Source organism: Geoanaerobacter pelophilus (assembly GCF_018476885.1).
Lineage (GTDB): Bacteria > Desulfobacterota > Desulfuromonadia > Geobacterales > DSM-12255 > Geoanaerobacter > Geoanaerobacter pelophilus.
The window spans coordinates 57,672-113,829 of sequence record NZ_JAHCVJ010000002.1 but is presented as its reverse complement, the minus strand read 5'-3'; the positions used below and the strand labels follow the sequence as shown (position 1 = coordinate 113,829).

59 protein-coding genes, 1 tRNA gene and 1 other RNA gene (2 of these 61 only partly in view) are annotated in these 56,158 nt (G+C 53.6%); 55 read left to right on the top strand and 6 right to left on the bottom strand.

Features of this window, described 5'->3' with window-relative positions; genetic code table 11:
- From rho to rpoD, 20 genes are all read left to right on the top strand, one after another.
- On the top strand, positions 1-1,147 hold the 3' portion of the coding sequence (rho, locus tag KI809_RS05920) for a transcription termination factor Rho (RefSeq protein ID WP_214170622.1). 101 nt of this gene lie to the left of the window's left edge; 1,147 of the gene's 1,248 nt are visible here — the last part of the coding sequence; its start codon lies off the left edge, out of view; it ends in the stop codon at positions 1,145-1,147.
- A gap of 117 nt (positions 1,148-1,264) precedes the next feature.
- On the top strand, positions 1,265-1,462 hold the full coding sequence (rpmE, locus tag KI809_RS05915) for a 50S ribosomal protein L31 (protein WP_214170621.1): 198 nt from the start codon (positions 1,265-1,267) through the stop codon (positions 1,460-1,462).
- A gap of 102 nt (positions 1,463-1,564) precedes the next feature.
- Positions 1,565-2,260: an FAD-dependent thymidylate synthase gene (gene thyX, locus KI809_RS05910; RefSeq protein ID WP_214170620.1), complete on the top strand. Its 696-nt coding sequence runs from the start codon at positions 1,565-1,567 to the stop codon at positions 2,258-2,260.
- Between the two features lie 77 nt (positions 2,261-2,337).
- On the top strand, positions 2,338-3,210 hold the full coding sequence (locus tag KI809_RS05905) for a DUF1385 domain-containing protein (RefSeq protein ID WP_214171043.1): 873 nt from the start codon (positions 2,338-2,340) through the stop codon (positions 3,208-3,210).
- 44 nt (positions 3,211-3,254) lie between these two features.
- Complete coding sequence (prfA, locus tag KI809_RS05900) at positions 3,255-4,322, top strand: peptide chain release factor 1 (protein WP_214170619.1); 1,068 nt, start codon at positions 3,255-3,257, stop codon at positions 4,320-4,322.
- 192 nt (positions 4,323-4,514) lie between these two features.
- The gene (gene prmC / locus KI809_RS05895) at positions 4,515-5,369 is read left to right on the top strand and encodes a peptide chain release factor N(5)-glutamine methyltransferase (protein ID WP_214170618.1); all 855 of its coding nucleotides are present in this window, start codon (positions 4,515-4,517) and stop codon (positions 5,367-5,369) included.
- A gap of 12 nt (positions 5,370-5,381) precedes the next feature.
- Positions 5,382-6,635: a UDP-N-acetylglucosamine 1-carboxyvinyltransferase gene (gene murA, locus KI809_RS05890; RefSeq protein WP_214170617.1), complete on the top strand. Its 1,254-nt coding sequence runs from the start codon at positions 5,382-5,384 to the stop codon at positions 6,633-6,635.
- Positions 6,632-7,270, top strand: coding sequence for an ATP phosphoribosyltransferase (gene hisG / locus KI809_RS05885; RefSeq protein WP_214170616.1), 639 nt, complete (start codon positions 6,632-6,634; stop codon positions 7,268-7,270). The genes murA and hisG overlap by 4 nt, the downstream gene beginning before the upstream one ends.
- Complete coding sequence (hisD, locus tag KI809_RS05880) at positions 7,267-8,565, top strand: histidinol dehydrogenase (protein WP_214170615.1); 1,299 nt, start codon at positions 7,267-7,269, stop codon at positions 8,563-8,565. The genes hisG and hisD overlap by 4 nt, the downstream gene beginning before the upstream one ends.
- Positions 8,562-9,614 (top strand): histidinol-phosphate transaminase, encoded by a 1,053-nt coding sequence (gene hisC, locus KI809_RS05875; RefSeq protein WP_214170614.1) that lies wholly within the window; start codon positions 8,562-8,564, stop codon positions 9,612-9,614. Before hisD ends, hisC begins: the two co-directional genes overlap by 4 nt.
- Before the next feature lie 9 nt (positions 9,615-9,623).
- Positions 9,624-10,211 (top strand): imidazoleglycerol-phosphate dehydratase HisB, encoded by a 588-nt coding sequence (hisB, locus tag KI809_RS05870; protein WP_214170613.1) that lies wholly within the window; start codon positions 9,624-9,626, stop codon positions 10,209-10,211.
- A complete protein-coding gene (gene hisH, locus KI809_RS05865; RefSeq protein ID WP_214170612.1) occupies positions 10,208-10,831 on the top strand; it encodes an imidazole glycerol phosphate synthase subunit HisH in 624 nt (207 codons plus the stop codon). Before hisB ends, hisH begins: the two co-directional genes overlap by 4 nt.
- Positions 10,828-11,565 carry a 1-(5-phosphoribosyl)-5-[(5-phosphoribosylamino)methylideneamino]imidazole-4-carboxamide isomerase gene (gene hisA, locus KI809_RS05860; RefSeq protein ID WP_214170611.1) on the top strand — a complete coding sequence of 246 codons (738 nt, stop codon included), beginning with the start codon at positions 10,828-10,830 and terminating at the stop codon, positions 11,563-11,565. Before hisH ends, hisA begins: the two co-directional genes overlap by 4 nt.
- Complete coding sequence (hisF, locus tag KI809_RS05855; protein ID WP_214170610.1) at positions 11,559-12,320, top strand: imidazole glycerol phosphate synthase subunit HisF; 762 nt, start codon at positions 11,559-11,561, stop codon at positions 12,318-12,320. Before hisA ends, hisF begins: the two co-directional genes overlap by 7 nt.
- Positions 12,317-12,649 (top strand): phosphoribosyl-ATP diphosphatase, encoded by a 333-nt coding sequence (locus tag KI809_RS05850; protein WP_214170609.1) that lies wholly within the window; start codon positions 12,317-12,319, stop codon positions 12,647-12,649. Before hisF ends, KI809_RS05850 begins: the two co-directional genes overlap by 4 nt.
- A 125-nt stretch (positions 12,650-12,774) precedes the next feature.
- Entirely contained in the window at positions 12,775-12,972 is a 198-nt protein-coding gene (rpsU, locus tag KI809_RS05845; RefSeq protein ID WP_041971387.1) for a 30S ribosomal protein S21, read from the top strand.
- Positions 12,973-12,977: 5 nt separating this feature from the next.
- Positions 12,978-13,421 carry a GatB/YqeY domain-containing protein gene (locus KI809_RS05840; RefSeq protein WP_214170608.1) on the top strand — a complete coding sequence of 148 codons (444 nt, stop codon included), beginning with the start codon at positions 12,978-12,980 and terminating at the stop codon, positions 13,419-13,421.
- Between the two features lie 98 nt (positions 13,422-13,519).
- Positions 13,520-14,035, top strand: coding sequence for a CvpA family protein (locus tag KI809_RS05835; protein WP_214170607.1), 516 nt, complete (start codon positions 13,520-13,522; stop codon positions 14,033-14,035).
- A 56-nt stretch (positions 14,036-14,091) separates the two neighbouring features.
- Positions 14,092-15,846 carry a DNA primase gene (gene dnaG, locus KI809_RS05830; protein WP_214170606.1) on the top strand — a complete coding sequence of 585 codons (1,755 nt, stop codon included), beginning with the start codon at positions 14,092-14,094 and terminating at the stop codon, positions 15,844-15,846.
- Positions 15,847-15,874: 28 nt separating this feature from the next.
- The gene (gene rpoD / locus KI809_RS05825) at positions 15,875-17,635 is read left to right on the top strand and encodes an RNA polymerase sigma factor RpoD (protein WP_214170605.1); all 1,761 of its coding nucleotides are present in this window, start codon (positions 15,875-15,877) and stop codon (positions 17,633-17,635) included.
- Between the two features lie 57 nt (positions 17,636-17,692).
- Here the strand turns inward: rpoD and KI809_RS05820 are convergent, their stop codons facing one another.
- Positions 17,693-18,763, bottom strand: coding sequence for a type IV pilus twitching motility protein PilT (locus KI809_RS05820; protein WP_214170604.1), 1,071 nt, complete (start codon positions 18,761-18,763; stop codon positions 17,693-17,695).
- Between the two features lie 41 nt (positions 18,764-18,804).
- Entirely contained in the window at positions 18,805-20,589 is a 1,785-nt protein-coding gene (locus tag KI809_RS05815; protein ID WP_214170603.1) for a DUF4388 domain-containing protein, read from the bottom strand.
- 268 nt (positions 20,590-20,857) lie between these two features.
- Between KI809_RS05815 and KI809_RS05810 the strand changes: the two genes are divergently transcribed.
- From KI809_RS05810 to KI809_RS05675, 28 genes are all read left to right on the top strand, one after another.
- The gene (locus KI809_RS05810; RefSeq protein ID WP_214170602.1) at positions 20,858-21,187 is read left to right on the top strand and encodes a YajD family HNH nuclease; all 330 of its coding nucleotides are present in this window, start codon (positions 20,858-20,860) and stop codon (positions 21,185-21,187) included.
- 19 nt (positions 21,188-21,206) lie between these two features.
- The gene (locus KI809_RS05805; protein WP_214170601.1) at positions 21,207-22,067 is read left to right on the top strand and encodes a J domain-containing protein; all 861 of its coding nucleotides are present in this window, start codon (positions 21,207-21,209) and stop codon (positions 22,065-22,067) included.
- Between the two features lie 19 nt (positions 22,068-22,086).
- Positions 22,087-22,569 (top strand): Cys-tRNA(Pro) deacylase, encoded by a 483-nt coding sequence (gene ybaK, locus KI809_RS05800; protein WP_214170600.1) that lies wholly within the window; start codon positions 22,087-22,089, stop codon positions 22,567-22,569.
- 10 nt (positions 22,570-22,579) lie between these two features.
- On the top strand, positions 22,580-23,407 hold the full coding sequence (locus tag KI809_RS05795; protein ID WP_214170599.1) for an SIR2 family NAD-dependent protein deacylase: 828 nt from the start codon (positions 22,580-22,582) through the stop codon (positions 23,405-23,407).
- A 72-nt stretch (positions 23,408-23,479) separates the two neighbouring features.
- Positions 23,480-23,555: transfer RNA gene (locus KI809_RS05790), tRNA-Ile, on the top strand.
- 122 nt (positions 23,556-23,677) lie between these two features.
- Positions 23,678-24,796, top strand: a complete 1,119-nt coding sequence (locus KI809_RS05785) for a Nif3-like dinuclear metal center hexameric protein (RefSeq protein WP_214170598.1) — start codon at positions 23,678-23,680, stop codon at positions 24,794-24,796.
- A gap of 51 nt (positions 24,797-24,847) precedes the next feature.
- Complete coding sequence (locus KI809_RS05780) at positions 24,848-25,564, top strand: zinc ribbon domain-containing protein (RefSeq protein WP_214170597.1); 717 nt, start codon at positions 24,848-24,850, stop codon at positions 25,562-25,564.
- Between the two features lie 54 nt (positions 25,565-25,618).
- An RNA gene (gene rnpB, locus KI809_RS05775) (RNase P RNA component class A) lies at positions 25,619-25,995 on the top strand.
- A 62-nt stretch (positions 25,996-26,057) separates the two neighbouring features.
- Complete coding sequence (locus tag KI809_RS05770; RefSeq protein ID WP_214170596.1) at positions 26,058-26,612, top strand: hypothetical protein; 555 nt, start codon at positions 26,058-26,060, stop codon at positions 26,610-26,612.
- Complete coding sequence (locus KI809_RS05765; protein ID WP_214170595.1) at positions 26,599-26,961, top strand: hypothetical protein; 363 nt, start codon at positions 26,599-26,601, stop codon at positions 26,959-26,961. Before KI809_RS05770 ends, KI809_RS05765 begins: the two co-directional genes overlap by 14 nt.
- A gap of 238 nt (positions 26,962-27,199) precedes the next feature.
- A complete protein-coding gene (mraZ, locus tag KI809_RS05760) occupies positions 27,200-27,679 on the top strand; it encodes a division/cell wall cluster transcriptional repressor MraZ (protein ID WP_214170594.1) in 480 nt (159 codons plus the stop codon).
- A gap of 3 nt (positions 27,680-27,682) precedes the next feature.
- A complete protein-coding gene (rsmH, locus tag KI809_RS05755; protein WP_337833280.1) occupies positions 27,683-28,618 on the top strand; it encodes a 16S rRNA (cytosine(1402)-N(4))-methyltransferase RsmH in 936 nt (311 codons plus the stop codon).
- A gap of 18 nt (positions 28,619-28,636) precedes the next feature.
- Positions 28,637-28,975 carry a cell division protein FtsL gene (gene ftsL / locus KI809_RS05750; protein ID WP_214170593.1) on the top strand — a complete coding sequence of 113 codons (339 nt, stop codon included), beginning with the start codon at positions 28,637-28,639 and terminating at the stop codon, positions 28,973-28,975.
- Complete coding sequence (locus KI809_RS05745) at positions 28,972-30,966, top strand: penicillin-binding protein (RefSeq protein ID WP_214170592.1); 1,995 nt, start codon at positions 28,972-28,974, stop codon at positions 30,964-30,966. Before ftsL ends, KI809_RS05745 begins: the two co-directional genes overlap by 4 nt.
- Positions 30,967-30,991: 25 nt before the next feature.
- Positions 30,992-32,521 (top strand): UDP-N-acetylmuramoyl-L-alanyl-D-glutamate--2,6-diaminopimelate ligase, encoded by a 1,530-nt coding sequence (locus KI809_RS05740; RefSeq protein WP_214170591.1) that lies wholly within the window; start codon positions 30,992-30,994, stop codon positions 32,519-32,521.
- Entirely contained in the window at positions 32,521-33,939 is a 1,419-nt protein-coding gene (locus KI809_RS05735) for a UDP-N-acetylmuramoyl-tripeptide--D-alanyl-D-alanine ligase (RefSeq protein WP_214170590.1), read from the top strand. Before KI809_RS05740 ends, KI809_RS05735 begins: the two co-directional genes overlap by 1 nt.
- The gene (mraY, locus tag KI809_RS05730; protein ID WP_214170589.1) at positions 33,939-35,015 is read left to right on the top strand and encodes a phospho-N-acetylmuramoyl-pentapeptide-transferase; all 1,077 of its coding nucleotides are present in this window, start codon (positions 33,939-33,941) and stop codon (positions 35,013-35,015) included. Before KI809_RS05735 ends, mraY begins: the two co-directional genes overlap by 1 nt.
- A 4-nt stretch (positions 35,016-35,019) precedes the next feature.
- A complete protein-coding gene (murD, locus tag KI809_RS05725; protein ID WP_214170588.1) occupies positions 35,020-36,378 on the top strand; it encodes a UDP-N-acetylmuramoyl-L-alanine--D-glutamate ligase in 1,359 nt (452 codons plus the stop codon).
- The gene (gene ftsW, locus KI809_RS05720) at positions 36,375-37,478 is read left to right on the top strand and encodes a putative lipid II flippase FtsW (protein WP_214170587.1); all 1,104 of its coding nucleotides are present in this window, start codon (positions 36,375-36,377) and stop codon (positions 37,476-37,478) included. Before murD ends, ftsW begins: the two co-directional genes overlap by 4 nt.
- On the top strand, positions 37,475-38,581 hold the full coding sequence (gene murG, locus KI809_RS05715; RefSeq protein ID WP_214170586.1) for an undecaprenyldiphospho-muramoylpentapeptide beta-N-acetylglucosaminyltransferase: 1,107 nt from the start codon (positions 37,475-37,477) through the stop codon (positions 38,579-38,581). Before ftsW ends, murG begins: the two co-directional genes overlap by 4 nt.
- Positions 38,571-39,953, top strand: a complete 1,383-nt coding sequence (gene murC / locus KI809_RS05710; RefSeq protein ID WP_214170585.1) for a UDP-N-acetylmuramate--L-alanine ligase — start codon at positions 38,571-38,573, stop codon at positions 39,951-39,953. Before murG ends, murC begins: the two co-directional genes overlap by 11 nt.
- Before the next feature lie 9 nt (positions 39,954-39,962).
- Positions 39,963-40,862 (top strand): UDP-N-acetylmuramate dehydrogenase, encoded by a 900-nt coding sequence (gene murB / locus KI809_RS05705; protein ID WP_214170584.1) that lies wholly within the window; start codon positions 39,963-39,965, stop codon positions 40,860-40,862.
- A 5-nt stretch (positions 40,863-40,867) separates the two neighbouring features.
- Positions 40,868-41,809, top strand: coding sequence for a D-alanine--D-alanine ligase (locus KI809_RS05700; RefSeq protein ID WP_214170583.1), 942 nt, complete (start codon positions 40,868-40,870; stop codon positions 41,807-41,809).
- A gap of 5 nt (positions 41,810-41,814) precedes the next feature.
- Entirely contained in the window at positions 41,815-42,660 is an 846-nt protein-coding gene (locus KI809_RS05695; RefSeq protein WP_214170582.1) for a cell division protein FtsQ/DivIB, read from the top strand.
- A gap of 13 nt (positions 42,661-42,673) precedes the next feature.
- Positions 42,674-42,883, top strand: a complete 210-nt coding sequence (locus tag KI809_RS05690) for a hypothetical protein (RefSeq protein ID WP_214170581.1) — start codon at positions 42,674-42,676, stop codon at positions 42,881-42,883.
- Complete coding sequence (gene ftsA / locus KI809_RS05685; protein WP_214170580.1) at positions 42,873-44,108, top strand: cell division protein FtsA; 1,236 nt, start codon at positions 42,873-42,875, stop codon at positions 44,106-44,108. The genes KI809_RS05690 and ftsA overlap by 11 nt, the downstream gene beginning before the upstream one ends.
- A gap of 62 nt (positions 44,109-44,170) precedes the next feature.
- Positions 44,171-45,319, top strand: a complete 1,149-nt coding sequence (gene ftsZ, locus KI809_RS05680; RefSeq protein ID WP_214170579.1) for a cell division protein FtsZ — start codon at positions 44,171-44,173, stop codon at positions 45,317-45,319.
- A 168-nt stretch (positions 45,320-45,487) separates the two neighbouring features.
- Positions 45,488-47,155: a radical SAM protein gene (locus KI809_RS05675; RefSeq protein ID WP_214170578.1), complete on the top strand. Its 1,668-nt coding sequence runs from the start codon at positions 45,488-45,490 to the stop codon at positions 47,153-47,155.
- 12 nt (positions 47,156-47,167) lie between these two features.
- On the opposite strand, the gene KI809_RS05670 is transcribed toward KI809_RS05675, so the two are convergent.
- Genes KI809_RS05670 through KI809_RS05660 form a run of 3 tightly spaced genes read right to left on the bottom strand, consistent with a single transcriptional unit; the run spans position 47,168 to position 51,824 of the window.
- Positions 47,168-48,436, bottom strand: a complete 1,269-nt coding sequence (locus KI809_RS05670; RefSeq protein ID WP_214170577.1) for a diguanylate cyclase — start codon at positions 48,434-48,436, stop codon at positions 47,168-47,170.
- A complete protein-coding gene (locus KI809_RS05665) occupies positions 48,433-49,626 on the bottom strand; it encodes an HD-GYP domain-containing protein (RefSeq protein ID WP_214170576.1) in 1,194 nt (397 codons plus the stop codon). Before KI809_RS05665 ends, KI809_RS05670 begins: the two co-directional genes overlap by 4 nt.
- Positions 49,623-51,824 (bottom strand): HEAT repeat domain-containing protein, encoded by a 2,202-nt coding sequence (locus tag KI809_RS05660; protein ID WP_214170575.1) that lies wholly within the window; start codon positions 51,822-51,824, stop codon positions 49,623-49,625. The genes KI809_RS05665 and KI809_RS05660 overlap by 4 nt, the downstream gene beginning before the upstream one ends.
- 235 nt (positions 51,825-52,059) lie before the next feature.
- Between KI809_RS05660 and KI809_RS05655 the strand changes: the two genes are divergently transcribed.
- The 6 genes from KI809_RS05655 (at position 52,060) to KI809_RS05630 (ending at position 55,330) form a co-directional block, all read left to right on the top strand.
- Positions 52,060-52,482: a hypothetical protein gene (locus KI809_RS05655; protein ID WP_214170574.1), complete on the top strand. Its 423-nt coding sequence runs from the start codon at positions 52,060-52,062 to the stop codon at positions 52,480-52,482.
- 102 nt (positions 52,483-52,584) lie between these two features.
- Positions 52,585-52,956: a nitrous oxide-stimulated promoter family protein gene (locus KI809_RS05650; protein WP_214170573.1), complete on the top strand. Its 372-nt coding sequence runs from the start codon at positions 52,585-52,587 to the stop codon at positions 52,954-52,956.
- Positions 52,957-52,968: 12 nt separating this feature from the next.
- Positions 52,969-53,715 (top strand): ATP-binding protein, encoded by a 747-nt coding sequence (locus tag KI809_RS05645; RefSeq protein WP_214170572.1) that lies wholly within the window; start codon positions 52,969-52,971, stop codon positions 53,713-53,715.
- A gap of 106 nt (positions 53,716-53,821) precedes the next feature.
- Entirely contained in the window at positions 53,822-54,421 is a 600-nt protein-coding gene (locus KI809_RS05640) for a peroxiredoxin (protein ID WP_214170571.1), read from the top strand.
- 137 nt (positions 54,422-54,558) lie between these two features.
- Positions 54,559-54,948 (top strand): exosortase system-associated protein, TIGR04073 family, encoded by a 390-nt coding sequence (locus KI809_RS05635; protein WP_214170570.1) that lies wholly within the window; start codon positions 54,559-54,561, stop codon positions 54,946-54,948.
- On the top strand, positions 54,920-55,330 hold the full coding sequence (locus KI809_RS05630) for an exosortase system-associated protein, TIGR04073 family (protein ID WP_246559257.1): 411 nt from the start codon (positions 54,920-54,922) through the stop codon (positions 55,328-55,330). Before KI809_RS05635 ends, KI809_RS05630 begins: the two co-directional genes overlap by 29 nt.
- A 110-nt stretch (positions 55,331-55,440) precedes the next feature.
- On the opposite strand, the gene KI809_RS05625 is transcribed toward KI809_RS05630, so the two are convergent.
- On the bottom strand, positions 55,441-55,662 hold the full coding sequence (locus KI809_RS05625; protein WP_214170569.1) for a hypothetical protein: 222 nt from the start codon (positions 55,660-55,662) through the stop codon (positions 55,441-55,443).
- Between the two features lie 281 nt (positions 55,663-55,943).
- Between KI809_RS05625 and KI809_RS05620 the strand changes: the two genes are divergently transcribed.
- Positions 55,944-56,158: the 5' end (the start) of a TIGR03960 family B12-binding radical SAM protein gene (locus KI809_RS05620; RefSeq protein ID WP_214170568.1), read on the top strand. It continues 2,293 nt past the right edge of the window; 215 of the gene's 2,508 nt are visible here — the first part of the coding sequence; the start codon lies at positions 55,944-55,946; its stop codon lies off the right edge, out of view.

Below are 56,158 nucleotides of genomic sequence, written 5' to 3'. Positions count from 1 at the left end.
GATCTTTGCCATTCTCAACGCCCAGACTGAAAAGAATGGGATGATTTTTGGCGAGGGGGTTCTGGAAACGCTTCCTGATGGGTTTGGGTTCCTTCGCTCTCCTGATTATAACTATCTCCCTGGCCCCGACGATATTTATGTTTCTCCAAGCCAGATCCGTCGCTTCAACCTCCAGACTGGAGACACTGTGTCCGGACAGATCCGGCCGCCTAAGGAGGGGGAGCGCTATTTTGCCTTGCTTAAAGTCGAGTCCGTCAACTTTGAGTCCCCGGAAGTGGCCAGGGATAAAATACTTTTCGATAACCTTACGCCGCTTTACCCTCTTGAAAAACTGAAGCTGGAAACTGCTCCGGACAATATGCCGACCAGGGTAATGGAATTGACCTCTCCGATCGGCAAAGGTCAGCGAGGGTTGATTGTTGCTCCTCCGCGCACCGGCAAGACCATGCTGATCCAGAATATTGCAAATTCCATTGCCGAGAATCACCCAGAGGTCTACCTGATCGTTCTGCTGATTGATGAGCGCCCTGAAGAGGTGACTGACATGCAGCGTTCTGTGAAGGGAGAGGTTGTTTCGTCGACGTTTGATGAGCCAGCCACCCGGCACGTTCAGGTCGCGGAAATGGTGATTGAAAAGGCCAAGCGGCTGGTGGAACATAAACGTGATGTCGTGATTCTGCTGGATTCAATTACGCGTCTGGCACGAGCCTACAATACCGTTCTTCCGCCTTCAGGCAAGATTCTGACCGGAGGTGTTGATGCTAATGCTCTCCAGAAGCCAAAGCGGTTCTTTGGTGCCGCCCGGAATATTGAAGAAGGTGGATCGTTGACAATCATCGCTTCAGCGTTGATCGACACGGGAAGCAAGATGGACGAGGTTATTTTCGAAGAGTTCAAGGGAACCGGCAATATGGAGGTTCATCTCGACCGCAAACTGGTTGAAAAGCGGACGTTCCCTGCCATCGACATAAACAAGTCCGGTACGAGAAAAGAAGAGTTGCTCATCGAAAAAGTTGCGCTAAACCGCATCTGGATTCTTAGAAAAGTGCTGCATCCTATGAATGTGGTGGACAGCATGGAGTTCCTTCTGGACAAGCTTTCGGAAACAAAAACGAACCAGGAGTTTTTGGATTCAATGAGCAAGTAATTGTATGCAGCATGCAGTAAAAATGTCTTGCAATAAAAAACCCGGAGTGCTAACTTTTAACTTTCGCCGCATCTAACTACCTGACAAATATAAATTTGGCCGTTGAGGAGGATTGAAATGAAAGAAGGAATTCATCCCAAGTACACTGAAGTGACTGTAAAATGCCTGTGTGGCAACAGCTTTCAGACCCGTTCGACAAAACCTGAAATTTCTACGGAGATTTGCTCTGCCTGCCATCCGTTCTTTACGGGCAAACAGAAACTGATCGACACTGCCGGTCGCGTGGAGAGATTTAAGAAGCGTTACGGCATGTAATCCGGATTTACTGCGTTTCGTGAAGGGGATTTTGTCGAGTGGCGAAATCCCCTTCTCTGTTTCTGCGATGCAAATTTCCCGAGTTTACACCCAGAGAGCTTTATGGATATTACCCTTCTTCAGCACACCCCTGATCCCGAAGTCACTGTGGCACTGGCTGCCAGACTCTGCTATTCAAAAGTAGGGATAAACGACCTCAGGGAGAAGCTTTCCCGAGCCGATGTCACATCTTTTCTGGATAAAATAATGTCTCTTGGCCACCAATCGGTACTTGAGCATGTTTCTTTTACCTTTGGCATTGAAGGGATTTCTCGTGCCTGCTCCCATCAACTGGTTCGGCACCGAGTGGCGTCTTATTCCCAGCAATCGCAGCGGTATGTGGAATTCAAGGGGGCCGATTTCCCGCGGGTCATTCCTGCCTCCATCGCTGAAAGCGAACACCGGCAAGCCGTGTTCAGCCGCACAATGGAGGCTGCTGCCGAGGCATACCGCGCTCTTGTGGATGACGGTGTGCCTGCAGAGGATGCCCGGTTCGTGCTCCCCAATGCCGCAGAAACCAAGATTATCGTTACCATGAATGCCAGGGAACTGCTCCATTTCTTTGAGCTTCGCTGTTGTGAGCGGGCCCAGTGGGAGATTCGGGCAATGGCTATCGAGATGCTCAGGCTTATAAAACCATTGGCTCCAACCATATTCAGGGATGCCGGGCCGGGTTGTGTTGCCGGGACCTGTCCAGAGGGTTCATTTACCTGTGGCAAGGCTGGTTCGGTCAGAACCTTTTTCAAGGAGATGCAATAGTGATTCGAACGTTATCCCGGCTGCTTTTTCTCGCAGAAAAAATCAATATTGGCGGTCAAGCGGTCATCGAAGGGGTAATGATGCGCGCTCCCCGTGCCTTGGCCATTGCGGTCAGACGTCCGGACGGCGAGATTGCGGTCAAGAAAGAAGAAGTGATTCCCCTCTCCGAACGGTTTCCCATTGTAAAGCTTCCCGTGGTGCGAGGAGCTGTTGCGCTTTTTCAATCGCTGATTGTCGGAATTAAGGCGCTCAACTTCTCGGCGAATGAGGCGATCGCCGAGGAAGACGAGAAAAGTGGCGAGAAGACGGAACTGTCTTCCTGGGCCATGGCAGGAACTATGACGGTTGCCTTTGGTTTCGGCATCCTGCTCTTCTTCATCATGCCGCTGTACCTGACCAAGTTGCTGATTCCGGTGATCGGCGACTCCAATATTGTATTTAACCTGGTGGACGGCGTGATCCGGGTGCTGGTCTTTCTCCTCTACATCTGGTCCATCTCCAGAATGTCCGATATCCAGAGGGTTTTTCAGTATCATGGGGCTGAACACAAGTCGATATTTGCCTTTGAGGCCGGCGATGAGCTGACGGTGGAGAATGTCCGCAAGTACAGCCGCCTGCACCCGAGATGCGGCACCAGCTTTCTGCTGATTGTCATGGTGGTCAGTATTGTGGTATTTTCAATGATTCCGAAGCTCTGGCCATTTTATTTTAAGGCCGGGTCACGCGTGGTGTTGCTGCCCCTGATCGCCGGGATTTCCTACGAGTTTCTTAAATGGAGTGCCAAGAACGATAACTCCCCTTTGGTAAAGATGATTATTGCCCCTGGTTTGGCTCTTCAGCGACTGACTACCAGGGAGCCGGATGACAGTCAGATGGAAGTTGCCATCCGGTCAATGGAAGAAGCCCTTGCGATCAACGCAGGCTATAAAGACGACAGACTGGTTATTTAAGGAACGGATAATTCCTTGCGAAAAGTTTTGAGAGGAACTGCTGAATGCTTGAAAAGATAGAAGAACTTGAACGACGTTTCCAGGAATTGGAAGCGATGCTGTCGGATCCGGCGATAATCGCCAACCAGCCGGAATTTCGCAAGCTTTCCCGCGAGCACAACGATCTCACTCCATTGGTGGAGGCGTATCGCCGCCATCGCAAGATCATGGAGGAGGTCGAGGGTAACCGTGAGCTGCTGGCCGATCCCGATATGAAAGATATGGCAGAGGAAGAGCTGAAAAGCCTGGAAGAGCAGAAAGAACAGCTTGAGAACGAGATCCGGCTGCTGCTGTTACCGAAAGACCCTAATGACAGCAGGAACGTTATCCTTGAGATTCGCGCCGGGACAGGCGGTGACGAGTCGGCACTTTTTGCCGGTGACCTGTTTCGCATGTACAGTCGCTTTGCCGAAAAGAACCGCTGGAAGGTTGAGATGCTTTCCTGTTCCGAATCCGAGCGGGGAGGATACAAGGAGGTCATCGCCTCCATTGAAGGCCAGGATGTCTATGCCAAATTGAAATATGAGTCGGGAACCCACCGCGTGCAGAGGGTGCCAGAGACCGAGGCGCAGGGCCGGATTCACACCAGCGCCTGCACAGTGGCCATCATGGCCGAGGCAGAAGACGTTGATATCGATATCAACCCGGCGGACCTGAAAATCGATGTCTATCGCTCGTCAGGCGCGGGAGGGCAGCACGTCAACACCACTGATTCGGCGGTCAGGATCACCCACATCCCGACCGGGACCATTGTTGCTTGCCAGGAGGAGCGGAGCCAGATAAAGAACCGCGCCAAGGCAATGAAGGTCCTTAAGACCCGGATACTCGACAACATTCTGCAGGAGCAGAACGCCAAGCTTGCTGCCGACAGGAAGCAGCAGGTTGGCAGCGGCGACCGGAGTGAACGAATCCGGACCTACAATTTCCCGCAGGGACGGATGACCGATCACCGGATCGGCCTGACCCTTTATAAGCTTGACGCCATCATGCAGGGCGAGGTATCCGAGATTGTCGATGCTTTGAGAGCCCATTATCAGATGGAGGCATTACAAGCACAGTCTGAGGCTGCATAGAGAACGCGCCTTTTTCGCAATCTCTGTGTTGTCCGTCGCCGCTCCTTGTGCGACGTAGCGCTGCTACGTCTCCGCGTCCCGTCTAGGACGCCTTGACCTTGCGATAATCCCGTAGGGATTAGACCGCGGAGGCTGCCCGGAGGGTGAGGCCAAGGCCGAATCAAAAAATCACGTTCTCAGGAACTTGGTGTTATGACGGAAAAAATTGAAACGTGGACAATACGCAAGGTACTTGACTGGACAAAGTCATATCTGGCCGATAAAGGTGTGGACAACGCCCGGCTGGAATCGGAATGGCTGCTGGCCGCTATCACGGGGCACGACCGTGTCGGGTTGTATGTAAACTATGATCAGCCGCTGACCGATGCGGAGCTTGCTAATTATCGCAGCATGGTGGCACGTCGGGCCAAACGGGAGCCGCTGCAGTACATCCTGGGAACCCAGGAGTTTTACGGGGTTGAATTTGAGGTCTCCCCGGCAGTGCTGATCCCTCGGCATGACACGGAAGTTCTGGTCATGGAAGCCCTGCAACGGGCGCCCCAAGCAAAAACAGTACTGGATATCGGAGTCGGCAGCGGCTGCATTGCGCTTGCCCTGGCCAGATCCCTTCCGGAGGCCGATGTCTGCGGGGTTGAAAAATCGCCTGAAGCGCTTAAGCTTGCCCAGAGGAACGCAGAGCATCTCGGTGTCAGGGTCACCCTGTGCGAGGGATCGCTTTTTGAGCCATTTCTTGGCCAGCGGTTCGATCTTGTTGTCAGCAATCCTCCTTACATTCCGACTGCCGACCTGGCAGGCTTGCAGCCGGAGGTGCGCGACTATGAACCGCTCGGCGCACTGGACGGTGGCGCAGACGGTCTCGATTTTTACCGGGCCATCATAGCGTCAGCTTCCCAGCACTTGAATCCGGGCGGCTGGCTCATGGTGGAGGTCGGCATCGACCAGTCTATGGCAGTCAGGGAGCTGTTCGCAGCAACAGGCTTTACGGAGATCTTCATTGCCAGAGACCCTCAGCAGATCGAGCGGGTTGTTGGCGGTAAAATCATTTAAAGGATATTTTCATTGGATAAACTGATCATACACGGCGGGAAAAAGCTTTCGGGCGAGGTTACGGTAAGCGGCTCCAAGAACGCCTCGCTCCCCATATTCTGTGCTACCATTCTGGCCTCCGGCGTCCACGAAATCAGCAATGTGCCGTTTCTGCGTGATATCAACACCACCATCAAGGTGCTGGAATCGCTCGGTGCGCGGGTTGAAGGGAACGGCAACATCGTCAAGATAGATGCGACCGATGTCAACAATGTCGAGGCGACCTATGATCTGGTCAAGACCATGCGCGCTTCGGTACTGGTCCTGGGGCCTCTGTTGGCCAGGCACGGTCGCGCCAGGGTTTCTCTGCCGGGTGGCTGCGCCATTGGCGCCCGTCCGATTGATCAGCATCTCAAGGGGCTCAAGGCGCTTGGCGCCGATATTCATCTGGCACATGGCTATGTGGAAGCAAAGGCCAAGAGGCTGAAAGGGGCGCGGGTCAATTTCGACATGCCCACAGTCGGGGGTACCGAGCACCTGATGATGGCTGCAGCGCTGGCCAAGGGAGAGACCCTTCTGGAGAATGCGGCACGCGAACCGGAGATCATCGATCTGGCCAACATGCTCAATCAGATGGGGGCAAAGATCGAAGGGGCCGGGACCGATACCATTCGCATTACCGGTGTCAACGAGCTTGGGCCTGCCAATTATCGCGTCATGCCGGACCGGATCGAGGCAGGCACCTTCATGTGCGCGGCAGCCATAACCGGCGGCGATGTCAGGATAAAAAACATGCAGCTCGAACACCTCGATGCCCTGGTTTTCAAACTGCAGGATGCCGGTGTAGAGATTATCAACAAGGATGGCGTTGTTCGGGTCAAGGGACCGCGCAGGCCCAAGGCGATGAACATCAAGACCCGTCCCTATCCCGGCTTCCCGACCGACATGCAGGCCCAGTTCATGGCGCTCATGTGCGTGGCTGACGGGGCCAGCGTGATTTCCGAGAACATCTTCGAGAACCGCTTCATGCATGTCTCGGAACTGCTGCGTTTTGGGGCAGACATAACCGTGGAGGGGAATACCGCCACGGTCAAAGGGGTAAAGAAGCTCTCTGGGGCACCGGTTATGGCTACTGACCTGAGGGCATCCGCGTCTCTTATTATTGCCGGGCTGGCCGCCGATAACACTACCGAAATATCGCGTATCTACCACCTGGATCGGGGTTACGAAGCGATTGAGAAAAAACTGGCTGCCCTCGGGGCAGACATTGTTAGGGTTAAGGAATGAACGATTACATTACCATTGCCATCCCCAAGGGGCGGATTCTCGAAGAGTCGGTGGAGCTGTTCAAGAAGATCGGTATCGACTGCGAAGAGCTTCTGTCCAAATCCCGCAAGCTGATCTTCGAAAACGAAGCCCAGAAAATGCGTTACATGATCGTCAGGGCCACCGATGTGCCGACCTACGTGGAGTATGGTGCCGCGGATCTGGGGATAGTCGGCAAGGATACGCTCATGGAACAGGAGAAGGATGTCTATGAGCCGCTGGATCTCAAGTTCGGCTACTGCCGGATGATGGTGGCCGAACCGGCAGGGCTTGCCAAGGACGACGATCCTTCGCGCTGGACCAACATCAGGATTGCCACCAAGTATCCGCATGTGGCGGAAAAATATTTTGCGGCAAAAGGGGTCCAGATAGAGCTGATCAAATTGTATGGTTCCATCGAACTGGCGCCGCTGGTAGGGCTTTCTGAGCGGATCGTTGACCTGGTCTCTACAGGCGAGACCTTGAAGCAGAACGGCCTGGTGGAGGTTGAGACCATTGCCGAGATCACCACGCGGTTGATCGTCAACCGGGCGAGCCTCAAGACCAAGAACAGTCGCATTACCGAAATAATCCAGGGGCTGGAGAAACTGGTATGATCTTTCTCGACATAGACGACAAGAATTTCGATCAGCAGTTTGCCGCGATCCTCTCCAGAGGGGAGGAGACCGGTCGCGAGGTGGAGCAGGTGGTGCTCGATATCATCGCTGCCGTGCGCCAGCGCGGTGATGAGGCGGTGCTGGAGTACACCAACCGCTTCGACCGGCTTGACGCCAAATCCATCACCGAACTGCAGGTTACGGACGAAGAGATCGATTACGCCTTTGCTAAGGTCAAGTCGGAGGATATCGACGCCCTGAAGCTCGCTGTCGAAAGAGTGGCGAGGTTTCACGAGAAGCAAAAGCAGGAGACCTGGCTCTCCACCGAAGAGACCGATATCATGCTCGGCCAGATGGTTACGCCCCTGCAGCGGGTCGGTATCTATGTCCCCGGAGGCAAGGCGAGCTATCCGTCTAGCGTTATCATGAACGCGGTCCCGGCGAAGGTAGCCGGAGTGCCAGAAGTGATCATGGTCGCGCCCACCCCGGGCGGAGAGATCAACCCCCATGTCCTGGTGGCTGCACGTCTGTCTGGCGTCGACAGGATCTTCCGGATCGGCGGGGCACAGGCAGTGGCAGCGCTTGCCTACGGCACCACCACCATCCGGAAGGTGGACAAGATCACCGGGCCGGGGAACATCTATGTTGCCACCTCCAAGAAGCTGGTGTTCGGCCAGGTTGGGATCGACATGATTGCCGGCCCGTCGGAGATTCTGGTGATCAACGATGGCAGCGGCACCCCTGGCCATATCGCTGCTGATCTGCTGTCGCAGGCTGAGCATGACGAACTGGCCTCATCTATTCTTATCACCACGGATCGTGGTTTCGGAGAAAAGGTTGCAGCAGAGGTTGAGCGGCAACTGGCACAGCTCTCCAGGGAATCGATTGCCCGTGCCTCCTGGGACAAGTTTGGTGCGATTATCTCTGCCGCAAACCTGGACGAGGTGATCGAGTTCTCCAACCGGATTGCCCCGGAACATCTGGAGCTGGCAGTGTCTGACCCGTTCGCGATCCTGCCGAAGATAAAGAACGCCGGTGCCATCTTCATGGGGCATTTTACCCCTGAGGCTGCCGGGGACTACCTGGCCGGGCCGAACCATACCCTGCCAACCGGCGGCACGGCACGCTTCTTCTCCCCCCTGTCAGTTGACGATTTCGTGAAGAAATCATCGATCGTCTACTTCAGTGAATCCGGCCTCAACCGGCTCGGTAAGGATATTATCCGCATTGCCGAATTGGAAGGGTTGGAGGCGCATGGCAAGTCAGTAAGTATTCGTCTCGGAGGACAAGAATGATCCCTCTTCGCAACAATATCGCTTCCATGGCCGGTTATGTCCCAGGCTATCAGCCACCGGATATCGCCTCCTGGATCAAGCTCAACACCAATGAAAATCCGTACCCGCCATCACCAGAGGTGGTAAAAGCGATAACCGCGGAACTCGGACAGGATGGTGCCAGCTTACGCACCTATCCCAGCGCATCGAGTCAGACGCTACGGGAGATCGCCGGTGACCTGTACGGTTTCGATCCGTCCTGGGTCATCATGGCCAATGGCTCCGATGAGGTCCTGAACAACCTGATCCGCGCCTTTGCCGCTGAGGGGGAGGAGATTGGCTTTGTCCACCCCTCCTATTCCTATTACGCCACTCTGGCAGAGATTCAGGGGGCAAAGGTCCGCACCTTCAGCCTCACCGATGATTTATGGATTGCCGGTTTTCCCGAGAACTACGAAGGGAAGCTGTTGTTCCTCACCACGCCGAACTCCCCGCTCGGTTTTGCCTTTACTCCGGGCTACATCGAGAAAATTGCCCAGCGGTGCAAAGGCATGCTGGTGGTGGATGAGGCGTATGCTGATTTCTCCGACAGCAATGCCCTTGATCTGGTGAGGAAATATGAAAATGTGGTGATTACCCGAACGCTTTCCAAGAGCTATGCTCTTGCCGGAATGAGGCTTGGCCTGGCTATTGCCCGGCCGGAAGTGATTGCAGCGCTGGACAAGATCCGCGACCACTACAACCTGGACCGGCTGGCCCAGGCCGCCTGCGGCGCCGCTCTTAAGGACCAGGAGTATTTTGCCGAATGCTGCCGGAAGATTCGGGCAACCCGCGACTGGTTCAGCGGCGAGCTCCGCAAGATCGGCTATGACCTGATCCCGTCTCAGGGTAACTTTGTCTTTGCGGCGCCACCGGATCGGAACGGGAAACGTGTCTATGATGGGCTCTATGAGCGAAAGATCTTGGTTCGTTATTTCACGGACCCTCTACTCTCTGCTGGTTTGAGGATTTCCATCGGAACGAGAGATGAAATGGAAACAACCCTGAAGGCAATTAAGGAAATCGGCTAAGGAGGCTTTATGTCCCGCTCAGCTTCAATTGAACGCGTTACCAAGGAAACTCGGATCAAGCTGGCTATTGATCTTGACGGAACCGGTCAGGCAAAGGTCTGTACTTCGGTGCCGTTTCTCGACCACATGCTCGACCTGTTCGCCCGCCACGGTCTCTTTGATCTGACGGTAGAGGCCCAGGGAGACATAGACATCGATTTTCACCACACCGTGGAGGATATCGGTATTGTCCTGGGGCAGGCGATCCGGGAGGCGCTGGGTGACAAGAAGGGGATCAGGCGCTACGGCCAGGCAACGGTTCCGATGGACGAGACCCTGGCAGCTGTTGCCACCGACCTGTCGGGCCGCCCTTATCTGGTCTACAATGTGCGCCTTCCCAAGGTGAAGATCGGCGAATTCGACGTGGAGCTTGCCCGTGAATTCTTCCAGGCGCTCACCAACAACCTTGCTGCCAATCTCCATCTCAATGTGATGTACGGCGACAATGTCCATCACATACTGGAGGCCTGTTTCAAGGCAACGGCACGGGCGCTGGATATGGCCACCCAGCTGGATCCACGGATTCAAGGAGTCATGTCCACCAAGGGAACCATATGATTGCGATCATCGATTACGGCATGGGTAACCTCCGTTCCGTGCAGAAGGGGTTTGAAAAGGTCGGTTTCGAGGCCGTTGTTACTGCTGATCCGAAAATGGTGCTGGAAGCTGACAAGGTAGTTCTCCCCGGTGTCGGCGCCTTCCGGGACTGCATGCACAACCTCGAGCATGGCGGTTTTGTGGAGCCGTTGCTTAAGGTGATCGGAGAGGGGCGCCCGTTCCTCGGGATCTGCCTGGGGTTGCAGCTACTCTTCACCGAGAGCGAGGAGTTTGGCCTGCACCAAGGCCTGGGGGTGATCCCTGGCCGGGTCGTTCGTTTTCCAGAGGGAATGATCGAAAATAATGAAAAACTGGCTGTGCCGCACATGGGGTGGAACCAGATCTCCTTCCACAACAGAGCGCCGGTGTTTGCCGGAATCGAGGAGGGGGCTAACGTTTATTTTGTCCACTCCTTTTACGTCAAGCCCGAGGACGAGTCAGTTGTTGCGACCACCACCACCTACGGTATCGATTTCTGCTCGGCCATCTGGAAGGACAACATCGTGGCCACGCAGTTTCACCCGGAAAAGTCCCAGCAGATCGGCCTGAAAATTCTCAAAAACTTTGGAGAGATGAAGTGATTATTATTCCAGCGATTGACTTGAAGGAAGGGAAGTGTGTCCGCCTGGAGCAGGGGCTGATGGATCGGGACACGGTTTACAGTAACAGCCCGGCGGCCCAGGCCCTTGATTGGGAGGCAAAAGGCGCAGAGCTGCTGCACATTGTCGACCTTGACGGCGCCTTTGCCGGTACCCCGCGCAACCGGAGTGCCATAGAAGCGATCGTCGCCGTGCTGAAAATTCCAACCCAACTAGGGGGCGGCATTCGTGACCTGGCAACCATCGAGGCCTATCTGGGACTGGGTATCGGGCGGGTCATCATCGGCACTGCCGCGCAGCGCAACCCGGAACTGGTCAAAGAGGCGTGCCAGAAATTTCCGGGCCGGATCGTGGTCGGCATCGACGCCAAGAACGGCATGGTTGCGGTACAGGGGTGGGCAGAGGTGACCGGCGTTACGGCAGTCGAGCTGGCGAAGAAATTCGAGGGGTTCGGCGTAGCTGCGATAATCTATACCGATATCAGCCGCGACGGCATGATGCAGGGACCCAATGTCGAGGCCACCAAGACCCTGGCTGAGGCGATCTCTATCCCGGTGATCGCTTCCGGCGGCCTGTCAACCCTTAAGGATATTGAAAACCTCATGGCTGTTGAATCTTCCGGGGTTAGTGGCGCCATTACCGGCAAGGCTATCTATTCCGGTGCCATCGACCTGGCCGAGGCGATTGCCATGACGAAGCGGGGCAAGTCATGCTGACCCGGCGCATTATCCCCTGTCTCGACGTTACCGGCGGCAGGGTGGTCAAGGGCGTGCAGTTCCTGGAACTCCGCGATGCCGGTGATCCGGTGGAGATTGCCGAGATATACGACAAACAAGGTGCTGATGAGCTGACGTTTCTCGATATCACGGCATCGAGCGACGGCAGAGACACCATGGTGGAAGTTGTGCGTAAGACGGCAGAGCGGGTGTTCATGCCGCTGACCGTCGGCGGAGGGATTCGCACGGTGGAAGATATCCGCCGGATGCTCAATGCCGGCGCCGACAAGGTCTCGATCAACACGGCGGCAGTGCATAACCCGGATTTCGTGCGCGAGGCCGCCGAGCGATTCGGTTCCCAGTGTACGGTGGTGGCGATCGATGCCCGCCGGGTGCCGGGGGAAGCTCGTTGGGAGGTCTATACCCATGGCGGCCGCAAGCCGACAGGTATAGACGCTGTCGAGTGGGCGCAAAAAATGGAAGCATTCGGTTCAGGGGAGATTCTTCTTACCAGCATGGATTGTGATGGCACCAAGGACGGCTATGATCTTCCGCTGACCCGTGCTATCGTCGATGCCGTATCCATTCCGGTCATTGCCTCCGGTGGGGTCGGCAACCTGGAGCATATCTACGACGGATTTACCAAAGCTGGCGCCAGCGCCTGCCTTGCAGCCTCGATCTTCCATTTCAGAGAGTACACCATTGGCGAGGCTAAAGAGTATCTGAAAGCTAAAGGGGTTCCGGTAAGGCTATGAGCTACGAACATGACGACATACTTCAGGCCGTGTACCGTGTTATCCTTGAGCGCAAGGCCAATCCGTCGGAGCAGTCATATACCGCTTCCCTGATCCGGAAAGGGAATGACAAGATCCTCAAAAAGCTCGGCGAAGAGGCGACGGAACTGGTCATCGCCGGCAAGGGAGGAGAGCGGGAAGAGATTGTCTATGAGGCTGCTGACCTGTTCTTCCACTCCCTGGTGCTGCTCGGTTTTCACGATATCCCTCTCGATGCCGTTTATGACGAGCTCCGGCGCCGCTTCGGTGTCTCCGGGATTGCGGAAAAACAGTCGCGGCCGATCGAGTAATTATTGAAAATTATGAATAAGTTGCTTGACATGATGGTAGCCGATAGGTAATATACCATCTCTTCATAGTACCGGCTTACCCTTATTTAATGCTAAAAATTTGCGACAGAAGGGGGGGAGTATGAATGCCGGGAATCAAGGTAAAAGAAAATGAGCCGTTTGAGGTCGTGCTGAAGAAGTTCAAGAAGCAGTGCGAGAAGGCAGGAATCCTGTCGGAAATCCGTAAACGTGAACATTTCGAAAAACCAAGCATCAAGCGGAAGAAAAAAACAATTGCTGCCCGTAAACGCGCCCTTAAAAAGCAGCGCAAAATGATGGAGTGATCCTGATGTCTTTGCGGGACAGGTTAAATGATGAAATGAAAGATGCGATGCGGGCCAAGGATGATCTGAGGCTGTCTGCCATCCGTCTTGTCCGCTCTGCTGTTAAAAACAAGGAGATTGACCAGAAGCTTGTTCTGGACGATTCCGGTATCCAAGAAGTGATTGCCTCTCTGGTCAAGCAACGCAGAGAGTCGATTCGGATGTTCGGTGAAGCCGGCAGGGTCGACCTTGTGGAAAAAGAAGAGCGGGAACTGTCGGTTCTGCTGGATTTTCTCCCTCGACAGCTTTCCAGAGAAGAGATTGTCACCCTAGTGGAAAAAGCGATCGCTGAATCCGGTGCTCAGGGTGGCAAGGACATGGGCAAGGTAATGAAGGTCTTGAAGCCGCAGGTAACGGGATGTGCTGATGGCAAGCTGGTCAGTGACGTGGTTAAAGGGCTTTTGGGCTGATTCCTGCTCAAATTTGAAATAAACTAAGAAGAGAGACTAGGTGGGGGTAGATCGTGAATGATCGCCCCTGCTTTTTCTTTTTTATGGGTTCTCACTCAATGTCCGGTTTCTCACTTCTTGACATTCTTATCTGGGGTGTCCTTGCAGCGTGTGCTGTCAAGGGGTTCATGAAGGGGCTTGTCAGAGAGGTTTGCGCTCTGCTCGGCGTGGTTGCCGGCGCATGGGCGGCATTCACCTACTACGGGTATGTTGCAACTGCACTGTCTGGATTGATAAGGCTGCCCAGACTGGTAGCAATACCCATCTCCTTTGTTCTTATCTATGCTGTTCTTGGGCTGCTCTTCTTTTTTGCCGGTCACCTGTTGACTACAATTTTCAAGGTCATGCTGCTCGGCTGGCTCAATCGTTTCGGAGGGATACTTTTCGGTCTTATGCAGGGAGCTTTCCTGATCTGTATCGCCCTGGCGATATTGATAAATGGACCTGCTCCCGCGAAACTGAAAGGCTATATCCAGTCATCTCCTACGGCGCGCGCCTTTTGCAAGGCCGGAATAGACATGATTGATGGTTGGCGGGGTTCAAAGCGTGAAGAAAACAAGGTGAGGCGTTCCTGAGGCTGCTAAAACTTGCATAGTCTTGATGGTATGCCCTTCACTGGAGGTCGTCATCCATGATACCCGAGGAAACAGTTCGTGAGATTCGGGAGAGGGTGACAATTCTTGATGTTGTCTCCGACTATGTAAGTCTCAAAAAGGCTGGAGCGAATTATCAGGGGCTGTGCCCTTTTCACGGCGAGAAAACGCCATCATTCAATGTAAACCCCGGCCGGGGAATTTTTCACTGCTTTGGCTGCGGGGCCGGCGGCAATGCTTTCAGTTTCATCATGCGCATTGAGGGGATTAGCTTCCCCGAAGCGGTCAAGCACCTTGCAAAGAAGGCAGGGGTTGCTATTGATGAGCGGCCCCTTTCGCGAGCGGAGCAGACGCGAAAGGACGAAAAAGAGGAATTTTTCAGGATTGCAGAGATTGCCTCCGGCTTTTATCACGAGATTCTCGTGTCGGGTGAGTCTGGAGAGTCCTGCAGAAGTTACCTCAAGCAGCGAGGAGTGGATCCGGCAACGGTCGAAGCCTACCGGCTAGGCTTTGCTCCGGAAAAGTGGGACTCGTTGTGCCGGTACCTTGAGCGGCGCAAAATAGACCTGGCCAAGGCTGAGAAACTCGGACTTGTGCGCCAGAGGGAAAGCGGCGGCTATTACGACACGTTCCGTAACCGCTTGCTCTTTACTATTTCCGACCTGCATGGTCGACCGGTCGCTTTTGGCGGCAGAGTGCTTGACGATTCGCTGCCCAAATACATCAATTCGCCTGAGTCACCCATCTACCACAAGGGAGACATCCTTTTCGGCCTTGACCTTGCCAAGCAGGCCATAAGGGAGAAGAAAGTTGCGATCGTCGTAGAAGGCTATTTCGATCACCTCTCGATGTACCAGGCAGGGATCAGAGAGGTTGTCGCCACTTGCGGGACAGCCCTGACATCGGACCAGGTCAAGCTGCTCCATCGCTATGCCGGCCAGCTCTACATCCTGTTTGATTCAGACGGTGCCGGTCAGAAGGCAACGGTCAGGGCAATGGATATGTTGCTGCCTGAAGGAATACCGGCTTCAGTAATCGAACTGCCGGCAGGCGACGATCCCGACAGCTTTGTGAAGCGCGAAGGCGCAGAAGGGTTGCTAACCCGGATGCAAAAGTCGCGATCGGTGCTCGATTATTTTTTCAGGTTGTTGCTGAATAGCCGGCAGGCAGGAACCATCGAAGGGAAGCGTCAGATTCTGGACGAATTGCTGCCGCGGCTGCGCTTGCTGGAAGATCGCATGCAGCGGAAGCTGTATGTAACGGAAATAGCTCGGGTGCTTGGGGTCGATGAGGCGGAGCTCAAACTCATGGCCGGGGTTTCCGGCACGGAGCGCCAGTTAAGGCCAACGCCGCAGAAGGCGCGCCAGAATTGCGGTACCAGTCCTGCTGAAATGCTGTTGCTGCTGATGGGGACATTCCCTGAATTGGCGCAGCTAGGCGACGAGCGCAAGGTTGTCAGGCTGCTGCCGCATCATTTTCAGGCGATTGCCGACCGTCTCATAACTGAAAGCAAACAACAAGGCAGCGTTGATCTGGGTCATCTCTTTGAAAGAAGCGATAGCCACGAGAGTGTACAGCAACTTGCCTCTCTATTTGTCAACGATGCGCAGTTGCAGGGGATCGATCCACAGAAGGCATTTGACCAGTGTTGTGCTTCGCTTGAGCGCAGTCCGCTGAAAGATTTGAAAGAGCTGGCGCGGGAGTTGGCGCGGACTGAGCAGGATTCGGAGCGCTATCTGGAGCTGCTGAAAGAAATCGAGACCTTGCGAAATAAGAAATCGCAATTATTATAGAAGTTATCGTCATACGTTCGAGGTAGGCATGGCCAAGAAGAGCATGGAAGAAGTCAAGCAGCTGATAGACTTGGGTAAGGAGAAGGGTTTTCTTACTTATGACGAGGTCAATGACCTCTTGCCACCAGACATCGTGTCTTCAGAACAGATAGATGACGTCATGAGCATGTTCGGCGAAATGGATATTGAAATCGTCGACTCGGTTCAGAAGGTCAAGATACCTAAAGTGAAGATGGACCTGGAGGAAGATGAAGAGCTCGAAGGGGAGCAGGAAGAGCAGGAGTTTGAACCAGGCGCTTTGGGGAGAACCAGCGATCCGGTTCGGATGTACCTGAGGGAAATGGGCTCGGTCTCGCTTCTCACCCGGGAAGGCGAGGTTGAGATCGCCAAGCGGATCGAGGATGGCGAGCGCGATGTAGCCAGCGTTATCCTCAATACCCCGATTACCGTAAAAGAGATCCTCTCCCTTGGTGACAAATTGAGCAAGGGGCAGATTCTCCCTGCCGAGATCAGTAAAGAGGTTGAGGAGGAGGAGCTTGAGGAAGACGAGGAAGATGTCAACCAGATCAGGCTGCTTTCGATTATCGAAGAGATAAGGGCGCTCGATGTCCAGATGGAGGAGCTTGCTCTGCAACTGGATGGAACTCTGCCGGCAGCAACCCGCACGAAACTGCTGGCCGAGCAGCAAGGCCACAAGCAGAAGCTCGCTGAGCTGGTACGGTCATTGCGCATGCGGGATCGTCATATTGAAAAGATCGCGCACCGGCTCAAGGAACTTGCTATAAAGGTAGATTTAGTTACCCGCGAAATCTCCGAAATTGAACGTGAAGCCGGTGGTGTTGCTGCGGATGAGCTCGACAAGCTCTTTGAAAAGATGTCAAAAAGCGCTGACGCCGAAAAGAAGGGGCTGAAAAAGCTCGGAATGACGCTTGAAGATTCCCAGAAGCTGGAAAAGAGACTCAAGGGCGTTGAACGGAAGCTGAAAAAGGTGGAGCAGGAGTCAGGGTTCCATGCCAGTGAACTGGCCAGCGCCATCAAGGCTATCGATCAGGGTGAGCGCAAGGCGAAATTCGCCAAATCGGAGCTGGTGGAAGCCAACCTACGACTGGTTGTCTCCATTGCCAAGAAGTACACCAACCGCGGACTCCAGTTCCTCGACCTGATCCAGGAGGGCAACATCGGCCTGATGAAGGCAGTGGACAAGTTCGAGTATCAGCGCGGTTACAAGTTCTCAACATATGCCACCTGGTGGATCAGACAGGCAATCACCCGCGCCATTGCCGATCAGGCCCGGACCATCCGGATTCCGGTCCATATGATCGAGACGATCAACAAGCTTATCCGCACCAGTCGGCAGCTCGTGCAGGAGATCGGTCGAGAGCCGTCGCCGGAAGAGATTGCCGAGAGGATGAACCTGCCACTGGATAAGGTGCGCAAGGTACTGAAGATTGCCAAGGAACCGATCTCACTTGAAACGCCAATCGGTGAGGAGGAGGATTCTCACCTTGGTGATTTCATCGAGGACAAGGGCGTTGTTTCCCCTCTGGAAGCTGTCATTAAGGCCAATCTCTCGGAGCAGACGGCACGGGTTCTTTCAACATTGACCCCTCGTGAGGAAAAAGTGCTTCGGATGCGCTTTGGTATCGGCGAGAAGAGCGATCATACCCTGGAAGAGGTTGGTCAGGACTTTGAGGTTACCCGCGAGAGGATCAGGCAGATAGAGGCCAAGGCGCTTCGCAAGCTGAGGCATCCCAGCCGGGCAAAGAAGCTGAAGAGTTTTGTTGAATAGTAGAAAAAAGGCCGTCCCATAGAAATGGGGCGGCCTTTTTGATTTGCAGGTAAATGGTTATTGCTCGAAAACCAGTTTTCTTTCAAAGTCCATGGAATGCGAGATCCGCTTGGCGTCTTCCATGGTAATCAAGTCCTGCTTGTAAAGCTGCAGCAGGTGCTGGTCTAGTGTCTGCATGTGGTATAACGATTGTCCGTTTTCGATATGCTTCTCGATCTCGTCGAGCCGCCCCTCCCTGATGCACGCTTGAATAGTCGTTGTAGACCGCATGATTTCGACTACCGGCAGGATGTTTTCTCCGCTCTTGTCCTTGACGAGGCGGAGGGATACGGTTGCGACGAGGATATCTGCCAGTCTCTGGCGGATTATCTCTTGTCCTTCTGGCGGGAAATGTCCGAGCATCCGGTTAATGGTTGATACGGCGCTTTGAGTATGAAGTGTCGATAACACCAGGTGCCCGGTTTCGGCGGTCTTGATGCACGCTTCAATGGTCTCTTTGTCCCGCATTTCTCCAACCATTATCACATCGGGGTCCATGCGCAGCACCCCTTTAAGGGCAGCATTAAAACTCTCGGTGTCAATCCCCACCTCACGCTGGATGATGCAGCTCTTCTGCGAAGTGAAGAGAAATTCTATCGGGTCTTCTATGGTGACGATGTTGTAGTTGCAGCTTTCGTTGATGAACCTGATCATCGAAGCAAGGGTTGTCGATTTGCCATTACCGGTAGGACCCGTTACCAGGATCAGGCCGTTTGGAGCTTTGACGATCTCACCGAGGACTGGTGGGAGGTGCAGTTCATCGAAACTGCCGATGTGAGGTGGAATGACCCGCATCACTATTCCGTACTTGTTGCGTTGCCGGAATATGCTTACCCTGAAGCGCCCACCGCTGGGGAGAGAGTAGGAGGCGTCAATCTCTTTGAAATCGCTGGTAAGAGTGCGACCGTTATGTTCGAGAATCCGTGACGCGATGAATTCGGTGTCTTTGTCAGTCAGGTTCGGCAGTTTTGAGCGGATCAGTTGGCCCCTGCCCCTGAAAATGGGTGGATTGTCCACTTCAAAATGGACATCGGAGACCTTCTTCTGAAAAGCGATATCGAGAATTTGCAGCAAAGTGTTAGCATCCATGGCAGAACTTTCCCTTTTTTAGTGTGCCGGCAGCATGAGGGTCAAGAGGTCTTTGCAAACTTTTTGCGGTACAGGGTATTTTCCAGGACCAGACCGGCATGATGCGCCAGAATTTCCAGTAATTCGATCTGAACAGGCGAGCCCGGCTTATTGCCAAAATCGCCGTAAATCAGGGCAACGCACCGCCCCATGCTGCTGACCGGAATCAGAACTATAGTCGAGCTGTCAGGCGCCCCGATCTGCTTATGCAAATCGGCGGTGATGCTTTCGTCCTTGGTGTCTCCATGGTAGAGCTGTCCATTTTCGATGACCGTTTTGAACAGTGACTGCTCGCCGATAGGTATTCTGAACATCATGGGGGGGGATGCCCCTTCGCCTTTGTCTCTGTGGATCCCGATTCCTCTTTCTGCAATAAGCTCGGATTTTCCGACAACAAATGTCATGGACCGTTCAAAGATTGCTGCAGTGAATTTCAGGATAACAAATGAAACTTCAGGCGCTTCCTGCAAGGCGTCGAGTTCAAAGATGCACTCCCGAAGCTGCTTGATCGCCTTGTGCTCAGGGGTTAAAAAGGTTGTGCTGAGGTATACCCTGAGAGTTTCGAGCAAACTGATAATTTCTTCGGCAAAGTCTTCATTCGGATTTCTTTTGTCCGGCCATGGGAGCAACAACCTGACGCCCCACTGTAACGCCTGCAGAGAAAAGTGTCCATTGTGAGATGAGATCATCTGGATGATGGCAATCTGCGGGTATTTCATCCGTTTCCGGAGCAACAGCTCCATGATAGCGTTAGCTGAAAACAGCGGGTCATTGCTTGAGGGAGGATCGATAACAAGTACCGGAGTCAGCTCCCGAGCTATGGCCTTGTCTATTATGTGATCAAGGGTTTCTGCTTCGTCAGTTGAGAACACAAGATACCCTTCATGCCGCGCAAGGGTCGTGATGATGTGGCGTAACAGTTCATTCCGGGTGAAAAGAATTACCGCAATCGGGGTGGTGTATAAGGAGTCATCCTCCTTGACGTTTCCTGACAGGTTGGCCAGGAGGGTATAGATTTTCTCCTGTTGGTCTTCGGGAATGCCGGCAAGTTCAGCACTTATTGCTTTCTTGTGTACGTCAGAGGGATCGACTTCATTTTTTGCTATGATCTCCTTCACTCCTAAAAAAACATCCGGAATGGTTCGGTCCAGGTTGTCAAGATCGTCAAGTCCGAGCAGGTCGGCGGTAATCTCCGGAGCTTCCCAGTTGCTGTCAAAGCCTTCAATCGGAATATCCATTGCAGCAAAGGTTTCCGGAGTCAGGGTGCCGTCGCGCATTTTTTCATCATAGATGCGCAGGGCATCCATCAGGACGCTTTGAGTATTTAGGCAGATGTCCTGTTGCAGTTTTTCCGGGAAATACCGGTATTCGTCAGATACGGTAATCTTGTCTATGTCCAGTTCGAAGGTGCCGCTTGTCCAGGTAAGCACTTCAACGATGGTCATCTCAATGAGGTTTTCCAGTCCTTTATATGCAACATCCTTGTCGATCCGGCCTCCTTCGATAAGGGTTGCGACCAAAGGTTTTCTGTTCGCTCCGGCATTGAACTGCTCCGCAAGGGACTCCTCAAGTTCGGCTTGGGTTATGGCCCCCATGTCGACCAAGACCTGGCCGATACGGACGCTGTTGTTGACATGGTTGGCCCCCACGATATAACCGTCGACAAAAACCAGCTGGCTTTCGCCCTTGCCGCTTTTGACGCAGAGCGTCCCTGATTTCCTGGTGGAGTTGAGCAGTTGTATGACATCAACTATGGGTAGATGCTCCAGTTCACCGACAAAGGACATCTCTAAATCCTCTCCTGTTGGGCTTGGTCCGGTTTCAGCGTTACTTCATGTGCCACAGCCGCGGCGATGCCGAGGTGACGGCGATTACATCGTTCCATGTTATAACATAGCAGCTGGCCGGCTGCTTTCAACCGATAAACAAAAAAAGATGTTTTATCGCAGCTTGGAGAAGGTGTAGCGCTGTGCTTGGTACAATCTGACATCTTGACAGTTATCAGTGGCCGGGGTAGCTTTGGGATACCGGACTTTTAATGGAGGGTGCTTTGCCATGCCGCGTTCGTTTGGACCAAGAAGGCCTAAGTCTGTGCCTGCTGCCAGCCAGGAAGAGCTTGATAATCTGGTGCGCTTGCTAAAGGCGGACAAGGCCGGGCCTGAAAATTATCGTGAACGTTCGCTGAAGCTGCACGGCTGGATCTGTGCCAAGTGCGGCAGAGAGTTTGATGAGTCGAACCTTCATTTGCTGACAGTTCATCATAGGGACGGCAATCACCATTACAACCCGGCAGATGGCAGTAACTGGGAAAACCTGTGTGTCTATTGTCATGATGATGAGCATAGCCGGATGCAACTTGGCGATTACCTGCAGAAGAAGACCTGATTCGATGGGTTGAAGCCGCATGACTGATATTAAGACAATAAAATGGGCCTATGCTACTCTGGGCATCTCTTTCGGGGCCACGGGGAAAGAGGCAAAACAGGCCTATCGGGAACTGGTCATGGTTTGGCACCCGGATCGTTTTCAGAATGATGCCCGGTTACAGCACCGGGCTTTGGAGATGTTGAAGAATATAAACGAGGCCTATGAACTTGTCAGAGCTGAGATCGCGAAGGGAGTGAACAGTCATCCCGGCGATTATGCAGAGTTTTCGGGGGCACCGGTTTTGCAGCCTCAGGAACCTCAGGGCTCCCCGTGCTCAGATAATGCCGGCCCCGCATTGCGCAAAAATGCTGCTCACTTCGACTATCTTGGCGGTCATGTTCTCCAGATGTTCACTGCCTGGCAGAATCTGGTCTTTCTCTCTTTTGTCGTCATCGTCATGGGCATGTCAACTGCACGGTTTGGTTCTATGTTGTCCGGTGCCGGTTATGCGCTGGAGCTGCTCGCTTTGCCGACAATCTTTGCAATCGCTTGTAATGTGTCCCGGCTCAGATCGAACAAGACAACGTGGGCTGCGTACGTTGCGATTGTCTGCGTATCTGCTGTCATCGTCATGATCGACTCTATCGCCTATAGAAACGAAGCAAAAGAGGCCGCGTTTTATGGCAGCACTCCGCCGGGTGATGCCGCTGGTAGCGCAGGAGTCTACCGGGGGGGGCTGCCCGGGTCTTACCCCGGAGAAGCTCTCTCTGTCGGTCCATCAAAGGTCCCGTCCGGGCCAGTGTCACCGCGATCCCCTTATGTGGAGGCGCCGTCAGCTCCTGTTGTCCCCGAAGCTCCGGCTGCTCCGGTGGCGCCTATGGCAGCGCCGGCACGATAGTAGAAATTCGAGGTATGGAATGGCAAAAGATAAGTCCCCGGTGACACCGGCAGTGCGCATGCTCAGACAAGCCGGGATTCAGTTCACTGATCACCTCTATGCTTATGAGGAAAAGGGTGGCACTGCTGTCTCGGCCCGCGAACTGGGCGTTGATGAGCATAGTGTCATCAAGACTCTGATCATGGAGGATGAGCTGAAGAACCCTCTTGTGGTCCTGATGCATGGTGATCGCCAAGTTTCCACAAAAGAGTTGGCCCGACTGGTTGGGGTCAAGATGATTGCTCCGTGTGCTCCTGATACGGCAAACCGTCACAGCGGCTACATGGTTGGAGGAACCTCCCCCTTTGGCACCAGAAAACAGATGCCGGTTTACCTGGAGGAGACAATAATGGCCCTGCCGCGCATCTACCTTAACGGGGGGAAGCGCGGCTACCTGGTAGGTCTTGATCCCAGGGATGTGGCGCGCCTGCTTGCCCCGGTTATGGTCAGGGTGGCGATCTGAAGGAGAGTGCATGGACGAGGTGATACGACTTGCTGCAAAAGCGCTGCAGGGTGCGCAGTCTCTGGTAATTACCGCCGGCGCGGGAATGGGCGTTGACTCCGGTCTTCCTGATTTTCGCGGTGATCGCGGTTTCTGGAACGCCTACCCGATGTATGAGCGCTTGGGTCTCAGCTTTGTTGATGCCGCAAATCCGGAACATTTTCAGCGGGACCCTGCCTTTGGCTGGGGGTTTTATGGCCACCGGACCAACCTCTACCGCGATACGATTCCCCATGACGGCTTTGCCATTCTCCAGGGTTGGATTGAGCGGTTTGCCATGGCATCGTTTATCGTTACTTCCAACGTGGATGGTCAGTTTCAAAAAGCAGGGTTTGCTGATGCCTCAATTCTGGAAGTTCATGGCTCAATACATCATCTACAGTGCCTTGAACCTTGTTCTGAGGCTATCTGGGACAACCGGGAGTCGATAAAAGTCGATTCAGCAACCATGCGGGCGCTCAATATTCCGAAATGCCTTAATTGCCAAGGCGTCGCTCGGCCAAATATTCTTATGTTCGGCGATTTTTCCTGGCTTTCTGCGAGAACCAGGAGTCAAGAGCGCTGCTTTGACGAATTTGTCATTGATCATCGTGCGGCACCGATGGTTGTCATTGAACTGGGTGCTGGGACGGCAATCCCGACAATTCGTGCGACAAGTGAACGATTGGGGCGGTACTGCGGAGCAACCGTCATCAGGATCAATCCCCGTGAGGCACAGATTGAGAAACCCCATCTTTCGATTCCGTTCGGGGCGCTTGCCGCCTTGAAATTGATAGACTCCGCCATCGCAACATCTTGAAAACTGCAAGAAAAAGATTGAAAAGTGCTTGACACTGCCTTAGCTGTCGCCTAATATACACTTTCGCTTTGCGGGCCTATAGCTCAGTTGGTAGAGCTACCGGCTCATAACCGGTCGGTCCCAGGTTCGAATCCTGGTGGGCCCACCATTCATTAACTCTCGGAAAGCAGAGGGGAAGCCCATAAAGCGCAAGAGTTGTCAAAATGCCTGCGAGCCAGGGAATGAAAAGAGTGCACACCTTCCGGTTGCACTCTTTTTCTTTGTGAGGCCATGAATACGCCGCGCGTCTCTGATGTTGTTGGAATTATTAATAAAATAGCGCCGTTGCGTTTTGCGGAAGGGTGGGACAACCCTGGTCTGCAGGTCGGCAACAATGCTGCGCCAGTAGAGCGCATCATGATCGCTCTCGATGCCAGCGAGGGCTCTGTGGAAGCGGCAATTGCCCATAACTGCACGTTGCTGCTCACGCACCACCCGCTACTGTTTAAACCGCTGAAGCGGGTAAGCCGTGAGGATGCCGATGGCGCTATCGTCTTCCGGGCAATTGAGGGCGGGCTCGCGATCGTCGCCTTACACACCAATTATGATATTGCCACGGGAGGGGTTAATGACCTTCTGGCAGAGCGGCTCGGGCTTGAACAAACCGTTCCGCTCCAGGTAACCGCCAGGGATGAGCTTGTCAAGTTAGGGGTTTTTGTGCCAGTGGGGCATGAAGATCGTGTTCTGCAGGTTCTTTCCCCTTTCAGTGAACAGCTTGGCAACTATTCGGATTGCACTTTTCGCATCGCGGGAACCGGTACCTTCAGGCCTCTTGCCGGGGCCAGACCGTTCCTTGGCAAAGAGGGTGAGCTTGCTTCGGTTGAGGAGTCGCGGATTGAACTGATGCTCCGGAGCGATCAGGTTAATGCCGCAGTAAGCGCCTTGAAGCGGGTTCATCCCTACGAGGAGCCAGCTTTTGATCTTTTTAAACTGAGTAATTGCGGTAAAAGCTTCGGGCTGGGGCGTATCGGTGAATTGCCGGAGCAGGTAGCCCTTTATGACTTCGCCCAGCAGGTAAAAGAGCGCCTGGAGACCCCTGCGCTGCGTTTTGTCGGTGATGGAAAACGAAAAATCAAGCGAGTGGCAATTTGCGGGGGGAGCGGGGTGTCCCTGCTGAATGCTGCCCGGTTTAAGGGCGCAGATGTCCTTGTCACCGGTGATGTGAAATATCATGAGGCCCGTGATGCTGAGGCGCATGGTATCGCCCTTGTCGATGCCGGTCATTTTGCCACTGAGCGGATAATGGTATCAGGTCTGGCAGAGCGTTTGGGGCAGGAACTCTCTATTCTCGGTTTTAAGGCTGAACTTGTAACATATAATGGTGAAAAAGAGCCGTTTTCGTACGTTTAATTCCGGTTTTGCGGTTGCCATATTCCAAGTAGGTTGAAAGGGGTGCAGGCGGTGAAGAAAAATTTGGAGACGCTTTACGAGCTACAAGAGATTGATCTCAAGCTTGATGGGATCGAGGGAGTCAGGAATTCTTTGTTGGCAGAAATTGACACCCTTGATCAGAAGGTGGCCGAGGCTCGCCAGGAATTGCTTGCCAGAGAGGAGAGTTGTGCCTCCTTGGATGCCGAAAAGGAAGGGTTGGAGGTGACATTGGCGACGGAGGCGGAAAATATCGCTCGTTCTGAAGCCCGCCTCAAGGAGATCAAGACCCAAAAAGAGTATCTTGCTGTTTCAAAAGAGATTACTGCCGCTCGCAAGATGAAGACTGAGCTTGAGGAGCAGTTGCTGCAGAAGATCTCTCTGGCAGATGAGCTGAAGGGGGAGATTGCCGAGCGTAAAAGCAATCTTGACGCTCTTGAAGGGAATATCGCGGCACAAAAAGCAGAAGTTCAAGTTAAGGTTGATGCCCTTGAACGCGATATTACCGTAGATCAGACCTCACGAGACGAGAAAATGAAGACTCTGCCTCCGGCAGTAGTTAAGCGCTATGCCCAGCTGCGCAAGATGCGCAGAGGGTTGGCAGTGGTTGAGGCTCGCGACGGCAGTTGTCTGGGGTGTAACATCAACCTTCCGCCTCAACTTTACAATACCCTTTTTCGCGGCGATGAGCTGATTACCTGTCCGCACTGCCAGAGAATGGTGGTATATCGTCAGCCGCAGCAGGGGTAACGGCTCTAGTGTCAGGCCGCAGCTGATTTTTTGCTGTGGCTGTCAGCTTTGGTCGAAGCAGAACAGATGATCGCCGCCTCTTAGAGGGGGAGGAAAGTCCGGGCTCCATAGGGCGTGGTGCTGGATAACGTCCAGCGGGGGTGACCCCAGGGAAAGTGCCACAGAGAGAAGTCCGCCTGCCGAAGCCTCGGCAAAGGCAGGTAAGGGTGAAAGGGTGAGGTAAGAGCTCACCGGGTCTGCCGGTGACGGTGGATGCCAGGTAAACCCCACCAGGAGCAAGGCCAAATAGGGGAGCGTTAAGGGCGGCCCGCCCGTGCTTCCGGGTTGGCTGCTGGAGGCCGTCGGTAACGGCGGTCCTAGATGAATGATCATCGTTGCTTCGTGGGTAACCATGAGGCGGAACAGAACCCGGCTTACGGTCTGCTTCGGCCAAAATTTTCTTCCCGGTCGGTGCCTTAACAGGGTGGCCGACCGGTTTTGCTTGAGGTAGCTTGTGTCGCATTCAGATGCCTGGTCCACCGCCATAGCTGTTGCCACCAGGGAATTCAAGGAACTGCCCGGTCATTTATCGACACAGGTTGCTGGAATCGTTAGAGAGATCTTGGTGGTGAAGAGAGAAGTCGATGCCATTTTCGATGGCTTGAATGGCGTCGAAATCTGCCGTTTGTGTCAAGGCGAGTGTTGCCGGTCCGGATGCTACCACTTTACCGTGGTTGACTTGCTTGGGTATCTGGTTACTGGCCATGAGCTCTTTTCCCCACGATTTGACAATGGTGCCTGCCCTTTTCTCGGGGACAGCGGTTGCATGATGGCACCGCACTACAGGCCATACAACTGTGTCACTTTCGTGTGCGATCGGGTCGATGCGGGAATGGACTCGAATGCGCGCGCCAGGTTTGCCGCACTCTCTGCAGACCTGTTCGTACTCTATCAGAGGCTTGAACAACTCTTTGCAAACCGTTTTGTTTACGGTATCCTCAACAACAGCAGGCGCTTTGCTGAAGGGCGCTCAATTGGCATTCTCTGGAGTGAGCATGGCAACGATTAACGATCTCGTTCTGGTGCATGTTGATAATCGTCCGGGATTCTTTGCCCGGATCGAGGATATATCGCCTGATGTCAAACCTGGGTGGTGGCAGGTGTCATTGCTGGTGCTTACTTCTCCTTTGCAGGTTTACACCTGGATACTGGACGATTCCCAGATCGATGGCGCACCGTTTACCATGGGCGGCACGCCCATGATGCTTGAAAAGGTCGTAGCGCCACCGCTGCGCAATCGCCCGCAAAGCAATCCCTCAGCCGAATCGCCGAAAGCCGTTGCCCCTGAAGGGCCATCTGCTAAGCCAGCCTCTTCCCCCAAGGTTGTTTTTCTTGCCGAACACAAAAAAAAGGGGTGAGTGGACCGCTAATCCCTCTTGTTTTCAGCCAATTTCTGGCCATTTGGAAACTTTTTATCTCTCCCACGCCGTTACTCCCGCGAGTCTCATGTAAGTCTTGTCTAACATCCTGATTTGTAAATAGAAAAAACATGTATGGCGCAAATGATTTTGCCTTGACAACCCCGGGGTCGGCTTGTATAGTTTTTCCACTGAGTGGTAATTTGTGGAAAATGGTGGCAATGGTTGGGAAGGTTATATGTCTTTTGCCCGCGAATGGCCAAGTACAATAGATCCTAAGGGGCGGACAAGTATACCGGCAAAGTTCCGGGAGATACTTGTTGCCACTTATGGTGACGAGCGATTCGTTATCACCAAGGCTACCCCGGTGGATTTTGGTGGTGAACTCGGTCGAGGGCTTTCCGTCTACCCTATTTCCGAGTGGCGTGAAATAGAAAGAAAAATCAACGCCAATGAAGGCGGGTTTCCACTGGCTCAATTGAACAGCATCAAGCGCCGGTATCTGGGCGCTGCCGATGAGTATACCACGGATAAGCTGGGACGGGTGCTCGTTCCAACGGCCTTGCGTGAGCATGCAGCTCTTGATCGAGACATAATTTTTGTCGGTATGGGCAATCGTTTTGACATCTGGAGCAGGGATACCTATCTCAGGGTCAGCGAGCAGGATGAAAAAGCACTGCCTCTTGACTCTGAAGAGCTTGCCTCGCTGGGGATATAGCCGGTGGCATTCCGGCATGTATCGGTAATGCCGGAAGAGGTGACCAGGTTTCTGGCTCCTCGACCTGGCGGCATTTATGTAGACGGCACTTTGGGTGGCGGCGGCCATTCCAGGTTGATACTGGAACTATCGTCTCCTTCAGGCAGATTGATCGGTTTCGATCAGGATCAAGAGGCCCTGGCAGCTGCGAAGTCGATCCTGGCAACGTACGGAAACAGGGCCAGTTTTGTCGGACGCAACGTGTCGGCCATAGCTTCGGTAATGACCGAGTTGGGTATAGAGGCTATCGACGGACTGCTGCTTGATCTCGGCGTGTCATCGCATCAGTTGGATACCGCAGAGCGAGGGTTCAGTTTTCAGCAGGACGCTGCGCTGGACATGAGAATGGATCGCTCGGCATCGTTGACAGCCGCTGAGTTGGTAAACAGCTCATCGGAAGATGAGCTGACAAGGGTTATCCGGGATTACGGCGAGGAACGCTGGGCAAGGCAGATTGCCCGGCGAATCATTGCCGCACGACTCGAATCTCCTCTTGAAACAACGGGACAGTTGGCAGAACTGGTGAGCCGGGCAATCCCCCGAAAAGCTTGGGAGGAGCGAATTCACCCGGCAACGAGGACATTCCAGGCTATTCGGATTGCCGTCAATGACGAGTTGGGAAGCCTGCAACGATGTCTGCAGGATACGGTCCCGCTCCTCAAAAGCGGTGGAAGGATCGCGGTCATCTCCTTTCATTCCCTAGAGGACAGGATCGTGAAGCAGTTTTTTAGAGATAAGGCTACTGGCTGCCGCTGTCCGAAAGATCTCCCGGTTTGCGCCTGTGGCGGAACACCGGTACTGAAGGTTTTGACCAGCAGGCCTGTTTTGGCTTCTAAGGACGAGATCGCAGCAAACCCGCGTTCCCGCAGCGCCAAGCTCAGGGTTGCAGAGAAATGCTGAAGGAAATGGTGAACTGACATGTCAAACACAAAAACCGCATACGGCAGGGTAATAGCCCCACGGCGGCTGGAAGCGGTATTCGAAGGGAAGCGCGAGGAGTATCTGCCGACCCTTTTGGTGATCCTGGCCATACTTACTACGGTGTCGATATTCCATGTTTGGTCACGGGTTAAGGTGGTAGACCTGAGTCTCCAGCTGGGAGAGAGCAGAAAGCAGATCAAAGAGATGCAGCAGGAGCAGAGCAAGCTCAAGCTGGAAGTCGCCTCCTTAAAGACCCCTGCCAGGATTGAGGCGGTTGCGCACCAGGAGCTGGGTCTGTCGTTGCCAACAAATCAACAGGTGGTGCAGGTGCGGTGAGGGATAAAAAAGAGAAATGGGCTAGGGCAAGAATCCGGATTATAGGAGCCCTCTTTGCCTTTTTCTTTCTGGTGACGTCTTCAAGGGCCTTTTATCTTCAAGTCATCAAACGGGATCAGTTGGAAAAGCTGGCAGAGCGGCAACACCAGAAAACAGTGCAATTGACCCCGGCACGAGGGACCATTTTCGATGCTAATAATGCGTCACTCGCGGTATCCATCGAGATGGAGTCTTGCTTTGCCGAGCCGAGGAATATCGAGGACCCACGAGAAAGCGCCGTAAAACTGGCACCGATACTCGGTATGCCCCAGAACCAGCTGCAACAGAAGTTGACCGGGAGCAAGGGGTTTGTCTGGATTCAGCGACAGCTCGCACCCGAGGTGGTCGCTAAGGTCAAGGCTCTCAAGCTTGACGGGATCGGCTTTGTCAAGGAAAGTAAGAGGTTTTATCCAAACCTGGAGATGGCGGCAAGCGTCATTGGTTTTACCGGGCTTGACCCTGAAGGGCTGGAGGGGATTGAGCGGAAATACAACGCAACGATCCTCGGAAGCACCGGCTATATGATAACGGAACGCGATGCCCTTGGCAGGGACGTTGCTTTGGATGGAGCAGTAGTGCAGGGAGGGTCCAAGGGGCAGAACGTAACCCTTACCCTGGACAAGAATATCCAGTACATGGCTGAAAAAGAGCTGGCCAAGGCCGTAAGCGACAGTGGCGCGAAAGCCGGCACTGCCTTGGTAATGGAACCGCAAACCGGAAGGATATTGGCTATGGCAAACTATCCGGGGTTCAATCCGAACGTGCATCAAAAATATCCCCTTGCGAACCTGCGCAACAGGGCCATTGCGGATAGCTTTGAGCCGGGCTCGACATTCAAGGTGTTCCTGCTCGCCGCAGCAATCGAGGAAGGGATAGTCAATGCCCGTGACACATTTGACTGCGAAATGGGGTCTTTTGAAATAGGCGGCAAAACCATTCATGATACCCATAAATACGCGAGAATTTCAGTAGCAGATATCCTCAAGTACTCCAGCAATATCGGTGCAGCCAAGATCGGGTCCAGGCTTGGCTCGGAACGGCTGTATCGCTATTTGAAATCATTTGGTTTCGGAGAGAAAAGCGGTATCGATCTCCCTGCAGAAACCAGCGGCAATCTTAGAAATCGCAGCCAGTGGTTTCCGGTAGATCTCGCCAACATCTCTTTTGGCCAGGGTGTTACTGCTTCAGCATTGCAGATCGCGTCAGCTGTTTCCGCCGTCGCCAATGGCGGTGTGCTGATGAAGCCATATCTGGTTGAAAAAATTACCGATGCCGAGGGCAATGTCGTGCAGCAGATTGCTCCCCAGTCCAAGGCACGCATAATCTCCCCGGCAACGGCAAAAACGGTTACGACCATGATGGAAGGGGTTACCGGTGACGGCGGAACCGGAACCAACGCGGCAGTAGACGGTTATCGCGTTGCCGGAAAGACCGGTACTGCCCAAAAGGTAGACCCGGTAACCAGAGGTTATTCGATCGATAAGCGGACGGCGTCATTTGTCGGATTTGTGCCGTCAAACAACCCTAAGCTCACCATACTGGTCATTATCGATGAGCCAAAAACCAGCCCGTACGGAGGAGTCGTTGCTGCCCCGGCATTCGGAGCCATAGCGCAGCAGGCACTCTGTTACCTCAAAGTTGCACCTGATGCCCGAATCAAAAAGCAAAAGGGTTTGGAGCCGGGAATCGCTTCGAAAAAGGGGCCGGTGCCTGCAGCTGTTATTGATACTGACTATTCTGCCGAAGAAGGAGAGATTGCCGGGACTGCGCAAGGAGTGCTGATGCCGGAGTTTCGCGGGAAAAGCATGCGTGATGTCATGCGCAGCATGCAAAAGAGAAATCTGAACGTGCGTCTTATCGGAAGCGGCAGGGCTGCGGAGCAGAATCCGTTGCCTGGCCAAAGGATAGGGCCGAGAGACAAGGTATGGGTAAAGTTTATTCCTTCAGCATAATGACACTATATTCAGTCGAGGCCACATGAAACTGAGTGACCTGATAAAAGCCGTTTCACCGTCCCTTGCCAAGGGTGTGAGCGACCAAGAGATTCAAGGGCTCTACTACGATTCGAGGATTGTCCAGCCCGGGGGTCTCTTTTTCGCTTTAAAAGGGACAGTTGCTGACGGCCACCGGTTTATCGGCCTGGCGATAGAGCGTGGTGCCGCGGCAGTTGTCGTGGAGGACCGCAGCTCGGTACCGACCGGGTTCCCCTTCATTCAGGTTGAAAATTCCCGCCTTGCCATGGCGCTCATGGCATCGGCCTTTTACCGGTTCCCGACCAGAGATGTTCCGCTCGTCGGAATTACCGGAACCAACGGCAAAACAACGACCAGTTACCTGATTGAAGGGATTATGGCCGCTAACGGGGTGAAGGCAGCTGTGTTGGGCACTGTCAGCTACCGGCTTGGCGAGATGGTGCTGCCTGCGTCGCATACCACTCCGGAATCAACCGAACTCCAGAGTATCATGCGCACCATGATTGATGGCGGCGCTACTGGCGTGGTGATGGAGGTCTCGTCGCATTCTCTTGATCAGCGCCGCGTTGACGGCTGCCAGTTCGATGTGGGGGTGTTCACCAACCTGACCCGGGATCACCTCGATTTTCACGGCAGTATGGAGAGTTATCTCTCCGCAAAACTCAGGCTGTTCAAGGAGCTGTTGCAACCGACGTCAGTCAAGCCGACCAGGCGGGCTGTCGTCAATCTTGACGATGAGTATGGCGCTGCGGTCGCCCGAGAGTCCGTCTGCCCTGTCATTACCTACAGCATCTCAACCACAGGCGATGTGCATGCCGTGGAGATCAAGTCATCGCTTGAGGGGATCAGCGGAAAACTGGTAACCCCTGCCGGGACCATTGCGTTTTCGTCCGGTCTGGTCGGCCAATTCAATTTGTACAATATCCTCTCGGCTGTTGCCACCGGGTATGCACTGGGGTTCCCCTTGGCAACGATCAGCGCCGGTATCGCAAACCACAAGAAGGTGCCTGGCCGCCTGGAGCGCGTGGAAAACGATCTCGGCATCGGTGTTTTCGTGGATTATGCCCATACCGGAGATGCCCTGGAGAATGTCCTGCAGACCCTTTCCGAGTTGAAGACCAACAGGATTTTGACGGTCTTTGGTTGCGGCGGCGACCGCGACAAGGGGAAAAGGCCGATAATGGGCGAGATCGCCGGGCGGCTTTCTGATCTTGCGGTTATTACTTCCGATAATCCGAGGACCGAAAAGCCGGAGGAGATTATTGCTCAGGTCCGGGCCGGAGCAGCGGCCCTGGGCATCAGAGAGTATGATCGTGCAACCCTCGGTGAGGGTTTGCGTGACAAAGGTTTTATCGTTGTGCCTGACCGGCGGGATGCTATTGGTCTCACCATCAGCCTGGCTGAACCGGGCGACATCGTGCTGTTGGCTGGCAAGGGACATGAGGATTACCAGATCATCGGCACGACCAAGCACCATTTTGACGACCGTGAAGAGGCTGCTGCGGCTCTTTCTCTTAGAGGAGGTGCGCAGTAATGCCGAGTGAAAGGTTGTTCACGGCAAGTGAAATTGCGGCTTTGACCTCAGGAAGGCTCCAAGGGAGCGCTGACCAGCAGGTATCCGGCGTATCCACGGATTCCCGCAGCGTTCAGCCGGGAGAATTGTTTATTCCGCTTCGAGGAGAGAGGTTTGACGGTCACGATTTCCTGGCTGCAACTGCGGCCAAGGGGATAACGGTAGTGCTTGCCGAGGAATCCTGGGCTGTGCAGCATGCACTCCCGGAAAACGTAACCGGTATTCTGGTTCGCGACACCCTCAGGGCGCTGGGCGATCTGGCCGCCGGTTATCGCCGGAAATTTACTTTCCCGGTGGTTGCTGTGACCGGCAGCAACGGTAAAACCACAGTCAAAGAGATGGTGGCAGCGATTCTTACGGTCAAAGGGGCCGGACTCAAGACTTCAGGCAATCTGAACAACCTTATTGGTCTGCCGCAAATGGTCTTCAAGGCTACAGCCGAGATGAACTGGTGCGTGCTGGAGATGGGGATGAGTGAGCCGGGCGAGATTGACCGCTTGGCCGAAATCGCCGAGCCGTCGATTGGCGTGATTACCAATGTTTTTCCGGCGCACCTGGAGAGCATGGGCAGTCTGGAGGCTGTTGCCAAGGCCAAGGGTGAGCTTTTCATGCGCCTCAAGCCAGGTAGTTATGCGATCTATAATGGTGATGACCAGCTGGTTGCCACTTTGCCGGTGCCGGAAGGAGTCAGGCGGATTTCCTTCGGCATGCATGAAGGTGATATTACTGCCGGCAACATCGAAAAGTTGGGGCACGACGGCCAGCGCTTTATGCTGAGACTGCCGGGCGGAGCATATGCGGTTCAACTCAGGGCGTATGGGCGGCACAATATTCAGAACGCCCTTGCTTCGGCAGCAGTAGCTGTCGCTGCCGGCATCGCCCCAACTGAGATCGTTGCCGGTCTTGAACGTTTTGAACCGGTGGAAAAGCGCTTCCGTCTTGAAGAGCTCGGCCAGGTCACGCTCATTGATGACAGTTACAATGCCAATCCCGGGTCTATGGCAGCCGGGCTGGTAACCCTTTCCGAACTGAAGGGCGACGGTCGTGCCATTGCTGTCCTCGGAGATATGCTTGAGTTGGGCAGCGGCGCGATGGAAGCGCATCGCGGAGTCGGCAGGCTTGCTGCGACCTGTGTCTGCAAGCTTTATCTCTTAGGACGATTTGCTGAAACCGTCAAGGTCGGGGCTTTGGATGGTGGTATGCCGGAAGAATCGATTGTGGTGGCCGAGAATCACGAACAGCTTCTTGTCGATCTCAGAGGGACGCTGCAGGCAGGTGACTGCGTACTGGTCAAAGGGTCGCGGGGCATGAAAATGGAAACCATTGCCGAAGGCATCAGGGTCTGGTGTGCCACTCCTCACGGGAAAGGGGGCAACTGATGCTCTATCATCTCCTCTACCCACTCGCCGGCAACATCAAGCTGTTCAATGTCTTCAAATATCTGACGTTCCGATCGATTTATGCCATGATAACAGCCCTGGTTCTCTGCTTTATCATCGGTCCGTGGGTGATCCGCAAACTGGAAGCGTTGCAGGCGCGACAGGTCATCAGGACCGACGGCCCGGAATCACATCTGAAAAAGCAGGGAACCCCTACCATGGGCGGGGTACTGATTCTCGGCGCGATCGTTATCCCGACTTTGCTCTGGGCCGACCTTACCAACAGTTATATCTGGCTAACGCTGTTCGTGGTTGTCGGTTTCGGGATCATTGGCTTTGTTGATGACTACAAAAAAGTGGTGGAAAAGAACCCCAAGGGGCTATCACCGCGGCAGAAGATGTTTTGGACGTTTTTTGTCGCAGGTGGCGTGGCGCTCTATCTTTTTCTCGACCCGAACTTTTCGGAAGAACTCTTTTTCCCCTTCTTTAAGCGACTGCATCCCGATCTCTGGGTGATGTTCATCCCATTTGCCGCTCTGGTTATTGTTGGCGCCAGCCATGCCGTCAACCTCACCGACGGCCTCGACGGCCTTGCCATTGGCCCGGTAACCATTAACGCCGCCACCTATCTGCTCTTCAGCTATATAGCCGGTAACGCCAAGCTCTCCGCCTATCTCCAGATTCCGTACGTGCCTGGAACCGGGGAGCTGGCGGTCTTCTGCGGCGCCATGGTCGGCGCCGGGATCGGTTTTCTCTGGTACAACTCGTATCCCGCCGAAGTGTTCATGGGTGATGTCGGCTCGCTGTCGCTGGGCGGGGCCCTGGGTATCCTGGCGGTGCTCACCAAGCAGGAGATCCTGCTGGTGATTGTCGGCGGGGTGTTCGTGATCGAGGCCCTTTCGGTCATATTTCAGGTTGGGTCCTACAAATACCGGGGCAAACGGATCTTTCGCATGGCGCCGATCCATCATCATTTCGAGCTTAAAGGGGTTGCTGAGCCGAAGATCATTGTGCGGTTCTGGATCATTACTTTAATCCTGGCGCTTGTCGCCATTTCAACACTGAAATTACGGTAACAGCATGAATCTTTCAGGTAAAAAAATACTGGTGGTCGGAGTAGCCCGAACCGGCGTTGCGGTGTGTCACTTTCTCGTGAAGCAGGGGGCCGAGGTAACAATCACTGACATGAAGCAGGGGGCGGCTCTGGAGCCATTTCTGACGCAGCTTGACGGGTTGAAGCTTCAGATGGAGCTAGGGTGCCACAAGGTTGAATCGTTTCTTGCCGCCGATTACATCGTGGTGAGCCCCGGTGTGCCTATGGATATACAGCCGCTGCAGATGGCGCGGGCCGCTAACCGGCCGATCATCAGCGAAATTGAACTTGCCAGCTGGTTTATCACGGAACCGATCATTGCCATCACCGGCACCAACGGCAAAACCACCACCACCACCCTGACCGGCGAAATCTGCCGGAAAGCCGGGTTTGCGACGTTTGTCGGTGGCAATATCGGCAATCCCCTGATCGAACTTGTCGACAGCCAGGAGAAGGTCGAGCGGGTCGTGGTCGAGCTGTCATCGTTTCAGTTGGAGGCGATCGACCGGTTCCGGCCCAAGGTCGCGGTGCTGCTGAACATCACGGAAGATCACCTGGACCGTTATCGCAGCTACCAGGAATACATTGATGCCAAGGTCCGGATCTTCATGAACCAGACCAGTGACGATTACGCGCTCTTGAATCTTGACGATCCACTGGTTGCCGCTCTTGCCGGTTCCATGAAGGGTCGCGTTGTCTGGATGAGCCAGTGCCGCGAACTCGAACAGGGGATCTTCCACAAGGACGGGACAATTGTCTTCCGCTGGGATGGCCGGGAAGAGGTCATCTCCACTGCGGCATTCCGAATTAAAGGGGTACACAATACCGAAAACATCATGGCCTCGCTTGCCGCTGCCATGCTCACCGGTTGCCCTGCCGCTCTGGCACAGAAGGGTGTAGAGGAATTCCGGGGGCTGCCGCACCGGATGGAGCTGGTCAGAGAAGTGAACGGGGTCGGCTGGTACGAAGACAGCAAGGCCACGAATGTCGGCAGTGTCGAAAAAGCGCTGGCCAGCTTCAACGACATCACCTGGATAGCTGGCGGCAAGGACAAGGGGGGATCGTACCTGCCCCTTGCCAATCTGGTAAAGGAGCGGGTCCGCTGCATGATCTTGATCGGTGAGGCCAAGGAGCGGATTGCCCACGAGCTCGGCGAGTACGCGGAAACAAGAATGGCTGCTACCCTTGAGGAGGCCGTCAACCTGGCAGCTGCGGTTACCGTCCCCGGAGGGGTCGTGCTGTTCTCGCCTGCTTGTTCCAGTTTCGACATGTTTCGCGATTACGAGGACAGGGCCGAGCAGTTCAAGGCTCTTGTCAGGGGCATCCCCGAGGCAGGGACCAGATGAAACGGCTTGCGTCGTGCGATATCGTTATCCTGCTGATGGTCGTGGCGCTTACCTGCTTCGGCGTGGTCATGGTGTACTCGGCCTCATCGGTGATGGCTGCCAAAAAATATCACGATGGCTTTTATTTTCTCAAACGGCAGGGGATCTTTGCCCTGGTCGGGTTCAGTATCATGTATGGAGTGATGCAGATCGACTATCATCTCTGGAAAAAGCTCGCTGTTCCGGCGCTTATCGGCTGCCTGGTCCTGATGGTTTTCGTGTTGATACCGGGAATCGGCGGGAGTGCTGGAGGGGCGGCGCGCTGGATAAGGCTGCCCGGCTTCTCGCTGCAGCCGTCAGAGATGGCCAAGATTGCTCTGATCATATACATGGCCTATTCCCTGGAAAAGAAGCAGGACCGGGTAAAGTTCTTTTCGAGCGGCTTTTTGCCATATATGGTAGTGCTGGCTGTGCTGCTGCTCCTCCTGCTCAAGCAGCCGGACCTGGGGGCTGCTTTGACGCTGGGCGCAGTTGCCGTGATCATGCTTTTTGCGGCAGGCACACGACCGACCTACATTATTTCCATGTTCCTCATTGCCTTGCCATTTCTCTACTTCCTGGTCATGAACGTCGATTATCGACGCAGGCGGGTACTGGCATTTCTTAACCCTTGGGACGACCCGTCAAACAGCGGCTTTCAGATCATTCAGTCGTGGCTGGCGTTCGGCGCCGGGGGCGTGCTTGGCCAGGGGCTGGGAGAGGGGAAGCAGAAGCTCTTTTACCTGCCCGAGGCTCACACCGATTTCATCCTTTCCGTGGTCGGCGAAGAACTCGGTTTAATCGGGGTGCTCGTGATCGCTTCGATGTTTTTCCTGCTGGTCTGGCGGAGTATTCGCGTGGCTCTTGGCGCGGAAGACACCTTCGGCAGATTTCTCGCTTTTGGCATCGCAGTGCTGCTTGGAATAGAGGCCTTTGTGAACATGGGTGTCGTTACCGGGATGTTGCCGACCAAAGGGTTGGCGCTCCCATTCATCAGTTACGGCGGCAGTTCTCTGCTTATTACCCTCTTTGCCATGGGAATATTGCTTAATATCTCGACGAGGATGAGGGGAACGCCATGAAACTTATCGTTGCCGGCGGAGGCACCGGTGGTCATCTCTTCCCCGGGATTTCCGTGGCTGAGGAGTTTGTCAGCAGGGATGCCGCAAATGAAGTGCTTTTCGTTGGCACTGAGCGCGGCATTGAGGCCAGGATCGTTCCGCAGCTCGGAATGAAACTGGAAACTATCTCCGCCTCAGGGGTACGTGGCAAGAACGGCTCGGCCCAGATCAAGGGGCTTTTCCTGTTCATGTTCGGCTATTCGCAGTCGCGGCAGATTCTGAAAAAATTCAGGCCGGATGTAGTGCTGGGGGTTGGTGGCTATGCTTCGGCACCCTTGTGCCTTGCCGCGCGCGGCATGCAGATTCCCTACTTCATTCATGAGCAGAATGCCATCCCCGGTCTGACCAACCGGTTACTTGCTCGCTTTAGCAACAAGGTCTTCATTTCTCTGGAAGAATCGCAGCGGTTTTTCCCTGCAGAACGGACCCTGTTGACCGGTAATCCTTTGCGCCAGTCGATTCTGGAGCTGGTGACTGCTGAGGATTCGTTCCCATCGGTAGCGCAGGGCAATGAGTTCCGGATTCTTGTGTTTGGCGGCAGTCAGGGGGCCAGAAGTATCAATCAGGCAATGATGGCGGCCTTACCCAAGATGTCCGCCTTGAAGGAGCGCGTTTCCATAGTGCACCAGACAGGCAAGAACGATCTGACTGAGGTTGCAGATGCCTATGCGAAGTCCGGAATCAAGTCCACGGTATTGCCGTTCATCGACGATATGGCTGCGGCGTACCGGCAGGCCGACCTCATTATCTGCCGGGCCGGTGCCACCACCGTTGCCGAGGTGACGGCTGCAGCCAAGGCCTGTATCTTTATTCCGTTTCCCCATGCCGTGGATGATCACCAGCGCAAGAATGCCGAAGCGCTGCTGGAGCACGATGCCTGCCTCATGCTCCTTGAGCAGGAACTCTCAGGGGAGCGCCTTGCAGCAGAGATCGAAAAGATCATGGCAGCACCGGACAGGCTTGAGACGATCAGCCGGAATGCCAGAAGCATGGCGCGGCTTGATGCCGCAAAAATTATCGTGGATGAAATGATCGGGACAAAAGGAACTGGCCATGTACGGTAAAATTGAAAAAATCCATTTCGTCGGCATTGGCGGCATCGGTATGAGCGGCATCGCCGAAGTGCTGTTGAACCTGGGCTACAAGGTTTCCGGTTCGGATTTGCGTGGTTCGGATACCACCGAGCGGCTGGCCTCGCTCGGCGGAGAGATCCACATCGGCCATTCCAGCGAAAATATTGCCTCAGTTGATGTTGTTGTTACCTCAACGGCAGTACAGGAAGACAATCCCGAGGTTGTTGAGGCGAGAAACCGGATGATTCCGGTCATTCCTCGGGCAGAGATGCTGGCCGAGCTGATGCGGATGAAGTACGGTATTGCTATTGCCGGAACCCACGGCAAAACCACCACCACCTCAATGGTTGCTACCGTGCTGACCCATGGCGGTATTGACCCGACCATAGTCATTGGCGGCAAACTGAACACCCTCGGCACCAATGCGGTGCTGGGCCAGGGAAAGTTCCTCGTTGCCGAGGCCGACGAGTCTGACGGTTCATTCCTCAAGCTGTCGCCGACAATCGCGGTGGTCACCAATATCGACGCCGACCACCTTGATTACTACAGCGGCGGGATCGCTCAGATAAAAGACACCTTTGTCGATTTTATCAACAAGATCCCGTTTTACGGCCTGGCCGTGCTCTGCCTCGACGATCGCAATGTTGCCGAAATCATCCCGAAGGTCAAAAAACGGTTCGTAACATACGGACTCACCTCCCAGGCCGACATCAGGGCGACCCATGTGAAGCACGCTGCCGGCACCACAAGCTTTGTTGCCCACTACAAGGGTTACCGGATGGGGGAGATCTCGTTTTCCATGCCTGGAGCGCACAATGTGCTCAATGCCCTTGCCTGCATTGCTGTGGCAATGGAACTGGACGTGCCGTTTGCCCAGATCCAGGAGGGATTTGAACGCTTTGGCGGGGTCGGCCGTCGCTTCCAGGTCAAGGGAGAGGTTAACGGTATCATGATCGTCGATGATTACGGCCATCACCCTGCCGAGATTCGGGCTACCCTGGCTGCGGCAAAAAACGGCTGGCCGGAGCGGCGGCTGGTGGTTGCGTTCCAACCGCATCGCTATACGCGTACCAAGGAGCTGTTCTCGGATTTTGTGACCTGTTTCTATGACGCGGACCTGCTGGTATTGACCGACATCTATGCTGCTAGCGAAAAGCCGATTCCAGGGGTTTCGGCAGAAAAGCTTGTTGCCAGCATCCGCCAGCACGGGCAGAAAGACGTCACATATGTTGGCGAGCGGGAGCAGATCTGCAAGCATCTGCTGGGAGTAATCCGCGAAGGCGATATCGTTCTCACCCTTGGGGCGGGAAACCTGTGGCAGATCGGAGAAGAACTGCTCTCAGTCCTCCAGGGGAAGGGGTAAGGGCGTAATATGAGTCGGCCCTCCGGCGCTATTTTCGCAGGGTTCCGTGGCAGGTTGCTTGAGGAGGAGCCGCTTGCCGGGCACACTTCGCTGAAAGTAGGGGGACCTGCCGACCTCTTTGCTGCTCCCGAAGATCTGGAAGATTTGCAGCTGCTGCTTGGACGGTGCCGAGAGCACTCGATTAACTGGCTGGTCATCGGCGGCGGTTACAATCTCCTGGTTCGTGACGGCGGCTGTAGAGGGATCGTTATTTCGCTGAAACGGCTCAAGTCATTTATGCGTTTGCCTGACAACCGGATATCGGTGCAGGCCGGGATTTCCAACCAGCGGTTGATGAAGTGTCTCGAATTGGAAGGCCTTTCCGGGCTTGAATTCCTGAGCGGGATCCCGGGCAGCATCGGAGGGGCGCTGGCCATGAATGCCGGGTGCCACGGTCATGAGATCATGGAGTGCCTCGAAAGTCTGATTATAATCGATGCCAGCGGGGTGCATGAAATAGCGGCATGCGATCTTGATTATGGCTACAGGTCTTTGCAGCTGGCTGAAGGTGCGGTCATCGTTGCCGCTGTTTTTCAGCTGATGGCTGATGATCCCACGGCAATTAGCGTAAGGGTTCATGAATTTATCGAGAAGCGCAGGACCAGCCAGCAGGTTCGGTATCCGAATGCAGGATCATTCTTCAAGAATCCGTCTGAAGGTCCTGCCTGGAGATTCATCGATGCCGCTGGCCTTCGTGGCGCCGTTGTCGGCGGTGCTCAGGTATCGGAACAGCACGCAAACTTTCTGGTGAATCGCGGCGGGGCGACCGCCCGGGATTTTCTGGAGTTGGCTACCGTGATCAAGGAGCGCGTCAGGCTGGTGTCCGGGGTTGAGCTTGAAGAAGAGGTTCGTATCGTAGGCGAGGGGTGATTGTGATGGATCGTGCAACCGTGAAAAATAAAAAAATTGGCGTGCTGATGGGCGGGCTGTCCGCAGAGCGGGAAGTCTCGCTGAACAGCGGTAAAGCGGTCCATGCTGCGCTTATTGAGCGTGGGTACAATGCCGTTGCCATTGACGTGGGGCGCGATATTGCAGCGCGTCTGGTTGCTGAGGGGATTGAAGTGGCCTTCATCTGTCTGCATGGCAGATTGGGCGAGGATGGCACGATACAGGGATTGCTTGAGGTTATGGGGATCCCATATACCGGGTCAGGTGTCCTAGCCAGCGCCCTTGCCATGAACAAGACCGTGGCCAAGGTCGTGTTTTCGGCTAATGGCCTTACTGTCGCACCTTATGTAGTGCTCAGAAACAGCGACAGCTTTAATGAAGAGTATGCCGGCTTTGGTTTTCCTCTGGTGGTCAAGCCGTCTCAGGAAGGGTCTTCCGTTGGCGTCAGCATCGTTCGGAAGCAGGAGGAACTACTCCCCGCCCTGAAAGAGGCTTTAAAGTACGATGACGAAATCCTGGTGGAGCAATATATCAAGGGGAGAGAAATCCAGGTAGCCATCCTTGCCGAACAGGCTCTGGGGGCGATTGAAATTGTTCCCAAACGGGAGTTTTACGACTTTCAAGCAAAGTACACGGCGGGCATGGCCGAACATATCTGTCCTGCCCCACTGGAAAAGACGCTGTATGAAAAGGTGCTACGCCTGGGTGAACTGGCGCATCGCGTACTTGGCTGCTCCGGGTACAGCCGGGTAGATTTTCTGGTCACGGCAGAGGGTGAATGCTTCCTGTTGGAAGTGAACACGCTTCCGGGGATGACCGCACTCAGCCTGATGCCAGAAATTGCCCAAACAGCAGGGTTCGGGTTTGCCGATCTCGTGGAGGAGATTGTCTCTTCTGCAGCACTGAAGATAAAGAGCCAGGGGAACTAAGATAGATGGCCGTGCCGGCGAATCGCAGATCAAGTAGTCAGCCGTTTCGGGGTAAACCGGTAAGGGGTACCCAGAATCGGATGAAGCGTGAGAAACGGCAGATCGACATCCGCGGCTTTCTCAAAAAGGCAGCTCGCGCTGTTGTCTGTTTTTCCGTGGTATCTCTGGGTGGATTGCTTGTCTACGAGGCGTATTCCCTGATTGCCCGGTCGTCGTTTTTCCGGCTCGAAAGAATTGAGGTCTCCGCACTCAAGCGGCTTACCCGTGAAGAAGTTATAGCCCAGGCCGGGATCAAGCCGGGCGATGATCTCATTGGTCTGCGTCTCGGCAATATCGGCAAGCAGCTGTCGAAAAATCCCTGGATAGAAAAGGTCCGGATCCGGCGCTATCTGCCGCACACGATAACTATTGAGATCGCCGAGCAGGAACCTGTTGCTGTTGCCAGCATGGGATATCTCTATTACCTGAATGCAAAAGGCGAGGTTTTCAAGCTGTTGATCGAAGGTGACAACCTCGATTACCCGGTTCTGACCGGAATCAGCGAAGAGGACCTCTCCCGAGACCCGGCCGGGTCCAGGGAAGCCCTGAAATCGATGCTCTCTCTGGTTGAACTGCTGAAGGGGCGAGAGGTGCTGCGGCTGGAAGATGTTTCCGAGGTGCATTATGACAAGGGGTATGGGTTCACCTTGTTCATGGCTGATCGGGGAGTGCCGGTGCGCTTGGGCCGGGCAGGGTTTGACGAAAAACTTGAGCGTCTCGGGAAGATATACGGGACATTGCAGCCACAGATGAAGACTGTAGAGTACATTGACCTTGATTATGCCGATAAAATAGTTGTGAAATCCGGTTAAATGGGGGTGTGCGATGGCCAGAGACCGAAGGTTGAACACAGATTATGCTTTAGGGAACAAGCAGATATGTGCACTGGTCGGCAGCTTCACTGATGGCGGGGTAGCCATCGTCTACCGGGGTCTGAAAACAGACAGTTTCAATCCGGACAATATTGACCTCGACTTTTGTGACCGAACTATAGTAAAAAAGCAGAAACCTAGGGGGGAGAGCTATGTCCGGTAAACGGGACAATTTGCTGGTTGGACTCGACATCGGGACCACCAAGATTTGCGCCATTGTCGGCAATGCGACTGAGGATGGTATAGAGATAGTTGGCATCGGCACCAGCCCGTCGCGCGGCTTGCGCAAAGGGGTAGTGATCAACATCGAAAGTACTGTTGCCGCTATCCGCAAGGCCGTGGAAGAGGCAGAACTGATGGCCGGATGCGAGATCAAGTCGGTCTATGCCGGGATTGCCGGTGGCCATATCCGGGGGTTCAATTCCCAGGGGATCATTGCCATCAAGAACCGCGAGGTCTCTTCAGAAGATGTCAAGCGGGTCATCGACGCTGCCAAGGCAGTGGCAATCCCGATGGACAGAGAGGTCATCCATATCCTCCCGCAGGAATTCATAATCGATGACCAGGACGGTATCCGCGAGCCTCTGGGGATGAGCGGCGTCCGTCTTGAAGCCAAGGTTCACATCGTAACCGGCGCCGTGGCCAGCGCCCAGAATATTATCAAAGCGTGCAACCGGGCCGGGTTGGATGTGGCGGATATCGTACTTGAGCAGCTTGCTTCATCGGAATCGGTTCTCTCTTCTGATGAAAAAGAGCTTGGCGTGGCCCTGGTCGATGTCGGCGGGGGGACAACCGATATCGCGATCTTTGTGGATGGCGCTATCAAACATACCTCAGTGCTCTCTCTCGGCGGCAACAACATGACCAACGACATCGCCGTCGGTTTGAGGACGCCGATGGCTGAGGCTGAAAGAATCAAGCAGAAATACGGCTGCTGCATGGCTTCGCTGGTTGGCAAAGAAGAGACCATAGAGGTGCCCAGCGTTGGAGGCAGGAAACCGCGGGTGCTTTCCCGGCAGCTCTTGGCAGAGATCCTGGAGCCCAGGGTTGAGGAGATCTTCACCCTTGTCAATCGCGAGATCGTCAAGTCAGGATACGAAGATTTGATTGCCTCAGGTGTAGTGATCACTGGTGGCAGCACGATCCTTGAAGGGATGCCGGAACTGGCCGAGCAGGTATTCAACCTTCCGGTGCGCCGAGGCCTGCCGCAGAATATCGGCGGTCTCGTTGATGTGGTCAACACCCCGGCGTACGCGACTGGTGTCGGCTTGGTGGTTTACGGAAGCAAGAACCAGGGGATTCGGGAGTTTCCGACCTCGCAGACTGACGACAACCTGTTCCGGAGGGTGAGTCGCAGGATGAAGGAGTGGTTCGGCGAGTTTTTCTAAGGGTGACGTTGCAATTTAATTTGTGGTGGCAAATTATCAAATAGACCAAAAGGGGGATGTCTATGTTCGTGTTCGATGAAACCATTGACCAGAACGCAAAGATCAAGGTGATCGGAATCGGTGGCGGCGGGGGGAACGCTGTCAATACGATGATCACGCAAAAGATGCACGGGGTTGACTTCATCGTTGCCAATACCGATGCCCAGGCACTTCGGACCAGCCTGGCTCCGACCAAGATTCAACTGGGTGGACAGTTGACCAAAGGTCTTGGCGCTGGAGCAAATCCGGCAGTTGGCCGGGATGCCGCATTGGAAGAGAAGGAGCGGTTGGCCGAAACTCTCCAGGGCGCTGATATGATCTTTATTGCTGCTGGTATGGGTGGCGGCACCGGCACCGGGGCTGCTCCGATCATTGCTGAGACTGCCCGCCAGGTCGGCGCCCTTACGGTCGGCGTCGTGACCAAGCCGTTCTCTCGCGAAGGTAAGCAGCGCCTTGCCAAGGCCGAAGAAGGGATCAAGGAACTCAAGCAGCATGTGGACTCACTGATCGTGATCCCCAATGACCGCTTGCTGGGCCTGGCAGGCAAGTCGATGTCAATCCTCGATGCTTTCAAGCCTTCCGACGACGTACTGCGTCAGGCGGTCCAGGGTATTTCAGATCTGATCACTACCCACGGCATGATCAACGTCGACTTTGCTGATGTGCGCGCCATCATGAGCGAGCGCGGCATGGCCATGATGGGTATCGGCATAGCCACCGGCGAGAATCGCGCTGTTGAGGCCGCCACTAGGGCGATTTCCAGCCCGTTGCTCGAAGATATCGATATCTCCGGAGCAAAAGGGGTGCTGGTAAATATTTCCGGGTCTGCTTCAATGACCATGGAAGAGTTTGATGCTGCCAGCCGGGTGATCCACGAAAAGGTTCACGATGACGCCAATATCATCATTGGTTTGCTCATTGACGAGACTCTGGGCGATTCCATCAAGATCACGGCGATCGCTACCGGTTTCGGCGACAGGTTTGATGTGGAAAAGAGCCGTCAGGAGGTTAGAAAGGTTTCCCCGCTGGTTTCACGGCGGGATGACCGGGAGCGCCCGGCTTTTGAGAGGCTGCGCGAGAGAGAGGTTACCCCTCGCCAAAGCAGCTTCCTGGCTGATGACTTTGACGAGCAGTACGACATCCCGACATTCCTTAGGAAGTCGGTGGACTGACAGGTAGAACGAACACCTGACGTTACCCTCAATTAATTGCTGGTTTCTGTGCGTTTTCCGGGGCTGCCACCACATCTCCGGAAAGTGATATGCCCGGTATTCCCCTTCCCCCAAAGGAGATACCGGGTTTTTCTTTGCCTACGGCCGCATAGAATGGTATTTTAAGCTATGTCTTGGAAAACAATCGAGAAATACCGACGCATCCTGGCAGCAGAGCAGGGGGCAGTGGTCAAGGGGTGGGGGGGTAAACTCACGGTTTGCCTGATCTACCCGAATCATTACCGGACTGGGATGAGCAACCTGGGATTTCAGGCGGTGTATGCCCTGTTCAATGAAAACAGTGACGTGGTGTGCGAACGGGCTTTCCTGCCGGAGAAAGATGAGCTGGCAGAGCTTAACGCCAGTCGCAAACCGCTTCTTTCTCTCGAATCCCAGAAGCCCCTTAACGAATTCGATGTCCTGGCGTTTTCTGTTTCATTCGAAACGGATTATCTCAATATCCCGGTCATTCTTGCTCTGGCCCGCATACCTGCCTGTTCCTCGGACAGAAGCAGCAGCGAGCCGTTGGTGATTGCCGGCGGCGCCGCGATTTTTCTTAACCCTGAACCGGTTGCCGACTTGCTGGACCTTGCGTGCATCGGCGAAGGGGAGCCGCTGGTGCCGGCGCTCTTGGAGCTTTTGAAGGCCACTGCCAATGCCGAGCGGCAACAACTGCTGCACCAGGCCGCAACTGTGCCTGGAATCTATGTGCCGGCATTCTACCGAGTCGAATACAACGGCCCTGCCGTTGCCAGTATTTCTTCGTCCACAGGGGCACCAGAGTGCGTGCAGCGGGTCTGGAGCGCCAATCTGGACAACGCGCAGGTCGGTTCACGCCTGTTTTCTCCTGACACCGAGTTCTCCGGGATGTATCTGCTTGAGGTATCCAGGGGGTGCCCCCGCGGCTGCCGATTCTGTGCCGCAGGCTTTATCTATGAACCATATCGGCAACGTTCCCTTGAATCAGTCAGAGCCCAGGCGCTGATCGCTCTTGAACAACACCGCAAGGTCGGTCTTGTCGGTGCGGCTGTCGGTGATTTTACCGGGGTCGGCGAACTTTGCCGAGACATCAGAGATGCAGGCGGCAACGTTTCGGTTGCCTCGCTACGGATCGATTCCCTTGAGGACAATTTGATTAAGGTGCTGGTTGAGAGTGGCCACAAGACAGTAAGTCTTGCGCCGGAAGGAGCCTCGCAACGGATGCGCGACCTGGTTCGCAAAGGGATTAACAGTGATCAGATCCTTGAGGCCTGCCGGTTGCTGATCAGTCACGATATCCTGAATCTGAAGCTCTACTTCATCGTCGGTTTGCCGACAGAAACCATGGCAGACCTGGAAGAGATGGTATCTCTGGTCGAAAGAATCAGGCAACTGGTTACAGAGACGGCTAAAGGGAACAAGAGGCTGGGGCAGATAACGCTTTCAATCAATCCCTTTGTGCCAAAGCCATTCACCCCATTTCAGTGGTGCGCCATGGCGCCGGTGCGGGAGCTGGAAGCGAAGGCATCTTTCCTCAGGAAGGCATTTGCCAAGGTGCCGAATGTGCGGATGCAGATGGAAGGGATCAAGGACTCGTTGACGCAGGCCTTGGTCTCTCGTGGCGATAGGAGGCTCTCCGTTGCTATTGTGCGTTATGCTGAAACCGGCAACTGGCGCAAGGCGCTGAAAGAGGCAGGGCTGGATATGGAGCAACTGGTCACCCGTCAAGCTGGCCTTGACGAAGTGCTGCCATGGGATGTGATCTGCTGCAAGAACCGGAAAAAGCTGGCGATGGAATACCGTAAGGCGTTTGAATAGTTGACTACAGGTTCAGGCGACTTCTACCCTGTTCCTGCCTGAATGTTTCGCCCGGTAAAGGGCCTCGTCAGCCCTTTTGATCAGGGTATCGACTTTGCTGTCCGTCTCAAGCAGTGTTGTAACCCCGGCACTGATTGAGATTGAAAATCTGCAGGGCTCTTCTCCGAATTGTTCTCCGCAGATGGTCTCCCGCAATCTTTCAGCCAAAATACCCGCCTCGTCAATGGTGCTACCAGGAGACACGAGCAGGAACTCTTCACCGCCAATTCTGCCGATGCTGTCATAGCGCCGGAGGTTGTCATTCATCCTGCCTGCCACCTGCCTTAATACCTGATCGCCACAAGGGTGACCGTAGTTATCGTTGATCTTTTTAAAGTGATCGATATCAATGATTATCAGGCAAAGTGGTTCATGTAAGCGGCTTGCCCGCTCAAACTCTTCTTCAAGGCGCTTCATGATCTGGCGCCTGTTTTTGATCCCTGTCAGCTCGTCGGTAGAGGCAAGTTTCTTGAGGGACTTTTGCGCTGCGTCGAGTTGAATGACCAAGCGCCAAGTGAGGAAATAGGTAATTCCAATAAGAATGCCGATAGTGAGGATGGCTGCAATCGAAATGAGCAGGCGGTTTGCGCTTATTTCACTGACCATTTGGGATATCGGAATGGAAATACTCATGGTGCCGATAATGTCACCGGTCTTGTAGCCTTGGGATTTATGACAAGTGAGGCAATCCGGCTCCACAAACAACGGCATCATGTAGCGGTAGAATGATCCATGGGCTCCTGCCAACTCGATGCGGGAAAACTCCTTTGCGCCATTTTCGAATGCCTTCAGGGCGACCTTCTCTACTTCATCCGGGGTGTTCTTGTCAGATAACGGTTTGAGGCTGACCGCTCGGAAATTAACGCCTTCATGACGTTTGGTCTGCTGCGCTATTTCATCAACCATGATTGCATGGTTGCGGATAGTTAAAACTTCGCCAGTTTCGGTTTTTAAATCCGGATTCATGCCGAGTCGCAGCAGGTACGCGTTAGATTCTACGCCCGGCCGTTTTTCGACATAGACCCCGCCGTATTTATAATTCCAGTTCTTGGTGTGGCGGATCAGGTTTTCGTAGCTCACCGCCTGTTCATGGATTCTCTGGGTAAGCAGGTCATTGGTGCGGTTGTAGAGAACAAAAAAGATGCCGGCGACAAACAGCGAGATGATCAGGCAGAGGCTGAAAAGAAAAAATCGCACATTGCCGAAATATTGAAAAGGCTTTGGCAATACCCGCTTGATCATGGCGTGCCCTTTTCCGCAAGAACAGGGTGTTCCTGCTCCTGGCCCGCTACTGGCGGCTGTTCAGGGAGATTGCCTATTATCCGGAGAAAGTTCTTGGTAAGTACCGGGTGCAGGTCTGTTCCGGCCAATTCGAGCATGATGCCTGATATCTTTGCAAAACTCATGGCGTCACGGTAGGCCCGCTTGGTCCTTAACGCGTCGAATACATCAGAGATGGTGGTCATATGGCTGCAGAGATTCTGCTGCCAGTTTTCAGCGACCCTCGGATACCCTGTCAGGTTATATTTAAGATGGTGCTCATATGCGGTAACCACCGCAAGTCTGGGTACGCCTGGTGTGTCCAGCAGCCTCTGAGCGCCTTTGGTCGGATGTTGCTTTATCAGGTCCCATTCGGCATCATCGAGCTTGCCCGGCTTGGAAAGAACCTCTTCAGGGACATAAAGCTTTCCGATGTCGTGGAGCATTGCAGCAATGCCGACTTCATTCAGCATCGGTCCATCTATGCCGAGAGACATCGCTTGTGCCAGGTTAAGGACACAGACGTTGGTCGAATGGGTGTAGGTATACTCGTCCATGGCACGCAGTGGCGCCAAAGCAAGCAGGGGGGATCCTACCTGCCTGAACGAGTCAATAAAGCATTTAACGATATCGGAAATCCCTGATACGCTGAACTTATTGCCCGAGCGGACTTCATCGTAGATTTCCATGAACTTGCCGAGTTCTTCCATCGGGATGTCGGCAAGCGTCAGTTTCCTCTGGTGTGCATGATCTTCCTTCTCATCATCCAGCTGTTTTATCTCTACTTGACCAAACCGGAGATTGTCAGTGGAACAGATGTCATCGTTATCTGATCCCTGTCTGGCCAGTGTCTTCACGAGGAGAACTACTTCCTCCATTGCGATGTCGCGAAAGATCCGCACGTGACCGATGCCTCTGTTTTTGAGAATCTGGGAGAAACGATTGACATACATGCTTGGTAACAGCGGTCTGTCCCAGGCAACAAGGTCATCGTCAATAAGCATCAAGGCAACTTCAGGCTCATCCCCTAAGGTTGCTTTCAACTGCTCGACAGCTGTAGAGCAGAGTCTGGTTACCTGCTGATGGTCGAGCGAGTAAAGGAGAGAGGTGGAGACCGCAGTGCTTATCAGCCGGATAAAGGTATGAAGGTGCGTGAGCCGGTCGTTTATCATGACTCGCCCCCCTGGATACCTTGGATTGTTTCTCTGGCGCTCTCTCTGATAGTGCGATGGCCTGACTTAATAATGTCATTTAAGAGTGGGACCGCAAGATGTTTGGGGTAGCGATTGAGCGACCGGACCGCTTCAATTTTCAGGCCGTTCAACTGTTTGCTTCTGAAGAGTGATCTGGAACGGAGAAAGCTCTCTATGACCGGAATCGTAGTTGGTGAGCCAATCATGCTCAAGGAGTGGATCACGGCACTCTTGAGTTCGCATTCGAGCCCTGACAGCCCTCCTCGGGTTAGAAAGTCTGTCAGGCAACGGATGACCTCGGCATGTTTGCTCTGTTCGGCAAGTCGCACGGCATTGATGACCGTTTCCCGATCACCACTGGCAAAATCACGAAGGAGGAGACGGTCAGCTTCGGAATCCTGTAAAAACAGCAGCGCCTTGATCGCTTCCTGTTTAACCTTGGAATGGGGATGGTTTGTCAGCCGGCGGATGTGCGGGATTACCAGGTTAGCGTCGAAATTACGCAGGATGAGAACCAAGTTCCTGACGAAGTACCAACGGTTGTCACGCAGTCTGGCAATGATCTCCTCTCTTCCTCTGTCACCGATTCGCTGGAGAATATCCATGTAATAACGCCTCAGAGACATGTTCTGCTCTTCCGCCAGCCGGTCGAGAATCGGACCAATGAAACTTGCGCCGATTTTGATGATCAGATTGCCGATTTCCTGGTATTTGGTCTTGCCCCAGAAGGTGATTCCCTGAATCACTTCCAGGACAAAATCCGGTTCGTTGAACAATTGCAAAATCTCGTGATAGCGCTCGACGTTTTCTTTGTCTGCCTGGCTGCTCAGCCGGTCATACATCTGCATCAAGGCGGCAAAATCCCCGCAGCTGAGAAAGTAGCTTGAGAGATCGACCAGGTTTTTGAGCATTATTTCGCCGCCCAACTCATCGAACCCGTTGTTTATGATGTCGAGGAGGATGCGGCTTACCTGATTTTCAATGCTATGGGTATTAAGGGATTGTTTCAGGGTTTCAAGTTCTGCTCGTCCCAAATGAAGAGCCTTTTTGTCAGTAAGTACCGAATTCAGTCCGGCCTGGTAGCTTTCAGGTGTGAATTTGTCGTGACTTTCTTCCCTGAATAGTTCGCGAAGCTTGTTTTTTAACTCCTCAGTCTCTGAACCACCAAGTTCGAAGGCCATCTGGCTGGCTTTAACCGCAAGATTGGAAGAAAGCTTGCCAATCAGGCTGAACAGCATCGGGGGTAGGGATTCCTTCTTTAAGATCATTGCATCAAGTGTATCAATGATTGCTTCTTCGGGAATCTGCGAGAGAAAAGCTTCGGCCAGCTCCTTTTTTTCAGCCAGCGACTTGAAAACGCTGGATAAAAGCTGGTTACGCAAGTCAGGCGAAAGGTGGGAGACCAAAGCGTTAAGCCGTCTGAGCAGTTCTTCCTTGTGACTGTCATGGGGATGCTGCTCCAAATGCTGGATAAAGGCAGCAAGGATCTGTTCATTGGAGACATGCTTCTCTTTGTTGTCTTCTGCTGTATTGAGCTTTTTGTTAAGCATCTCAGCGAGTTCGGCGGGGGTAAGGCCGATGTGAACGTTGCTCAGATCAGATTTCTTAACGAGGGTCCCCTGCAGCAGACTCACCACAAACTCTTGCCAGATTGATTCAAATATTCTATCTGGCAAAACCTCAGGCTGCTCATTATTAAGCCCTGATTCAGTAGCAAGAAACGCGCTGTAGTCGATGGCAGTAAGCGTAATTCCGGTTATTGCCGCCATTTTCATGATTGCTGCAATCCCGCCTTTGGCGTCGATTGCTTCCCGTTTTACCGATATGATTTTACAAAAGTTGATAAGTTCCGCGGCGGTCAGGCGCGCAGAGAAGGTTATCGTTGCGATGCCGTGGCTAAAGAGGAGTCTCGCCAGATTACGGTAGGCATGGTTGCTTTTATCCAGCAGGGAATCGCCTGCTATCAAGGTATCTTTGGCAATGCCAATGGTTATTTCAGGGTTGTTTCCAAGCAGTTCACGGAGGAGGGTGAGCACCTTTTCTGAGGATGCAGCGATTATCGGGTGGTTACCTGGGTATGACAGAACGTGGCGGCGGGCAACATTGAATTCATGGACGAAGTTTGACAGTACGCCGGACTCGATGTCCTGAATTGTATTGTCAGAGAGTGAAGACACCAGGCATTCCCCCATTACTATTCGTGAGCCAGATTTCTCATTATAGTCTCAAAAACCTAACTGGAGTGCAATGGAAATTTCCTAGAAAATCCTCATCTTCGGCGTTTGCCTGAATGTTTTATTGCCCGCTGAGTTTCGGGTATGCATTTCTTCATAAAAGCTCCGAGCAAAGCAAAACGCAATTACCAGGGTATAATTGCCGAATCACTCCTATCTAAAACCAGTGGAGGCCGTTATGTTCGGTTGGTTCAGGCACGATCAGGAAAAAACTGAGGTTTTTGCTAGCAATACTGCTGCCTTCAACTTTGCCTGCGACCATTTGAAATACTCGTTGCTTGCCGAGGCCGTTATTCCGGCGCTAGTACAAGAGGTTGGCAAGCGGGGCTCAGATGGCGAGCATTGGTATCTGCTTCGGCTTGCTGGTACTAACGGTGGTCGGGAAATATGGGGCTGCACCTTGAAAGAGGCTGAAACCTGCCCGGAGGTTGGCGATTTCGTAGGCTTCAGGATCGTGAGGATTGCCTCTGAGCTTCCTGAAGACATGAGCCTGGTCGGTTATATTGCCATGAAGCTTGAACCGGTTCTAGTCGGTGGGAAAAAATGGCGGATGGCAGAGAATTATACCCCAAAAACCATCAAGCAGACCATTCGCTGGTAGCACGAGAGGATCGGCAACAACTCTCTACAGGTGAAGCACGCTAATAAACTCTCTTTGACTTAGGTCATCCTGAATTGTTGGTCAGCGGTATATGGTAACCACATGAAGACGAATAACAGTCATCAACTTCCCTCGAAGCAAGTGAAAGACCTGAAAGTAATTGTCGCCTTCGTCTCTCTTTATTGCCGAAAGAAACATCATGATAGAGAGAAGGTGGTCGTTGCACTGCCTTCTGAAGTGGGGCCCAAGGTTTCCGGGGGTGTAAATCTCTGTGCTGTGTGTGCTGAACTGGTCGCATATGGGATACAAAAACGGAAGAAATGCCCTCTGGACCCTAAGCCGAGTTGCAAAAATTGCCGGATCCACTGCTATAGTGGTGAATATCGGGCGCGGATGAAGGAGATAATGGCATATTCGGGGCGGCAAATGGTTATGCGCGGCAGGTTGGACTATCTGTGGCACTATTTTTTCTAAAGAGGTAAGGCAATGATTCGGAAAATTGTACAGATTGACAGTGACAAATGTAATGGTTGCGGGCTTTGCGTGCCTGCGTGTGCCGAAGGTGCTATCAGAATTGTAGATGGCAAGGCAGTGCTTGCTGCCGACAACCTCTGCGACGGCTTGGGGGCATGCCTGGGTGACTGCCCGCAGGATGCTATCCATATTGTCGAACGTGATGCCGAGCAGTTTGATGAAGAGGCTGTAGAAAGGCATCTCAAGCAGGCAGGTCACGGGAATAATCACCAGGCGGCACATCATAATACTGCCGGTTCCGGCGGGTGTCCAGGCTCAAGGGTAATCTCATTTGCCCGGCCTGCAAGCGAGCAGCAGGTGACACCAGCAAATCCCCAAAGCAGCCAGTTAGCCCAGTGGCCGGTTCAGCTTCATCTTGTTCCGGTAACGGCACCGTACTTCCAGAACGCAGATCTTTTGATTGCCGCAGATTGTGTGCCTTTTGCCTACCCTGATTTTCATAGAGATTTTCTTAGTGGGAAGGCATTGGTCGTCGGTTGCCCGAAACTGGATGACAACAGCTTCTATCTGGCAAAACTCACGGAACTGTTCAAGGTTGCATCGATCAGAAGCCTAACTGTCCTTAGAATGGAAGTGCCTTGCTGCTCGGGAATCGTGATGGCTGCTCGCCAGGCGTTGGCAGATAGTGGTAAGGAGATCTCATTTCGTGAGGTTGTCATCGGGATTGATGGCGGGATCAAATCCGAGATTCGCAAATAAGACAAAAAGGATTGATTTAATCTTTTTTGTGTTGACATGGCCAGGACCTGCTGATATCTTTTTTTCACACAATTCAATTTCCCTTGTAAGTGAAAGGAGAGTTTAAATGAGCGTATGTACACTGGTTACCCAGCAGGCCCCTGATTTTACAGCAGATGCGGTAATGCCCGACAATAGTTTCGGCCAGATCACCCTGTCAGCCTTGCGCGGCAAATATGTATTGCTCTTTTTCTACCCGCTGGACTTTACGTTTGTCTGCCCTTCCGAGATCATTGCTTTTAATAAGAAGCTCGACGCTTTCAAGTCTCGGAACTGTGAAGTAATCGGGGTTTCAGTTGATTCCAAATTCACCCATCTTGCCTGGAAAAATACCAGCATTGATGATGGCGGCATTGGCAACATTCAGTACCCGCTGGTGGCAGACCTCAACAAGGGGATTGCCCGTTCGTACGGGATTCTGTTCAATGATGCCGTTGCCTTGCGAGGACTTTTCCTTATTGATACCAAAGGGGTAATACGCCACGCAGTCATTAATGATCTGCCTTTGGGGCGAAGTGTGGATGAAGCATTACGGATGGTCGATGCCTTGCAGTTTGTGGAGACGCATGGCGATCAGGTGTGTCCCGCCAACTGGAAGGAAGGGGAAGATGCCATGAAACCTACTGCGGAAGGGGTCGCAAGTTATCTTGCCAAGCATGGCAAGTAATTGCTAGCTGCAAGCTGTCTCGCAGGTTAAGGCGCGGAAATTTCCGCGCCTTTTTTATTATGGGTGTGCGTTGTTGCGAGAGCCAATGCTTTGTGGTACATACATTAGACGAAGCTCTATCTTGGAAAGGAGATGCAATGCGCAACAATACTTATTTCCTGCTTCTGCTTCTCTTCTGCCTGGCACTGCCAGCGCCGGCATCAGCTCAGGAATCACAGCCTCCTGCGGCGATTGTGGAAAAAATGGCATTCAAACTTGCCCGGGGGGTGACCAACGTCGCGACCTGCGTGGCGGAGATTCCCAAGCAGACCGTAAATACGGTTCGTGACCGCGGATCGGTAGGTTACGTGATCGGCCCGCTGAAAGGAATCGGGATGACCATTTATCGCGGGCTGGTTGGAGGGGTGGAGGCGATATTTTTCCTGGTGCCTCAGCCCGGCTATTATGACCCGATGATGGATCCGGAGTATGTTTGGCATGGATGGGGGGACGCGAACATTGAAAAACCTTCGACAAAAACTGAATAGCGATCCTATGCGATTGATGCGGACCGTTATAGTGATTGCTGCCCTGCTGGTATCAATTGCTTTACCCAACTTGGCCTCAGCAGATCGGTATAAGACCGCGGATACCTCTTCACCTCAGGAAGTGGCCGACGGTATGGGAACCAAGTTTACTCGGGGCATCGCAAATGTGGCAACCGGGTGGGGTGAACTTCCCAAGCAAATTTACTATACGACCAAAGAGGATGGTTGGGGTAAAGGGCTTGCTGTTGGGCCGTTCAAGGGGATTATCATGATGCTGGTCAGGACCGTTTCCGGTGCTATCGAGGTAATGACATTCCCGGTGCCATACCCCGGATTCTATGACCCAATATTCGATCCCGCCTATGTTTGGCAGAAAGAATAAACTGCTGATCATCTGCTGACTTTTCATTGCTTGTCGTTTATCCAATAATCAAATAAATAAAAAAAGCCACATCCGAAGATGTGGCTTTTTTTATTACTATCAAGGAAGAATTACTTCGCTGCAGGAGCTTCAGCAGGAGCAGCTTCTTTCTTCTCAGCTTTTTTTGCTTTCTTTGCTTTTTTTGCTTTCTTAGGAGCTTTCTCTTCTTTCTTCACTTCGCCAGCAGGAGCAGCAGCAGGAGCAGCAGCAGGAGCAGCTTCTTTTTTAGCTTCAGCAGCAAAGCAGGTGGTAGCGAAAGCAACAGCAACGAGAGCAGCAAGAACTTGTTTCATTTTGTTTCTCCTTTAGGGTTTTGTTGAATCAATGCTTACAATAAAGCAGGTAGCGTGCCAAGGTCGTATTGTTTTTGCATCTAGCTTAAATAATTGAAGAAATTGCTGTGGCAGAGGATGGGTTAGTGTCTGGATTGCCTTAAATGGGTAAGTGGCTGCCTTATATGGGGTAGAATTACGGCTTGTGATTATGCCACGGCAATTCGCTTGCCTCTCTTCCGGGCCATCTGTTACTATCCTGCTGCAATTTCAGGGAGCTGTCATTTAAGTTTGGAGGCTACGTGCAGGACAATTATCTTCTGAGCATAGAAAAGCCGGCGCGTTACATCGGCCAGGAAATGGGCTCCATCATTAAATCTGATGCCGAACTGCGGTTTATTTTGGCGTTCCCGGACGTTTATGAAGTTGGCATGAGTCACCTTGGCATAAAGATATTGTATGCAATCCTGAATAAAGAGCCATGGCTCGCAGCAGAGCGCGTTTTTGCTCCCTGGCC

Coding starts and splice junctions, on each gene's coding strand:
- rpmE (WP_214170621.1), top strand. CDS start 1,265: ATGAAAGAAGGAATTCATCCCAAGTACACTGAAGTGACTGTAAAATGC.
- thyX (WP_214170620.1), top strand. CDS start 1,565: ATGGATATTACCCTTCTTCAGCACACCCCTGATCCCGAAGTCACTGTG.
- KI809_RS05905 (WP_214171043.1), top strand. CDS start 2,338: ATGATGCGCGCTCCCCGTGCCTTGGCCATTGCGGTCAGACGTCCGGAC.
- prfA (WP_214170619.1), top strand. CDS start 3,255: ATGCTTGAAAAGATAGAAGAACTTGAACGACGTTTCCAGGAATTGGAA.
- prmC (WP_214170618.1), top strand. CDS start 4,515: ATGACGGAAAAAATTGAAACGTGGACAATACGCAAGGTACTTGACTGG.
- hisG (WP_214170616.1), top strand. CDS start 6,632: ATGAACGATTACATTACCATTGCCATCCCCAAGGGGCGGATTCTCGAA.
- hisD (WP_214170615.1), top strand. CDS start 7,267: ATGATCTTTCTCGACATAGACGACAAGAATTTCGATCAGCAGTTTGCC.
- hisC (WP_214170614.1), top strand. CDS start 8,562: ATGATCCCTCTTCGCAACAATATCGCTTCCATGGCCGGTTATGTCCCA.
- hisB (WP_214170613.1), top strand. CDS start 9,624: ATGTCCCGCTCAGCTTCAATTGAACGCGTTACCAAGGAAACTCGGATC.
- hisH (WP_214170612.1), top strand. CDS start 10,208: ATGATTGCGATCATCGATTACGGCATGGGTAACCTCCGTTCCGTGCAG.
- hisF (WP_214170610.1), top strand. CDS start 11,559: ATGCTGACCCGGCGCATTATCCCCTGTCTCGACGTTACCGGCGGCAGG.
- KI809_RS05850 (WP_214170609.1), top strand. CDS start 12,317: ATGAGCTACGAACATGACGACATACTTCAGGCCGTGTACCGTGTTATC.
- rpsU (WP_041971387.1), top strand. CDS start 12,775: ATGCCGGGAATCAAGGTAAAAGAAAATGAGCCGTTTGAGGTCGTGCTG.
- KI809_RS05840 (WP_214170608.1), top strand. CDS start 12,978: ATGTCTTTGCGGGACAGGTTAAATGATGAAATGAAAGATGCGATGCGG.
- KI809_RS05835 (WP_214170607.1), top strand. CDS start 13,520: ATGTCCGGTTTCTCACTTCTTGACATTCTTATCTGGGGTGTCCTTGCA.
- dnaG (WP_214170606.1), top strand. CDS start 14,092: ATGATACCCGAGGAAACAGTTCGTGAGATTCGGGAGAGGGTGACAATT.
- rpoD (WP_214170605.1), top strand. CDS start 15,875: ATGGCCAAGAAGAGCATGGAAGAAGTCAAGCAGCTGATAGACTTGGGT.
- KI809_RS05820 (WP_214170604.1), bottom strand. CDS start 18,763: ATGGATGCTAACACTTTGCTGCAAATTCTCGATATCGCTTTTCAGAAG.
- KI809_RS05815 (WP_214170603.1), bottom strand. CDS start 20,589: ATGTCCTTTGTCGGTGAACTGGAGCATCTACCCATAGTTGATGTCATA.
- KI809_RS05810 (WP_214170602.1), top strand. CDS start 20,858: ATGCCGCGTTCGTTTGGACCAAGAAGGCCTAAGTCTGTGCCTGCTGCC.
- KI809_RS05805 (WP_214170601.1), top strand. CDS start 21,207: ATGACTGATATTAAGACAATAAAATGGGCCTATGCTACTCTGGGCATC.
- ybaK (WP_214170600.1), top strand. CDS start 22,087: ATGGCAAAAGATAAGTCCCCGGTGACACCGGCAGTGCGCATGCTCAGA.
- KI809_RS05795 (WP_214170599.1), top strand. CDS start 22,580: ATGGACGAGGTGATACGACTTGCTGCAAAAGCGCTGCAGGGTGCGCAG.
- KI809_RS05785 (WP_214170598.1), top strand. CDS start 23,678: ATGAATACGCCGCGCGTCTCTGATGTTGTTGGAATTATTAATAAAATA.
- KI809_RS05765 (WP_214170595.1), top strand. CDS start 26,599: ATGGCAACGATTAACGATCTCGTTCTGGTGCATGTTGATAATCGTCCG.
- mraZ (WP_214170594.1), top strand. CDS start 27,200: ATGTCTTTTGCCCGCGAATGGCCAAGTACAATAGATCCTAAGGGGCGG.
- ftsL (WP_214170593.1), top strand. CDS start 28,637: ATGTCAAACACAAAAACCGCATACGGCAGGGTAATAGCCCCACGGCGG.
- KI809_RS05740 (WP_214170591.1), top strand. CDS start 30,992: ATGAAACTGAGTGACCTGATAAAAGCCGTTTCACCGTCCCTTGCCAAG.
- KI809_RS05735 (WP_214170590.1), top strand. CDS start 32,521: ATGCCGAGTGAAAGGTTGTTCACGGCAAGTGAAATTGCGGCTTTGACC.
- mraY (WP_214170589.1), top strand. CDS start 33,939: ATGCTCTATCATCTCCTCTACCCACTCGCCGGCAACATCAAGCTGTTC.
- murD (WP_214170588.1), top strand. CDS start 35,020: ATGAATCTTTCAGGTAAAAAAATACTGGTGGTCGGAGTAGCCCGAACC.
- ftsW (WP_214170587.1), top strand. CDS start 36,375: ATGAAACGGCTTGCGTCGTGCGATATCGTTATCCTGCTGATGGTCGTG.
- murG (WP_214170586.1), top strand. CDS start 37,475: ATGAAACTTATCGTTGCCGGCGGAGGCACCGGTGGTCATCTCTTCCCC.
- murC (WP_214170585.1), top strand. CDS start 38,571: ATGTACGGTAAAATTGAAAAAATCCATTTCGTCGGCATTGGCGGCATC.
- murB (WP_214170584.1), top strand. CDS start 39,963: ATGAGTCGGCCCTCCGGCGCTATTTTCGCAGGGTTCCGTGGCAGGTTG.
- KI809_RS05700 (WP_214170583.1), top strand. CDS start 40,868: ATGGATCGTGCAACCGTGAAAAATAAAAAAATTGGCGTGCTGATGGGC.
- KI809_RS05695 (WP_214170582.1), top strand. CDS start 41,815: ATGGCCGTGCCGGCGAATCGCAGATCAAGTAGTCAGCCGTTTCGGGGT.
- KI809_RS05690 (WP_214170581.1), top strand. CDS start 42,674: ATGGCCAGAGACCGAAGGTTGAACACAGATTATGCTTTAGGGAACAAG.
- ftsA (WP_214170580.1), top strand. CDS start 42,873: ATGTCCGGTAAACGGGACAATTTGCTGGTTGGACTCGACATCGGGACC.
- ftsZ (WP_214170579.1), top strand. CDS start 44,171: ATGTTCGTGTTCGATGAAACCATTGACCAGAACGCAAAGATCAAGGTG.
- KI809_RS05675 (WP_214170578.1), top strand. CDS start 45,488: ATGTCTTGGAAAACAATCGAGAAATACCGACGCATCCTGGCAGCAGAG.
- KI809_RS05670 (WP_214170577.1), bottom strand. CDS start 48,436: ATGATCAAGCGGGTATTGCCAAAGCCTTTTCAATATTTCGGCAATGTG.
- KI809_RS05665 (WP_214170576.1), bottom strand. CDS start 49,626: ATGATAAACGACCGGCTCACGCACCTTCATACCTTTATCCGGCTGATA.
- KI809_RS05655 (WP_214170574.1), top strand. CDS start 52,060: ATGTTCGGTTGGTTCAGGCACGATCAGGAAAAAACTGAGGTTTTTGCT.
- KI809_RS05650 (WP_214170573.1), top strand. CDS start 52,585: ATGAAGACGAATAACAGTCATCAACTTCCCTCGAAGCAAGTGAAAGAC.
- KI809_RS05645 (WP_214170572.1), top strand. CDS start 52,969: ATGATTCGGAAAATTGTACAGATTGACAGTGACAAATGTAATGGTTGC.
- KI809_RS05640 (WP_214170571.1), top strand. CDS start 53,822: ATGAGCGTATGTACACTGGTTACCCAGCAGGCCCCTGATTTTACAGCA.
- KI809_RS05635 (WP_214170570.1), top strand. CDS start 54,559: ATGCGCAACAATACTTATTTCCTGCTTCTGCTTCTCTTCTGCCTGGCA.
- KI809_RS05625 (WP_214170569.1), bottom strand. CDS start 55,662: ATGAAACAAGTTCTTGCTGCTCTCGTTGCTGTTGCTTTCGCTACCACC.